At 70.0% G+C, this 55,678-nt stretch carries 57 protein-coding genes (1 of these 57 cut by a window edge); 7 read left to right on the plus strand and 50 right to left on the minus strand.

Features of this window, described 5'->3' with window-relative positions; translation table 11 throughout:
- Positions 1-116: 116 nt before the first annotated feature.
- The 7 genes from groL to ACFFIO_RS15485 all read right to left on the minus strand — a co-directional run bounded on the left by groL (position 117) and on the right by ACFFIO_RS15485 (position 6,666).
- A complete protein-coding gene (gene groL, locus ACFFIO_RS15455; RefSeq protein ID WP_378043194.1) occupies positions 117-1,712 on the minus strand; it encodes a chaperonin GroEL in 1,596 nt (531 codons plus the stop codon).
- 221 nt (positions 1,713-1,933) lie between these two features.
- Positions 1,934-2,230, minus strand: a complete 297-nt coding sequence (groES, locus tag ACFFIO_RS15460) for a co-chaperone GroES (protein ID WP_115931766.1) — start codon at positions 2,228-2,230, stop codon at positions 1,934-1,936.
- Between the two features lie 217 nt (positions 2,231-2,447).
- Positions 2,448-3,773, minus strand: coding sequence for a hypothetical protein (locus ACFFIO_RS15465; protein WP_378043195.1), 1,326 nt, complete (start codon positions 3,771-3,773; stop codon positions 2,448-2,450).
- Complete coding sequence (locus ACFFIO_RS15470) at positions 3,757-4,224, minus strand: hypothetical protein (RefSeq protein ID WP_378043197.1); 468 nt, start codon at positions 4,222-4,224, stop codon at positions 3,757-3,759. Before ACFFIO_RS15470 ends, ACFFIO_RS15465 begins: the two co-directional genes overlap by 17 nt.
- A 39-nt stretch (positions 4,225-4,263) precedes the next feature.
- Positions 4,264-5,589: an HMG-box domain-containing protein gene (locus ACFFIO_RS15475; RefSeq protein ID WP_378043199.1), complete on the minus strand. Its 1,326-nt coding sequence runs from the start codon at positions 5,587-5,589 to the stop codon at positions 4,264-4,266.
- Position 5,590: 1 nt separating this feature from the next.
- A complete protein-coding gene (locus ACFFIO_RS15480) occupies positions 5,591-5,947 on the minus strand; it encodes a hypothetical protein (RefSeq protein ID WP_378043201.1) in 357 nt (118 codons plus the stop codon).
- A gap of 188 nt (positions 5,948-6,135) precedes the next feature.
- On the minus strand, positions 6,136-6,666 hold the full coding sequence (locus tag ACFFIO_RS15485; RefSeq protein WP_378043202.1) for a hypothetical protein: 531 nt from the start codon (positions 6,664-6,666) through the stop codon (positions 6,136-6,138).
- Between the two features lie 178 nt (positions 6,667-6,844).
- On the opposite strand from ACFFIO_RS15485, the gene ACFFIO_RS15490 reads away from it, so the two are divergent.
- Complete coding sequence (locus ACFFIO_RS15490; protein ID WP_378043379.1) at positions 6,845-8,248, plus strand: THUMP-like domain-containing protein; 1,404 nt, start codon at positions 6,845-6,847, stop codon at positions 8,246-8,248.
- Between the two features lie 149 nt (positions 8,249-8,397).
- Here the strand turns inward: ACFFIO_RS15490 and ACFFIO_RS15495 are convergent, their stop codons facing one another.
- The 6 genes from ACFFIO_RS15495 to ACFFIO_RS15520 all read right to left on the minus strand — a co-directional run bounded on the left by ACFFIO_RS15495 (position 8,398) and on the right by ACFFIO_RS15520 (position 15,878).
- Positions 8,398-9,336, minus strand: a complete 939-nt coding sequence (locus ACFFIO_RS15495; protein ID WP_378043204.1) for a hypothetical protein — start codon at positions 9,334-9,336, stop codon at positions 8,398-8,400.
- Between the two features lie 193 nt (positions 9,337-9,529).
- Positions 9,530-10,285: an iron ABC transporter ATP-binding protein gene (locus ACFFIO_RS15500; protein WP_378043206.1), complete on the minus strand. Its 756-nt coding sequence runs from the start codon at positions 10,283-10,285 to the stop codon at positions 9,530-9,532.
- Positions 10,282-11,430, minus strand: a complete 1,149-nt coding sequence (locus ACFFIO_RS15505) for an iron chelate uptake ABC transporter family permease subunit (protein ID WP_378043208.1) — start codon at positions 11,428-11,430, stop codon at positions 10,282-10,284. The genes ACFFIO_RS15500 and ACFFIO_RS15505 overlap by 4 nt, the downstream gene beginning before the upstream one ends.
- Positions 11,423-12,349 carry an ABC transporter permease gene (locus ACFFIO_RS15510; protein WP_378043380.1) on the minus strand — a complete coding sequence of 309 codons (927 nt, stop codon included), beginning with the start codon at positions 12,347-12,349 and terminating at the stop codon, positions 11,423-11,425. The genes ACFFIO_RS15505 and ACFFIO_RS15510 overlap by 8 nt, the downstream gene beginning before the upstream one ends.
- Positions 12,350-12,712: 363 nt before the next feature.
- Positions 12,713-13,750 carry a siderophore ABC transporter substrate-binding protein gene (locus tag ACFFIO_RS15515; RefSeq protein WP_378043209.1) on the minus strand — a complete coding sequence of 346 codons (1,038 nt, stop codon included), beginning with the start codon at positions 13,748-13,750 and terminating at the stop codon, positions 12,713-12,715.
- Between the two features lie 160 nt (positions 13,751-13,910).
- Positions 13,911-15,878, minus strand: coding sequence for a glycoside hydrolase family 3 N-terminal domain-containing protein (locus tag ACFFIO_RS15520; protein WP_378043210.1), 1,968 nt, complete (start codon positions 15,876-15,878; stop codon positions 13,911-13,913).
- Positions 15,879-15,994: 116 nt separating this feature from the next.
- Here ACFFIO_RS15520 and ACFFIO_RS15525 point away from each other — a divergent pair, with 116 nt between their 5' ends.
- Entirely contained in the window at positions 15,995-17,215 is a 1,221-nt protein-coding gene (locus ACFFIO_RS15525; RefSeq protein WP_378043211.1) for a glutamate--cysteine ligase, read from the plus strand.
- Here the strand turns inward: ACFFIO_RS15525 and ACFFIO_RS15530 are convergent.
- The 8 genes from ACFFIO_RS15530 to ACFFIO_RS15565 all read right to left on the minus strand — a co-directional run bounded on the left by ACFFIO_RS15530 (position 17,212) and on the right by ACFFIO_RS15565 (position 26,247).
- On the minus strand, positions 17,212-18,231 hold the full coding sequence (locus ACFFIO_RS15530) for a hypothetical protein (RefSeq protein WP_378043213.1): 1,020 nt from the start codon (positions 18,229-18,231) through the stop codon (positions 17,212-17,214). The genes ACFFIO_RS15525 and ACFFIO_RS15530 overlap by 4 nt on opposite strands.
- Before the next feature lie 281 nt (positions 18,232-18,512).
- Positions 18,513-19,829 (minus strand): hypothetical protein, encoded by a 1,317-nt coding sequence (locus ACFFIO_RS15535; protein WP_378043214.1) that lies wholly within the window; start codon positions 19,827-19,829, stop codon positions 18,513-18,515.
- A gap of 156 nt (positions 19,830-19,985) precedes the next feature.
- Complete coding sequence (locus tag ACFFIO_RS15540; protein ID WP_378043216.1) at positions 19,986-20,489, minus strand: hypothetical protein; 504 nt, start codon at positions 20,487-20,489, stop codon at positions 19,986-19,988.
- Between the two features lie 88 nt (positions 20,490-20,577).
- Positions 20,578-21,732: a tRNA (adenosine(37)-N6)-threonylcarbamoyltransferase complex transferase subunit TsaD gene (gene tsaD / locus ACFFIO_RS15545; RefSeq protein ID WP_378043218.1), complete on the minus strand. Its 1,155-nt coding sequence runs from the start codon at positions 21,730-21,732 to the stop codon at positions 20,578-20,580.
- A 108-nt stretch (positions 21,733-21,840) separates the two neighbouring features.
- A complete protein-coding gene (locus ACFFIO_RS15550; protein WP_378043220.1) occupies positions 21,841-22,266 on the minus strand; it encodes a hypothetical protein in 426 nt (141 codons plus the stop codon).
- A gap of 94 nt (positions 22,267-22,360) precedes the next feature.
- Complete coding sequence (locus ACFFIO_RS15555) at positions 22,361-22,888, minus strand: hypothetical protein (RefSeq protein ID WP_378043221.1); 528 nt, start codon at positions 22,886-22,888, stop codon at positions 22,361-22,363.
- A gap of 49 nt (positions 22,889-22,937) precedes the next feature.
- Positions 22,938-24,206 (minus strand): hypothetical protein, encoded by a 1,269-nt coding sequence (locus tag ACFFIO_RS15560; protein ID WP_378043223.1) that lies wholly within the window; start codon positions 24,204-24,206, stop codon positions 22,938-22,940.
- Positions 24,193-26,247, minus strand: coding sequence for a flagellar biosynthesis protein FlhA (locus ACFFIO_RS15565; RefSeq protein ID WP_378043225.1), 2,055 nt, complete (start codon positions 26,245-26,247; stop codon positions 24,193-24,195). The genes ACFFIO_RS15560 and ACFFIO_RS15565 overlap by 14 nt, the downstream gene beginning before the upstream one ends.
- Before the next feature lie 250 nt (positions 26,248-26,497).
- On the opposite strand from ACFFIO_RS15565, the gene ACFFIO_RS15570 reads away from it, so the two are divergent.
- Complete coding sequence (locus ACFFIO_RS15570; RefSeq protein WP_378043227.1) at positions 26,498-27,103, plus strand: hypothetical protein; 606 nt, start codon at positions 26,498-26,500, stop codon at positions 27,101-27,103.
- Between the two features lie 203 nt (positions 27,104-27,306).
- Positions 27,307-28,293, plus strand: coding sequence for a hypothetical protein (locus tag ACFFIO_RS15575; RefSeq protein ID WP_378043228.1), 987 nt, complete (start codon positions 27,307-27,309; stop codon positions 28,291-28,293).
- Positions 28,294-28,402: 109 nt separating this feature from the next.
- On the opposite strand, the gene ACFFIO_RS15580 is transcribed toward ACFFIO_RS15575, so the two are convergent.
- The 27 genes from ACFFIO_RS15580 to ACFFIO_RS15710 all read right to left on the minus strand — a co-directional run bounded on the left by ACFFIO_RS15580 (position 28,403) and on the right by ACFFIO_RS15710 (position 50,586).
- Complete coding sequence (locus ACFFIO_RS15580) at positions 28,403-29,509, minus strand: EscU/YscU/HrcU family type III secretion system export apparatus switch protein (RefSeq protein WP_378043230.1); 1,107 nt, start codon at positions 29,507-29,509, stop codon at positions 28,403-28,405.
- 31 nt (positions 29,510-29,540) lie between these two features.
- On the minus strand, positions 29,541-30,302 hold the full coding sequence (locus tag ACFFIO_RS15585) for a flagellar biosynthetic protein FliR (RefSeq protein ID WP_378043232.1): 762 nt from the start codon (positions 30,300-30,302) through the stop codon (positions 29,541-29,543).
- A 12-nt stretch (positions 30,303-30,314) separates the two neighbouring features.
- A complete protein-coding gene (gene fliQ, locus ACFFIO_RS15590; protein WP_378043234.1) occupies positions 30,315-30,587 on the minus strand; it encodes a flagellar biosynthesis protein FliQ in 273 nt (90 codons plus the stop codon).
- A 1-nt stretch (position 30,588) separates the two neighbouring features.
- Entirely contained in the window at positions 30,589-31,455 is an 867-nt protein-coding gene (fliP, locus tag ACFFIO_RS15595) for a flagellar type III secretion system pore protein FliP (RefSeq protein WP_378043235.1), read from the minus strand.
- On the minus strand, positions 31,452-31,907 hold the full coding sequence (locus tag ACFFIO_RS15600) for a FliO/MopB family protein (RefSeq protein WP_378043236.1): 456 nt from the start codon (positions 31,905-31,907) through the stop codon (positions 31,452-31,454). The genes fliP and ACFFIO_RS15600 overlap by 4 nt, the downstream gene beginning before the upstream one ends.
- 1 nt (position 31,908) lies before the next feature.
- Positions 31,909-32,631, minus strand: coding sequence for a FliM/FliN family flagellar motor switch protein (locus tag ACFFIO_RS15605; RefSeq protein ID WP_378043238.1), 723 nt, complete (start codon positions 32,629-32,631; stop codon positions 31,909-31,911).
- The gene (locus ACFFIO_RS15610; RefSeq protein ID WP_378043240.1) at positions 32,628-33,575 is read right to left on the minus strand and encodes a flagellar motor switch protein FliM; all 948 of its coding nucleotides are present in this window, start codon (positions 33,573-33,575) and stop codon (positions 32,628-32,630) included. Before ACFFIO_RS15610 ends, ACFFIO_RS15605 begins: the two co-directional genes overlap by 4 nt.
- Positions 33,576-33,645: 70 nt before the next feature.
- Positions 33,646-34,461, minus strand: coding sequence for a flagellar motor protein MotB (locus ACFFIO_RS15615; protein ID WP_378043242.1), 816 nt, complete (start codon positions 34,459-34,461; stop codon positions 33,646-33,648).
- On the minus strand, positions 34,462-35,349 hold the full coding sequence (locus ACFFIO_RS15620; RefSeq protein WP_378043244.1) for a motility protein A: 888 nt from the start codon (positions 35,347-35,349) through the stop codon (positions 34,462-34,464).
- A 3-nt stretch (positions 35,350-35,352) separates the two neighbouring features.
- On the minus strand, positions 35,353-35,685 hold the full coding sequence (locus ACFFIO_RS15625; RefSeq protein ID WP_378043246.1) for a flagellar FlbD family protein: 333 nt from the start codon (positions 35,683-35,685) through the stop codon (positions 35,353-35,355).
- Between the two features lie 106 nt (positions 35,686-35,791).
- Positions 35,792-36,976 (minus strand): flagellar hook protein FlgE, encoded by a 1,185-nt coding sequence (locus ACFFIO_RS15630; RefSeq protein WP_378043248.1) that lies wholly within the window; start codon positions 36,974-36,976, stop codon positions 35,792-35,794.
- Positions 36,977-37,043: 67 nt separating this feature from the next.
- Positions 37,044-37,505 (minus strand): flagellar hook assembly protein FlgD, encoded by a 462-nt coding sequence (locus ACFFIO_RS15635; protein ID WP_378043250.1) that lies wholly within the window; start codon positions 37,503-37,505, stop codon positions 37,044-37,046.
- 91 nt (positions 37,506-37,596) lie between these two features.
- Entirely contained in the window at positions 37,597-38,985 is a 1,389-nt protein-coding gene (locus tag ACFFIO_RS15640; RefSeq protein ID WP_378043252.1) for a flagellar hook-length control protein FliK, read from the minus strand.
- Entirely contained in the window at positions 38,982-39,761 is a 780-nt protein-coding gene (locus ACFFIO_RS15645) for a C40 family peptidase (RefSeq protein ID WP_378043256.1), read from the minus strand. Before ACFFIO_RS15645 ends, ACFFIO_RS15640 begins: the two co-directional genes overlap by 4 nt.
- Complete coding sequence (locus ACFFIO_RS15650) at positions 39,761-40,207, minus strand: flagellar FliJ family protein (RefSeq protein WP_378043258.1); 447 nt, start codon at positions 40,205-40,207, stop codon at positions 39,761-39,763. The genes ACFFIO_RS15645 and ACFFIO_RS15650 overlap by 1 nt, the downstream gene beginning before the upstream one ends.
- A complete protein-coding gene (locus ACFFIO_RS15655) occupies positions 40,207-41,682 on the minus strand; it encodes a FliI/YscN family ATPase (RefSeq protein WP_378043260.1) in 1,476 nt (491 codons plus the stop codon). Before ACFFIO_RS15655 ends, ACFFIO_RS15650 begins: the two co-directional genes overlap by 1 nt.
- Positions 41,679-42,329: a FliH/SctL family protein gene (locus ACFFIO_RS15660; protein ID WP_378043262.1), complete on the minus strand. Its 651-nt coding sequence runs from the start codon at positions 42,327-42,329 to the stop codon at positions 41,679-41,681. Before ACFFIO_RS15660 ends, ACFFIO_RS15655 begins: the two co-directional genes overlap by 4 nt.
- Positions 42,322-43,338: a flagellar motor switch protein FliG gene (fliG, locus tag ACFFIO_RS15665; RefSeq protein ID WP_347920450.1), complete on the minus strand. Its 1,017-nt coding sequence runs from the start codon at positions 43,336-43,338 to the stop codon at positions 42,322-42,324. The genes ACFFIO_RS15660 and fliG overlap by 8 nt, the downstream gene beginning before the upstream one ends.
- Positions 43,335-45,002, minus strand: coding sequence for a flagellar basal-body MS-ring/collar protein FliF (gene fliF / locus ACFFIO_RS15670; RefSeq protein ID WP_378043264.1), 1,668 nt, complete (start codon positions 45,000-45,002; stop codon positions 43,335-43,337). Before fliF ends, fliG begins: the two co-directional genes overlap by 4 nt.
- A 4-nt stretch (positions 45,003-45,006) precedes the next feature.
- Positions 45,007-45,345: a flagellar hook-basal body complex protein FliE gene (gene fliE / locus ACFFIO_RS15675; RefSeq protein WP_378043266.1), complete on the minus strand. Its 339-nt coding sequence runs from the start codon at positions 45,343-45,345 to the stop codon at positions 45,007-45,009.
- A gap of 41 nt (positions 45,346-45,386) precedes the next feature.
- Complete coding sequence (locus ACFFIO_RS15680; protein ID WP_378043268.1) at positions 45,387-45,782, minus strand: flagellar basal body rod protein FlgC; 396 nt, start codon at positions 45,780-45,782, stop codon at positions 45,387-45,389.
- The gene (locus tag ACFFIO_RS15685) at positions 45,782-46,117 is read right to left on the minus strand and encodes a flagellar basal body rod protein FlgB (protein WP_378043269.1); all 336 of its coding nucleotides are present in this window, start codon (positions 46,115-46,117) and stop codon (positions 45,782-45,784) included. The genes ACFFIO_RS15680 and ACFFIO_RS15685 overlap by 1 nt, the downstream gene beginning before the upstream one ends.
- Positions 46,118-46,436: 319 nt before the next feature.
- Positions 46,437-46,796, minus strand: a complete 360-nt coding sequence (locus tag ACFFIO_RS15690; RefSeq protein ID WP_378043271.1) for a hypothetical protein — start codon at positions 46,794-46,796, stop codon at positions 46,437-46,439.
- The gene (locus ACFFIO_RS15695; RefSeq protein WP_378043273.1) at positions 46,793-47,173 is read right to left on the minus strand and encodes a flagellar export chaperone FliS; all 381 of its coding nucleotides are present in this window, start codon (positions 47,171-47,173) and stop codon (positions 46,793-46,795) included. The genes ACFFIO_RS15690 and ACFFIO_RS15695 overlap by 4 nt, the downstream gene beginning before the upstream one ends.
- A gap of 61 nt (positions 47,174-47,234) precedes the next feature.
- On the minus strand, positions 47,235-48,587 hold the full coding sequence (fliD, locus tag ACFFIO_RS15700) for a flagellar filament capping protein FliD (protein ID WP_378043275.1): 1,353 nt from the start codon (positions 48,585-48,587) through the stop codon (positions 47,235-47,237).
- A gap of 185 nt (positions 48,588-48,772) precedes the next feature.
- Positions 48,773-49,666: a flagellin N-terminal helical domain-containing protein gene (locus ACFFIO_RS15705; RefSeq protein ID WP_378043277.1), complete on the minus strand. Its 894-nt coding sequence runs from the start codon at positions 49,664-49,666 to the stop codon at positions 48,773-48,775.
- A gap of 131 nt (positions 49,667-49,797) precedes the next feature.
- Positions 49,798-50,586 carry a sigma-70 family RNA polymerase sigma factor gene (locus ACFFIO_RS15710; RefSeq protein ID WP_378043279.1) on the minus strand — a complete coding sequence of 263 codons (789 nt, stop codon included), beginning with the start codon at positions 50,584-50,586 and terminating at the stop codon, positions 49,798-49,800.
- A 188-nt stretch (positions 50,587-50,774) separates the two neighbouring features.
- Between ACFFIO_RS15710 and flgN the strand changes: the two genes are divergently transcribed.
- From flgN to flgL, 3 genes are all read left to right on the plus strand, one after another.
- On the plus strand, positions 50,775-51,263 hold the full coding sequence (gene flgN / locus ACFFIO_RS15715; RefSeq protein WP_378043280.1) for a flagellar export chaperone FlgN: 489 nt from the start codon (positions 50,775-50,777) through the stop codon (positions 51,261-51,263).
- Between the two features lie 20 nt (positions 51,264-51,283).
- On the plus strand, positions 51,284-52,663 hold the full coding sequence (flgK, locus tag ACFFIO_RS15720; RefSeq protein WP_378043282.1) for a flagellar hook-associated protein FlgK: 1,380 nt from the start codon (positions 51,284-51,286) through the stop codon (positions 52,661-52,663).
- A 101-nt stretch (positions 52,664-52,764) separates the two neighbouring features.
- A complete protein-coding gene (gene flgL / locus ACFFIO_RS15725; protein WP_378043284.1) occupies positions 52,765-53,667 on the plus strand; it encodes a flagellar hook-associated protein FlgL in 903 nt (300 codons plus the stop codon).
- Positions 53,668-53,698: 31 nt separating this feature from the next.
- Here flgL and ACFFIO_RS15730 read toward each other — a convergent pair whose 3' ends face one another.
- Both ACFFIO_RS15730 and ACFFIO_RS15735 read right to left on the minus strand, forming a co-directional pair.
- Positions 53,699-55,003, minus strand: a complete 1,305-nt coding sequence (locus ACFFIO_RS15730; RefSeq protein ID WP_378043285.1) for a hypothetical protein — start codon at positions 55,001-55,003, stop codon at positions 53,699-53,701.
- Between the two features lie 132 nt (positions 55,004-55,135).
- On the minus strand, positions 55,136-55,678 hold the 3' portion of the coding sequence (locus ACFFIO_RS15735; RefSeq protein WP_378043287.1) for a hypothetical protein. It continues 384 nt past the right edge of the window; the window shows 543 of its 927 coding nt (coding positions 385-927); its start codon lies off the right edge, out of view; it ends in the stop codon at positions 55,136-55,138.

Raw genomic sequence — 55,678 nt, forward strand, 5'->3', positions numbered from 1 at the left:
CCTCGAACGACACGATCCTCGCAACTCCCTAAAAGATAGGGTGTTGCGAGGATCGCTAGAGCCCGCCACGTGCATGCCGGGGCCCCTCTGTGTTGGACCTCAGGTGGGACTCGAGGTTACTTCGCGTCCTCGTCAGCCACCTTGTCCGCCACCAGGGTCTCGGTGGTCAGCACCAGCGCGGCGATGGACGCGGCGTTGAGCAGGGCGGAGCGGGTGACCTTGACCGGGTCGATGACACCGGCGGCCAGCAGGTCGCCGTACTCGCCGGTCTTGGCGTTGAAGCCGAAGTTCGGCTCCAGCTCCGCGACGCGCGAGGTGACGACGTAGCCGTCCTCACCGGCGTTCTGGGCGATCCAGCGCAGCGGCTCGACCAGGGCCCGGCGGACGATGCCGACGCCGGAGACGGCGTCACCGGACAGGGCCTTGATGGCCTCGTCCTCGTCCAGGGCGGTCAGGGCGTTGATCAGCGCGGTGCCGCCGCCGGCCACGATGCCCTCTTCGAGCGCCGCACGCGTGGAGGACACGGCGTCCTCGATGCGGTGCTTGGCCTCCTTCAGCTCGACCTCGGTGGCGGCGCCGACCTTGATGACGCCCACACCGCCGGCCAGCTTGGCCAGGCGCTCCTGCAGCTTCTCGCGGTCCCAGTCCGAATCGGTGTTCTCGATCTCGGAGCGGATCTGCGCGACGCGGCCGGCCACCTCGTCGGCAGAGCCTGCGCCCTCGACGATGGTGGTGTTGTCCTTGGTGACGGTCACGCGGCGGGCGGAACCGAGCACCTCGAGGCCGACCTGGTCCAGCTTCATGCCGAGGTCCGGGGAGACGACCTGCGCACCGGTGAGGGTGGCGATGTCCTGCATCATGGCCTTGCGGCGGTCACCGAAGCCCGGGGCCTTGACGGCCACGACGTTCAGGGTGCCGCGGATCTTGTTGACCACCAGCGTGGACAGGGCCTCGCCCTCGACGTCCTCGGCGATGATGAACAGCGGCTTGTTGGCCTGGAGGACCTTCTCCAGCAGCGGCAGGAACTCCTGCACGTTGGAGATCTTGCCGGAGTTCAGCAGGATGTAGGGGTTCTCCAGGACGGCTTCCTGGCGCTCGGCGTCGGTCACCATGTACGGGGACAGGTAGCCCTTGTCGAACTGCATGCCCTCGGTGATGACCAGCTCGGTGGAGGTGGTCGAGGACTCCTCGATGGTGATGACGCCGTCCGTGCCGACGGTGTCGAACGCGCGGGCCAGCAGCTCGCCGATCTCGTCCGACTGGGCGGAGATGGCGGCCACGGCGGCCACCTGGTTGCCGGAGACATCCACGGCGTTGGCGGCCAGGCGGGCGTCGATGGCCTGCACGGCGGTCTCGATGCCGCGCTTGATCTCGTTGGGGGCGGCACCGGCGGCCACCTGGCGCATGCCCTCGTTCACGAGGGCCTGGGCCAGCACGGTGGCGGTGGTGGTGCCGTCACCGGCCACGTCGTTGGTCTTGGTGGCCACTTCCTTGGCCAGCTGGGCGCCCATGTTCTCGTACGGGTCGTCCAGCTCGATGTCACGGGCAATCGTCACGCCATCGTTGGTGATGGTCGGGGCGCCCCAGGACTTGTCCAGGACCACGTTGCGGCCCTTGGGGCCGAGGGTGACCTTGACGGTGTCGGCCAACTTGTCGATGCCGGCCTGCAGTGCGCGGCGGGCCTCATCGTTGAAGGCAAGCTGCTTCGCCATGAACGAAGCTCCTTTCGTAAAGGAAATCTGCGAATTCCAATGAAAACTGCGGGGAAAAGCTCAAGGTGCGCGGCCGGCGTCGTGCGCTGGTTCGATCAGAACCACCACCGACGACGGCGGCACGGGACGCCCGCAGGCCCGGCCGGCTCAGGTGCCTGGCCGGGCCTGGGCGCGTCAACCGGGAGTCGGGACCGCGTTGCGGACCCCCACCCGGCAGGAAGTCACTTGGTGACGATGGCCAGCACGTCGCGGGCGGAGAGCACGAGGTACTCCTCGCCGCCGACCTTGACCTCGGTGCCGCCGTACTTGGAGTACAGGACCACGTCGCCCTCGGCCACGTCGACCGGGATGCGGTTGCCCTTGTCATCGATGCGGCCGGCGCCGACGGCCACGACCTGGCCCTCCTGCGGCTTCTCCTTGGCGGTGTCCGGGATCACCAGGCCGGAAGCGGTGGTCTGCTCGGCTTCCAACGGACGGACAACAATACGATCCTCAAGGGGCTTGATAGAGACAGACACGTCTGTACTCTCCTTCTTTTGGGTGGGCCACCCGAGCGTGCGGGCAGCCAGCGTCTATGGATGGTGTTGTGCGCCGGAGGCTGGCCAACCGTCGTCGCGGGTGCCGGATGGCAGGTCCTTCAGGCTTAGCACCCGGTGCCCCGGAGTGCCAGAAATGACTCTAGGCCGGGTTTAGCACTCGGTCAAGGTGAGTGCCAGAACGTGTCCTGGGAGGCGATCAGCGCACGTGGGCCAGGATGCCAGTCTCCCGTACCAAGGTGGTCCAGACCGAGCCCGAGGGCTCCGCCAGCAAGCGCATGGACCCGTCGTGGCCCTGGCCGATGTGATACTGCCCGGCCGAACCGGCATTAAGCCAGCTCAGCTCCCGTTCGAGCCCCGGCATGATCACGCGCCAGGCGAACCACGGCTGCTCCCACATCCGCAGCATCGGCTCGTCGGCTCCGTCCGGCGGGGGTACACCCCGGCCCTGCTCGAGGCGACGCTCGAACAGGTCCATGGGGATGCGGTCGATCGTGGACATCACGGTCCACGCCGGGCCGACGCCTGCCCACGCCGCCATGGCCAAGGGCAGGGACTCCTCACGGATGACATCGACGCAGACGAAGCCGTCCGGAATTGCCGTGGTTTCGTCCCCCTGCACCCACTGTGCGTGGGAGGCCCGCGATGCCACCGTCACTCCCCCGCCGCCCAGCCAGGCGTCGAACTGGGTGGACGCCTGGAGGTGGACGCCCTCGATCCGGATGGACTGGCGGGCCAGGGACAGCGGTAGGACCATCAGCCGGAAGCCCTCCCTCAGTTCACCGTCTGGCTCCATCAGGCCCGCCGCCACCAGTTCGGCCCCGGCCCGCGGTGCCGCCAGCAGGTCCATCTTGCCGATGCGTTCCCGTCCGGCATGGTGGATGGCGAAACGGAAGGTGTCGTCAGACAGGACCGGTCCCACCGGGCGGTAGGGCTGTGCTCCGGAGACCCGGTCAAGGGATTCCGCGTCCAGTCCGGACCGAGCGGCCAGGAACCCGTCCCGCGGTGGTTCGGCGAGCGGCTCGGGCATGGCCGCCGCCCCGGACTGCAGCTCGGTGATCACAGTGTGGTCCAAGACGGCATGGAACAGCGGTTCGATGTCCTCCACCTGCTCCACCGTGCACTGGGCGGTGATCTCCACGCCGTGCGTTCCGGCCAGCAGGAGCCAGCGTTCGGCGACGATGGTGACGGTGCCGGCGTCGTAGGCATAGACCTGACCGCGGGCCGGAAGTCCACCGACCTCGCCACGGTCGTGCGCCAGCAAGCGGGCACCCGGGAGGCCGCCGATGACGCCGGCGATGCCCTGGGCTCCGAGGGCGGGCAGGGAGGCCGACGTCGGCTCAGACCGGACGACGATGGTCGGGTGGAAGGCCTCGGCCGCCAGGAACGGATGGCGCAGCACCACCATCTCCTGGGACCGGTGGGGCTGCTCCACCTGTTCCCAGTCCGGCGGGCAGGGCAGGTCGGCCGCACCGAGGCGGACGCGGGGCCAGGATGTCGGGGCGGGGCTATTCGGTGCCGTCATCGGGTGTCCACGGTTTCTTCTTCATCTCATTCCACTCGGTGTGCTTGGTGTCCACCCCGAGCCGGCCGTGCAGCGCTCCCCCGGGCTTCATGGCCTGGGAGAACTTGTCCTCGCCGCGTGCCATCCGGCGCTTCTGTTCCCGGATCCACTGTGGCAGGAGAAAATTCGGGAGCCAGAACATGCCGATGATCCCGAGGGCCAGGCTCAGGAACGTGACGGCCGCAGCCAGGAGGAAGAGGATCGGCGGCAGGGACTCGCCGATCAACGGCAGATACAGAGCGAGTAGCATGAACACACCGATGTACCCCCCGGCCAGTCCCGGCCACCCCGGGAAGAACGACTTCAGCATCAGCCAGGCCCGGTACTTGCCGGTATAGGCCAGGATCCCGCTGACCACGAGAAGGATCCCCAACGCGGTGCCGAAGAGGTACGCCGGTAGGTTGTCTTCCATTCCCCTCACAGTACCTTTCCGGCCCGTGGCCTGTGGTGCTCAGCCAAAGATGGAGTTCCAGGCATCTCCGATGGCGTCCTTGGCATCCCCGGCGAGGTCGCTACCGGTGTCCCACAGCCATTGGGTCCCGTCCTTGATGGCGTCGTTGAGCCCGAACTCCTCGGCCGCCCAGCCGATGAGGAAGCCGGCCCCGAAGCCCACCACCGTGCCGATGGGACCGCCGATGAAGGTGCCGATCGTGGCACCGGCCGCACCGTAGCCGATGTCCAGCCCCACCTGGGTGGTGCCCTGGACGTTGCGCATCTCGCGGGCCCGGGCCTCGATCTCATCCTGAGACCAGTCCGGGTGTTCGGCGGACACCTCCTCCAGCGCCTTCTGGTATTCGGAGTTGTAGGCGAGACCGGCGGTGACCAGGGTCGCGACCGGGCCTGCCACCCTCAGGGTACGGGTCCAGTTATTGCCGTGGGCCAACGCCTCCTTGAAGTCCACGAGCCGGCCCTTGGCGTCCCAGAACCGCGGGCCGTCCGTGGTGTACAGGTCCGGCCGCAGGTCCACCTTCTCCTGGTAACGCGGAATATTCTCATAGGCCCAGGGGTTGACCGGGGTCTTCATCATGGCCCACTCGGTCCGCGCCCCCGTGTGGGTCACGGTCCGCGTCTCATAGCGGTAGCCGGAGACTTCCCGTGAGGTGACGAAGGGCGCCCGGGTGACGTTGCCGTCCGAATCGGCCACCCAGTTGGCGGTCGGGGCCGTGGTGCTGTAGTCCCACACCGGGAACTGGTGGCGTTCCACCACGTCGTAATTGAAGGTCACCCGTTCGTACTCGGTGAGGGCGACCAGCGCGACGCCATCACTGGCCGTTGGCTGCGGCAGCCACCCATCGTCGATCACCGATTGGACGTCGATGCCCTCGAGGTGGGTCGAACAGTTCTCCGCCGCCAGCACCAGGTCCGCGACGATGGTGTTGATGTAGTTCTGGACACTGGTCTCGGTGTAGATGCCGTTCTCCGGCTCCTCGCCGTCCACCGAGAGCTCATCGTGCCGCTCGATGCGCGAGTACGCCGTGGTCCGGCGACTCTCCAGATCGCGGATGTCTGAGGCAAAGACGCCGATGTGGTCCTTGACCGCCGAGGCGACTCCCTCGACCACATCGCCGTGAGCGGTGACCACCTGGTAATACTCCTCGATGCGGCTCATGGTGGCGCTGTCATTCGAATGGAAGTGGTCCGTGATCGCGTTCCACTCACGCTCGCAGTCGTCCACGCCCTCCCGGAAACGGGTGGCCCGGGTCAAGACGTCCTCAGCGGCGGAATCGAGAGTGTCGGGGACCGGCCAGTCGGTCAGTCCGGTGGTGTCGAAAGCCATGTTATTCCTCCACCACCATGGCGTCATCGATCACCAGATCGGGCGACTGGCTCATGGTGGCCTGGGCCGATTCCAGCATGGTGCGGTTGCCGTCGCTGATCGCGTTGATGGCACCCTGCATCCCATTCGCACCGTTGTCGATCCGGGTCTCCGCTGCCTCTGCCTGCAGGGCCAGCATGTCGTTCCAGACGCTGCTCAGGGCCGAGACCACGCTGCGCATCTTGGCCGCATCGATCAGGGAGAGCATGGAGGTCTCCATCGAGTCGCGGAGACCGTTCAGTTCCTCGCGCTGGGTGCGGACGCTGGTCACGACTGCTAATGCCGCCGTCTCATCGACCTCGTAACCTTCGATAGCCACCTGCGGGATTCCTTCCGCTCATCCGCTCATCCACCCGTCTCTCCGGGCGTCCACCAATATATCGGGACGGCCACGGCTCGGCGATGGGGAGTTGTCCCCATCGGGAACCGCCCCGCCGCCGCGGGAGCCTGCTATGAGTCGGCGCCCTGCGGACACAGCGCGGCACCGCGCGATGGGCGTACCGCGGCCTATCCGTTCCGGCGGGCCCGGAAGATTCCGACGGCGGCCACGCACAGTCCCGCGAACGCGGCACCGAGCGCGATCAGCGGTCCGGCGAGGGGAACCCAGACCACGTCCCGGCGGATGGCATCCGCCGCCTCGGAATCGGAGAGCAAGTCCCCGCCGCCGAGCGTGAAGGTGCCGGCCACGAAGACCTGGGCGATCACGGTGACGATCAGCAGCAGTGCCGCCACCACGCCGACGGCCATGGAGGCATAGAGCAACACTTTGCACCAGAGCGGGGCCGAGGCCGCCTGCTGCGAGGCGCGGGAATCACGCCCGACGTCGGCCCGGCCCGTACCCGAGGCGAGGTCACCGAAGTGGTGGGGGCCGTCGTCGTACCCGTCCTGCCGGTCCTTGGTGTCCGGGTGCTCGTCCTCGAAGCGGCCGAAGAAGTCGAATCGCAGCTCACCGTCCCCGTCATGGTCCAGATCCGGCCGGTCCTGGTCCGGGCGCGCAGAGTGAGGCAACGGAGGGCGCGAGGCGGGACGGCTAGGCATGGTTCCAGCCTACCGGTGGGCCCGTGGCGGCGGGTGGACATGTGGACTGCCGGGCGGGGCCTGCCGGTACCGTGGATCCGTGGCTTCCTCCTCGCATGACTCTCGCTCCTCCCACTCCGCTCCAGGCGGTCCGGCTCGCGCCTCCGCTCTGGACTCCACGCAGGAGGACACGGCGCTCATGCCCGTGCTAACGCCGGAGGGGTGGGCGTTGCTGAACTCGCTGGAGGGGTACCGGGATTCCGAGGCCCTCGCACTGTCGACTCGTCTGCGGGGCGAGGGGCATGCACCGGAGCTGGTCTCGGCCGTGCTGACCCAGCTGAAGTTCCGTTCGAAGGCCGCGGCCAAGTTCGGGCCGTTCGCCGGGCACATGGTCTTCACGCGGGCCGGCCTGGAGCAGGCCACGCGGATGAACGTGGCCGCGTTGCACGCCGGGCGTTTCGCTGCCGCCGGGGTAGGTTCCGTGGCCGACCTGGGCTGCGGGATCGGCGCCGATTCCATGGCCCTGGCTGCACTCGACCTGGAGGTCACCGCCGTGGAGCGGGACGAGACCGTCGCCGCCGCCGCGACGATCAACCTCATGCCGTTCCCGAATGCGTCCGTGGTCTGCGCCGACGCCGAGGAGTGGCTGGCGGCGTTGGACGGGCCCGGTGGGGCGACCACCGGCACCAGCGCGCGGCCCGAGGGGTTCTGGCTCGACCCGGCCCGGCGCGTGGTGTCCTCGTCCGGCTCCTCCCGGGTGTTCGACCCCGAGTCCTTCTCCCCTCCCCTGTCCTTCGTGGAGCGGCTGGCGGACACGGGTGCGCCGGTGGGCGTGAAGCTCGGGCCGGCCTTGCCGCACGACTCCGTGCCGGTTGATTGCGAGGCACAGTGGGTGTCCGTGGACGGGTCTCTGACCGAGGCGGTGCTGTGGTTCAACGCGCTGGTCCGCCCGGGAGTCCGCCGGTCGGCGCTGGTCTTGGGTGGCGGCTCTGTGGCGGCCGGCGGTGATGGTGCGTCGGGAGCGGTGGGCGCGGGGCCGGCGTCGGGCGCTGAGGGTGCGCCGGCAGCGGGAGGCGCGGGGCCGGCGTCGGTCGCTGAAGGTGGCAGGTCTCCGGCTGAACTGTCCTCCGCCGAGGACTTCGGCGACTCCCCCGCAGTTCCCGTGGCCGGGCTCGAGGGACTGACGGGCTACCTCTACGAGCCCGATCCGGCCGTGATCCGGGCCGGCCTCGTCGCGGACCTGATCGACCGGGAGTTCACTGCCGTGGGCGGGCGGTTGCTGGACGAGCACATCGCGTACTTCTGCGCTGACGAGGCGCTGGACTCGCGGTTCGCGACGGGGTACCGGGTCCTGGAGGTCCTGCCGTACAAGGTCAAGGGGCTGCGTCGCTGGGTCAGGGAGCATGGCGTGACGCGGCTGGACATCAAGAAGCGCGGCGTGGATGTCACGCCCGAGGAGCTCCGCCGCCAGCTCATGTCTGGCCAGGGCAAGGGCAGCGGGCCGGGCAAGGGGGCCAAGGCGGCCGGCCACCACGCGACCCTGGTGCTGACCCGGATCGGCAAGGACCGCGTGGCCGTGGTGGTCGAGCCCCTGCCCCGTTGAACCCCACCATTGATCCCCTCCCCACCGCTGCCCCCAACCGTTGAGTCTGGAGGGATTCACTGAAATCGCGCCCTGGAGGTGATTCCCTCCAGACTCAAGCGGACGATCACGGGCCGTCAGACCGGGCCACCGCCCCCGCGGACCGAATCTCAAACGATGCCGAGCGCCTGACGGACCTCGCCGAGGAAGGCCTGCCACTGGTGGGACTCCAGGTCACGGCTGGTCAGCCTCAGCACGACCCACCCATCCTGATGCATGGTCCGGTCCCTTCCGATGTCCCGGTGCCATTGGTCCTTGTCGGCGCGGTGGTGGTCGCCCTCGTACTGGATGCAGACCTTGAGATCGATCCAGGCCAGGTCCGGCTGGATCGTCTTCCCCATGGACATCCGCAGGACGGGGTTGATGGTCGGTTCCGGCAGGCCCGCCTCCAGCAGCCGCGTCCTGACGAGGCTCTCCGGCCGTGAATCATGATGGGCGCGCAGGAGTTCTACGGCCTCACGGCACCGCACGATCCCCTTGACCTTGGGTCGGACCGCGATGGTCGCCTTGATTTCCTCCACGCTGCTCAGCGGATGAAGACCGGGCTCCCGTTGACCGGCGGGGCCGTTGCCCCGCTGCAACAGGCTGTCCCCGGTGGCCACAAGATCCTCGAAGGACATCCTGGTGCCGGCAAGGTCGACCCACGTCCACGCCGGCGAGGTCACCCGCACCCCCACACGGTCGAGGATCTTCACATGGGGTGGAAGCTGGTGCCCCTTGATCCCCTGACGCCAGGGCGGCCCGCCGTCCGTACGCCGCTTCGACAGATGGACCGGCGAGAATCCCGTGTTGCCCCAGGGCATCCACATCCCCCAGAGTGCGGCCGCCGTCTCGTGGGAGAACACCCCCTCCGGGTGGATGCCCTGGAGCAGTTTCAGGTAATGCGGCGAATCGGGCGGGGAGCCGGCGTGGCGCCAGATCGACTGGCTGACGGGGAGAACCCCAGGAGTGTGGAGGGCACGCCAGGGTAGAGACTGCTCCTGGAGGATCCGGGACGAGAAATACGATCCGGTCGACGCCGCGTGGAGTGGGTTCTGTGGTTCGGGCATGCCCCCAGGCTCGAACATCCCGCGGTGCTCAGGCCGCTCTCCCACCGCCGTGTGTGGACAGAACCGTCCGATCAGGGACCTGTGGAGTGATCCGGCGACACCGGGCCCGCCGCCACCCCGCGTTGAGTCTGGAGGGATTCACGGAAAACGGCCACATTCCGGTGAATCCCTCCAGACTCAACATCAGGGGAGGTCAGTAGTAGACGGCCAGGCGGCTCTTAGGCCCCTGGATCACCTTCACGGGGGTGGAGAACACACGCGTCAGCACCTCGTCGGTGACGATCTGCTCGGGCGTGCCGAACTCGGTGACCTTGCCGTCGTTCATGGCGAGGATCCAGTCGGCATAGCGGGAGGCGAAGTTGATGTCATGCAGCACGATCACCACGGTGCGCCCGAGCTCGTCGGCAGCACGGCGCAGCTGCTTCATCATCTGGACGGAGTGCTGCATGTCCAAGTTGTTCAGCGGCTCGTCCAGCAGCACGTAGTCGGTGTTCTGGGCCAACACCATGGCCACGTAGGCGCGTTGGCGCTGGCCGCCGGAGAGCTGATCCAGGTAGCGGTTCTCCAGCTTGTCCAGGTTGAGGAAGTCGATGGCCTCGGAGATGTACTTCTCGTCCTCCGCCGTCAGCCGCCCCTTGGAATAGGGGAACCGTCCGAAGCCCACCAGCTGCCGCACGGTCAGCCGCGTTACGAAGTGGTTCTCCTGACGCAGGATGGACAGGATCTTGGCCACGGCCTTGGACGGGGCGTTGACGATGTCCTGCCCGGCCACCTGGATCTGCCCGGCATCCACCTTGAGCAGCCGCCCGATCATGGTGAGGATGGTGGACTTGCCGGCACCGTTGGGGCCGACCAGTGCGGTGATGCCGCCTTGGGGCAATTCCACGGTGACGGGCCCGATCTGGGTCTCGTCGCCGTAGCTCTTCTGAACGCCGTCGAGTGTGATCACAGTCGGCCCTTTCGCATGATGACAATGAGGAACACGAGGCCGCCGACCAGCTCGATGATGATGGTCACGGCACCTTCCGCGTAGAAGATGTTCCGGAGGACGAAGTAGGCCACGGACAGGATCGTGTAGCCGATCAGCACGGCCACGGGCAGGATGAGCCGGTGGTCGTAGGTGTCCGTGAACTGGTAGGCCAGCGTCGCCACGAGGAAGCCGAGGAACGTCATCGGCCCCACGAGGGAGGTGGTCATGGCCATGAGGATGGCCACCAGGGTCAGCACGATCATGGTCTCGCGCTTGTGGTTCAGCCCCAGGTTGTTGGTGGCGTCCTGGCCCAGCGACATCACGTTCAGCCGCCGCGCCCGGATGAACAGCACGGCCGCACACACCACCACGATCGGGATGGCGTACGGCAGGTACTCGGTCTGGGCGTTGGAGATGTTGCCGAACAGCCGGGCGGTCAGCACGTCGAACTCGTTGGGGTCCAGCACGCGCTGCATGAACGTGGACAGCGCGCCCAGCCCACCGCCGAGCACCACGCCCACGAGCAGCATGATGTGCATGTTGCCGAAGCGCCCGGACAGCAGCCACGAGTACAGCAGCACCGCGAAGACCACCATGAGTCCGGCCTGCCGGAAGAACTGCGGCAGCCCGACCACCATGGTCACACCGGCCACACCGAAGAAGAACACGGCGGCAGTCTGCACCACCGTGTACAGGGACTCGAAGCCCATGATCGAGGGCGTGATGATGCGGTTGTTCGTGGCGGTCTGGAAGCTCACCGTCGCCACGGCCTGGCACACGGCGACCACCAGCATCACCACGATCGACTCCACACGCATGTTCGCGATGATCCAGAAGCCCTCGGATCCGGGCGGCATGGGGTTGTCCCACGCGAGGTTCCCGTAGGTCGCCAGCGCCGCGAGCACGAGCAGCCCGCCCACAAGCCAGAGGTAGCGACGGCGGTGCTTGGGCTCCCCGAACGGCCCGGACTGGCGCTGGGGCCGGCTTCGCTGCGCCGAACCCCCGGGCCCGACGCCGGCCGGTGCCTCGGCCGGCGCGGGACCCTGCGCTTCGGCCGGGTGAGTCACCGAACCGGTGGCCGGTGCGGTCAGGATCCGGCCGTCGGAGGAGGTGTTCTCAGACATGCTTGCGCCTCCTGACGAGCAGACCGATGAAGACGACGGCGCCCACCACCCCGAGGATCAGGGAGACGGGGACCTCGAAGGGCATGATGACCACGCGGCCGATGATGTCGCACACCGTGACCACCCAGATGCCCACGAGGCAGACCCAGGGCAGGTTGGTGCGCAGGTTGTCCCCGCGGAACATGGAGACCACGTTGGGCACGATCAGCCCGAGGAAGGGCAGGGCACCGATCACCACGGTGACCACGCCGGTGACGATCGCGATCATGGAGACGCCCGTCAGCAGCACCATGTTGTAGTTCAGGCCGACGTTGGTGGCGATGTCCTTGCCGAGGCCGGCCACGGTGAACCGGTCGGCCAGGAGGAAGATGAGGATGCCGACGGCCAGCACGATGAAGAGCAGCTCGTACCGGCCGCGCACCACCCCGGTGAAGGAGCCGGCGAACCAGATGCCCAGCTGCTGGAGCATGTCCGTCTGCAGGGCGAGGTAGGTGGAGACGGCCCCGACCACGGCGCCGAGCATGATGCCGATGATGGGCACGATCAGCGAGGACTTCAGCGTCACCCGCTGAAGGAAGAGGAAGAAGACCATGGTGCCGATGAAGGCGAAGAGGATCGAGCCGAGCATGCGGTCGAAGATCGTGGCGCTGGGGACCACCAGCATGGTCACGAGCAGCCCGAGGCCGGCCCACTCGGTGGTGCCCGTGGTGGTCGGCTCCACGAAGCGGTTCTGGGTCATCAGCTGCATGACGAGCCCGGACATGGCCATGGCCGCGCCGGCGAGCACCAGGGCGATGGTCCGTGGGACGCGGGTGATGAAGAACATCTCCCAGCCGCCCTCGGCGGTCGCGATGTCGTAGACGCCGACGAACAGCGAGGCGACGATCAGGCCCAGGGTCAGGACCACCCCGATGAGCAGCGGCCCCGCGGTGCGCCACGGCCGGCGGGCGGTTCCGCCGGCCTGTGGGTGCCGGCCGGATCCGCCGGCCTCCCGGGGCAGGCCGTCATGGCCCCCCGGGTGGACGGTCTGGTAGTCGGCGCCCAGTGGGGCCGTCTGGGCCTCCGGGTTCCGGTGTTCGTACGGTGCTGTCACTGGTGTCCCTGTCGGGGTCGGCCGGAGGTGGCGTTCCCTCGTCCTGCCGCAGCGGCCGGATGGCCCCGCGGCGTTTCACGGCTCAGCCCGGATGCGTCGGGCGGGCAGTTGAGCCCGCCCGTCACATCCGGGCCGAATGGTGTTGATCCCCTGGATGACGTGGCCGTTTCCGTGCCACGCCCGGAAGGATCAGGCGCCGAAGGCCTCGGCGAGCTCGGTGAGGAAGGTGGTGTAGTTCTGGATGTCCTCGTGCACGTAGAAGTCCTCCGGCAGGTAGACGATGTTGCCTTCCTTCACGGCGGTGACGTTCTGCAGTGCCTCGGAGCCCTCGATCAGCTCGGCGGCCGGCTGGTAGCCATCGGCGTCGGCGTCAGTGGTGGCGGCGTCTCGGTCCATGACCAGGAGCCAGTCCGGGTTGGCCTCGGCGATGGCCTCCACGGAGATGTCATCACCCTGGTGGTTGGTCGAGCCCTCGCGCTCCAGCGCCGGGGTCAGCCCGAGCATGTCGAACACCGGGCCGATGGCGCGGCCGGTGGACGGGGCGGCGTAGGAGAGGTCGCCTCCGGTGGCGATGAGCCCGACGACGGTCTGCTCGGCATCGTAGGCACCCTTGGCCTCTTCGATGGCCGCGTCGAAATCGGCGACCAGGGCCTCGGCCTCGGCCTGCTTGGCGAAGATGTCACCCAGCAGGGTGGTCTGGCGGCGCAGCTCGCTCTCCAGCGGCTCCCCCTCCACCACGTTGGTGTCGAGGAAGGCGGCGTCACCGATCAACGGCTTGATCGCCTCGGTCTGACCGGAGAAGCGCTGGCCGTTCAGGACCAGGTCCGGCTCGGCCTCGACGAAGCCCTCCATGTTGGGCTCTCGGTGGCTGCCCAGGTCGATGATCGAGTCGTCGGACGGGTAGTCCACGGTGCCCTCGTTCATCAGGCCCAGCGGGGCGGCGGACAGTTCCACGCCCCAGTCCTCGAGGGTGCGGAAGATGCGGTTGTCCGTGGCGATGATCGAATCGGCGGACTCGATGGTCACCTGGTTGCCGGCCATGTCCTCGATCTCCAGCGGGAAGGACTGCGCTTCAGCGCTGGCGCCGGCCGAGCCCGAGGCGCTCGAGGAGGCGGAGGCCGAGCTGTCGGTGGTCTCGGCTTCAGAACCGCCACCGCAGGCGGTCAGGGCGAGGGCGGCAGTGGTCACCAGGGCGGCCAGGCCGAGGCGTCGATTCGTGATCTGCATGCGAGTGGAACTCCTTGGGAAGTGCAGGGCTGCGAGCGCAGGCGTGGCGGGGACATCCTCGTCTCCGGCTCCTGCATTTGGTAAGCCTTACCTTAGACGATTAGGTCACGCACTCCGTCGCTTATTGCGGATACATGTCGAGAAGTGACGCAGATCTCACTCAGCATTCGGTCCCGGCGGGCCAGTCCCCCACCTGGACGGGCAACGCCCCGGGCGCCTCGGCCTCGCCGGTCAGGACGGCCACCAGCGCCTCGAATGCCCCGGGAGTGCGGCCGTACAGCGCGACCCTCGCGCCGCCGTCGGGCACCGAGGAGGTGGCCAGGCCGAACGGCGCGTCCAGGGCGACCACCACGTCCCCCTGCCCGGACCCGCGAGCGCTGCCGACGAGGGCCACCACGGGGCCGGCGCCCACCGTGAGCCCGGCGGCCTCAGCGGCTTCGGCCAGCCGGGCGCGGTCGATCTCGTTGCCGCCGCTGATCTGCAGGGAGTCCTCCACCAGCGGTGTGCCGCAGGCGCCGTCCACCACGGTGATGGCCGCCGCGGACAGGTCCCGGGAGACCTGCTCCGGGTCGGCCCCAGTCTCGTTTCCTGTCCCGTTATCAGCCCCGCCTTCTGTCCCGTTCCTTGTCCCATTCATGGTCCCGACGCCGGCCTGCTCCTTCTCCTCGTCCGTCGCCTCCTCGAGTTCCTGGGCCAGGTGATCCCGCCACATCAGCATGGTCACCACCCGCTCGGCGGCCTCGTCCAGGCGCTCGGCCGGGACCTCGCCGGCGTCCACCGCCTCGACCAGGGCGTCCCGGGCCCCCGGCAGGTCGGAGGGCATCGGCAGCAGGTCGGCGCCGGCCGCCAGCGCCCGGACCGGGGCCTCGTTCGCGCCGTAGCGTTCCACGAGGGCGCCCATGTTCAGTGCGTCGGTCACCACGACGCCGTCGTACGGCTCGGCGTCCGGCCGAGTGCCGTCCGCCGCGCCATCCGCCGCTCCGTCCACCGCACCATCCGCTTCGTCGTTTGCCGCACCATCCACGGCAGAATCGGGTACCGCGAGTCCGCGCAGGGCCTCATAAGCGGGAGCGGACACCGAGGACGGGACGTCCGGCTCCAGCTCGGGCACGATGACGTGCCCCATCATCACCATCGGGGTGTACTGGTCCCCGCCCAGCAACTCTTGGAACGGCAGCCAGTCACGGGATTCCAGGTCTGCCACGGAGGCGTCCTGCACGGGGGCGGTCACGTGGGAGTCGTCCGTGACGGAGCCGTGGCCCGGGAAGTGCTTCGGCGCGGGCAGCACCCCGGCATGCAGCAGACCGGCAGTGGCCGCGGTGCCGAGGGCGGACACGGTCTCCGGGTCGGAGGAGAAGGACCGCGCCCCGATGGCCGGATCGCCCGCGCCGATCGTCACATCCACGCTCGGCGCGAAGTCCAGGGTGAAACCCAGCTCCGCCAACTGGGCGCCCATCAGGGCGTGGCCGTCGGTGGCGAGCTGGGCTGCGGCGTCCTCGCCCTCGCCACCGTCCTCACCGTCGGCACCCTGCGCACCCGCCATCCCGGCGGCCGCGGCACCGTAGCTCATCGGCGTGGGCCACTCCGCCAGCGGCTCCTTGATCCGGGCCACCAGCCCGCCCTCCTGGTCCACGCTGATGATCCCGGTCCAGTCCCGGTTCGCACTCAGCGCCTCCTGGGTCTCGGCCAGTCGCGTCTTGAGGGCCTCCACGTCATGGGTGCCGTCCGCGGCCACCGGGACGGCGTCTCCCATGACGATGATCCCGCCCAGGTTCAGCTCCTCGATCGAGGCCGGATCGGTCCCCTCTGCCCCGAGCTGGCCGACCAGGACCTGCCCGGCCTTCTCGGCGGTGTCCATTCCGGCGACGGCGTCGGCCGCGGCCTCCTCCAGGTCCGCCGAAGGACCGTCCAGCGCCAGCTCCAGGGCGCTCGGTTCTGGTTGACCCGCACCCCCGGCACCCCCGGTGCCGTCCGTGCCGGAGCCGTGGGCCGGCGTCGTGCCTTCTCCGCTGCCGTCCGGGCCGGCGGGCGTGGTGCAGGAGGTGAGCGCCAGTGCTGCGGCCAGGACAGCGGTCAGGACAGCCGTGGGGGCAGCGGCGGACGGGCGCGGGCGGGATGAGGTCTTCACCTGACCATCGTAGGGATCCCTGCCAGGCCCTCAGCCCACCCCCCGCTCATCTCTCACCTGTCCCTCACCTGTCTGTCTGGCCGTGAGAGCCCTGTCTGGAGTTCTAGGATGAGTCCATGAACCTTCCCTTCGCACGGTCCGAACAGTCCACCCTGGGCCTCGAATGGGAGCTGGCACTGGTGGACGCCACCGACGGCACGCTGAAGCCGGTCGCGGACCAGGTGCTGGCCGGAGTCGCGGACCAGGCGGAGCTGCACCTCGGGCAGGAGCACCCGCACGTCAAGCCGGAGTTGCTGCTGAACACGGTGGAGCTCGTCACGGACGTGTGCCACTCGGTGTCCGAGGGGATCGGGCAGCTGCGCGACTCCGCCCGCACCGTCCAGCAGGTCACCGGACCCATGGGCGTGGAGCTGTACTGCCAGGGTTCGCACCCGTTCGCGGAGCCGACCCTGGAGCAGGTCACCCCGGCGGACCGCTACGGCAAGATGATCGACCGGACACAGTGGTGGGGCCGGCAGATGCTGATCTACGGGGTGCACGTGCACGTGGGCCTGGATGACGTGCGCAAGGCCATGCCCGTGGTGGACGGGCTCGTGAACTACGTGCCGCACTTTTTGGCGCTGTCCGCCTCCAGCCCCTTCTGGGCGGGCGTGGACACCGGCTACCAGTCCCAGCGGACCCTGATGTTCCAGCAGCTGCCGACGGCCGGACTGCCCTTCCAGTTCCGTGAGTGGTCCGGGTTCGAACAGTGCGTGGCGGACCTGACCAAGACCGGCGTGATCGACGACGTCACCGAGTGCCGCTGGGACGTGCGCGCCGTGCCGCGGCTGGGCACCGTGGAGATGCGCGTGTGCGACGGCGTGGCCACCCTCGAGGAGCTCGCCGCCATCGCCGCCCTGACCCAGTGCCTGGTGCAGGACTTCTCCGACACCCTGGAGGCCGGCGGCACCATCCCCACCATGCCGCCGTGGCACGTGCAGGAGAACAAGTGGAGGGCCGCCCGCTACGGCCAGGACGCCATCATCATCCTGGACGCGGCCGGCGAGGAGACCCTCGTCTCCGAGCACCTGCGCGCCGAGCTGGCCCGGCTGGCACCGGTGGCCGAGCGCCTCGGCTGCTCGGCCGAGCTGGCCGGCGTGGAGGACATCCTCGCCGGCGGCGGCGCGGCGGCGCACCAGCGGCGGGTGGCTGCGGCGGTGGAGACTGCCAGCGGTGCCGGTAGTGCGGAAGGTGCCGGGCCGGCGTCGGGCACGGGCGTGACGCACGACGACGGCGCTCCCCTCCGCGCGGTCGTCGCCGATGCGGTGGCCCGGACGCGGGTGTCGATCGAGGGTTAGGATGCCGTCTCGGGTCCCGTGCCCTGCAACAACTGACGCTGATAGGGGCCCGGGACGAAGCCCGCCAGATCGGGCATCAGCAAGGTGAAGAGCTGGGCTCCTTGGATCGGGCGCACCGTCACATCGTCAGCACCGGCGGGCGTCACCAGGTAGGTCCCCAGGGAACCGGCGTTCAGGATCATCAGAGGCAGGACGGACGCAGGAGTTCGAGAACGGTCTGACTCCACGAGCCATAGGCCGAACCCCTCGTGGGCCCATAGGTCTTGCCAGCGCTGATGACCGGCCAGGGGTGCTGGCAGCGTATACCCCGGGTCCATGGAGCGCCGGACCAGGTCACTGAGGGAGACCAGTTCCTGCTCGAGTCGGCCGGAGAAGGCTGGTACGACGCCCATGGCGCGGAACATCATCTCACCACCGCGAGTGGCCGAGACCGTTCCGATCCGAGCCGGCGACCACCCCTTCGGGACGACCACCACCGTGGCATCCGCCCGGCGTGAGAGTTCGAGCCGAACCTCCCGGCCCTCGCCGCTGAACGCTGTGAGACTAGCGGTGTCTTCGGGCCCCTGGAGGATTCTGGCCACCCGTGATGCCCACTGTCCCCAACGCAACCCGTCCGCGTCGGCCAAACCGAGCTCTGTGGCTTGGTGGGAGGCCTCGGAGTCCAGACGTCCCCAGGACTTGCCTTCGGGGTGATGGCGGAGCAACTCCAGCAGGGGATCCTGGATCACGGCCAACGGCACCGCATCCCATCCGTCCGACTCGGCGAAGCCATCCGAGGGGTCGCCGGTGGTGGCGGCTACCGGCCTGTCATCCACGCGCAGGAACTCGTCCTCGGGACCGCCCCGCGGCACGGCAGGCTCCCAGTCCTCGGGAATGCGCCCGACGAGGGTGTCCAGGATGCCGTCCATCAGGGGCAGGTCCTCCAGCCCCACGGTAGCGATGAGGCACAGGACCGGGTCGTGATTCCAGACATCCACCGTGGCCGAACCGGTACCGTCCGTGTCCGGCCAGAGCATCCAGCGGATCTCTGCCGCAGCCGAAGACTCGTGAACGGTGGAGACACGCAGGAATCGGAGCCCGAACCAAGCCCCCTCGCGCCAGTGGTCCGTACCAACGGGCCACGCATCGTGGCCTCGAGCACGGCGGAGGTCGAGGCGAGAGCCGATTCCCTGACCTTCGCCCCATCGGAACACCATGAGGGTCGGCCGAAGCGGCCGTCCTTCGACACGTGGGAGCATCGCCACGTCCATCCCGGGAAGAGCAATCGTGGTCCAGCGCGGTGGGAGGGACAGGGCCATCAGACGATGTCCCCTTCGGCGTACGCCTTCTGGCGCTCTTCCTCGGTCCAGGTCTCGTCGAAGGACTCGTCGATGACCGCCGTGGTCAACTGGCCACCACCCCAGGAGATCAGGGTGACGAGGAGCCAACCGGGCACACCGCCCACCCCCAGAGCAGTGACACCGGCAGCCGTTCCAGCGTCGACGGCGCCCGAGGCCATGAACGTCAAGATCTCCTGGGCAAGAACCCGGCGAGTCTGGGTGGTGACCTGTTCATCACTGAGGAGCGGGTTCTGTTCCGAGAACTCCTTCTCGAACTCCTTGGTGTTCCACCCGCTGGACACCAGACCCGTAATGACGGTGACGTTGACGTCGAAGAACTTCTTGCCGGCAGCATCCAGGCCGATGCTCTTGTACGCGGCGTCGAAGATCGCGCTCTTGGGCACGCCCTCGATCTTCCCACTGGCAACGTTGATACCCTGTGCCGCCAGGTACTCCACCATGTTCGGGGGATCCGCGAACGACGAACCGTCCGGGGCGGTGACATTGGTGAGTTCGATGTCGTTGTAGTCCTCGTCCTGGGCGATCGCCAGCTGGACCGCATAGGTCAGGTAGGGATCCTCCGCGGAGCCGGATCGGACCAGCTCGCCTGCCTCGTTGTAGGACCACTTCACGCCGTCGGCGTCCATGTAGTCGTAGGGCAGGTCTTCGAGCGGAACGGATTCGGCGATCTTCAGGTAGTCGGCCTCCGAGAGTCCGTCGATCCCGCCGAAGAAATGGCTTCCTTGGAGGAGCACCGAGAGTTCCTCGGGCGTTTCCACAATGTCCAGGGCCGTGGTCCGGTTGACATAAGCAAGCTTGGACAGCTCGTCCAGATCGATGGCTGATACCGCATCGGCCAGAGCGTTTCGGGCCTCTTCAATCGTCAGGTAGATGTCGATGGCCGTCTGCTGGTGCTCGTAACGCTCCTGGTCTAGGGCCTTGAGGTGTTCCGGAGGCGTCTGGCCGTGCTTCCGGACGTAGTCTTCCTCGTCCCATTCCCCGGTATAGACCTTGTTCTTGTCCCGGTCATACTCGTAGAGGCGGGTCAGCCAACCCCGAGCCCAGTAGTCATACGGCTCCTTCTTGCCCTGTTGCGTCTGGATGGCCGCGTCAAAGGTCGTTGCCGCAGAGGCGAAGATCTCGGCACCGTGTAGGAGTCCACCGAGTTTCTCGGCCACCGGCGTCATGGCTTCGAAGACCGTTTCCTTGTCAGCACCCCCGTAGACGTCCTTGAAGCGGGACCACTGGCGCACGACGTCCATGAGGACATCATGGGTATTGCGGACGGCTTCCATGGTGCTTTCCGCACCGACGACAACGCGAGAGGAGGGCGGTAGAGGAACAGCCCACGACACGAAGTTGTCATGCTCTTCAGGAAGGATGTTGTCAGGGACTGACGCCTCATGCCAACGTATGGTCTCGAATCTCATGGCACCTTATCCGTCATTGCCCTATTGGGCATCATGGGCGATGGCGAAGGGTTCGGGATTGTAGGAACCCGGTGTCTCGGCATCGGAAGGCGGCGTGAACTCCCATGCTCCGTTATCGGGATCCTCGGGGGTGGGCCTTGAGGTGTCCACCTCACCGTGTTCTCCCCCGGTGCGGAACTCCGGGTATACATGCTCCGCGCCGGCGGCATCAGCAGCCATCGCAGCATCCCCTGATGCGTAGTAGACAACCACGTCCCGCATGGCGTCGAGGAGGCTGCGAATGTCACTTTCGATTGATTCGTAGTGTGGAATCAACTGCTCATCATAAAATCGGTCGTAGGCAGCATTGGTCCGATTGGCGCTGTCCAAGACCTGGTCGGTCTCGTCCGTCCCGTAGGTCCCGGTGTCCACTGAGTCCTTGTCCACGTCCAGGCCAGTGAAATGCTTGTTGTCGTTGGAGAGGATCCCCTCAAGGTCATTGATGACCTGCTGGCATCCGTCCAGATCAATCCAGTAGGAACTCATGTGCGAGCGCCACCCTTCCTCGTCTCCTCCAGACTAGGAGGCCCCGGTAAGGGGCAACAATGGGGAGAACTCCCCATCCCCGCGCCGCTCAGGCCACCAGCGAGATGCTCTCCACCGGTTGGCCGGGGTCCGCCGCGAAGTCCAGGCTGGACGGTGCCACCCCGTCGGCCACGAGTTGTGCCCCGAGCGCGGCGACCATGGCCCCGTTGTCCGTGCAGAGCCGCACTGGCGGCACCGTCAGCCCGATCCCGGCGTCCGCGCATCGCTCGGCCAGCAGCGAGCGCAGCCGGGAGTTGGCGGCCACTCCCCCACCGAGCAGCAGGTGGGTGATGCCGTGCTCCGTGCAGGCGCGGACCGCCTTGGCGGTGATCACGTCCGCGACCGCCTCCTGGAAGGACGCGGCGATGTCCGCCGTCGGGATCTGTTCCTCCGGCACCCCGGCGGCCTCGAACTGCTCGACGCACCGGGCCACGGCGGTCTTCAGCCCGGAGAAGGACCAGTTGTGGCGGTGCTTGCCTGGCTCTTCCGCACTGCCCACGAACTTCGGAGCGCTGAGTCCTCGCGGGAAGCGGAAGGCCTTCGGATCGCCCTGCTGGGCCAGCCGGTCGATCACGGGTCCACCCGGGTAGCCGGCGCCCAGGAGCCGGGCGACCTTGTCATAGGCCTCGCCGGCGGCGTCGTCGATGGTGGAGCCGAGCAGCGTGACGTCCGTGGTGAGGCGGTTGACCTGCAGGATCTCGGTGTGCCCGCCGGAGACCAGCAGGGCACCGAGGCTCTCCGGGAGCCCGGTCGGTTCCGGGGAGAGCACGACGCCGGCCGGCCGGGCCCCGCTGGCGGCCGGCGGTACCGCGGTCCGCACCTCGTCCAGCACGCCCACGCCGACGTGGGCGACCAGGTGGTTGAGGCCGTAGAGCGGCTTGCCGGCGGCCAGGGCCAGGGCCTTCGCGCCGGCCACCCCGACCATCAGCGCGCCGGCCAGCCCGGGGCCGGAGGTCACGGCGATCGCGTCGAGATCGTCCAGGGTGACCCCGGCGGTGTCCAGGGCCTGCTGCAGGGTGGGGAGGAACTCCTCGAGGTGGGCTCGGGCCGCGATCTCGGGGATGACGCCTCCGAAGCGGACGTGCTCCTCCATGGAGGACGCCACGGCGTTGGCCAGGAGTTCGGTGCCGCGCACGATCCCGAAGCCGGTCTCGTCGCAGGAGGATTCGATGCCGAGGACGAGGGGTGCGGTGGAGGCAGGCATGCGCTCCATTCTACGAGCGCCCGGCTCCGCCTATCGCGAGATCGCTACACGTCGGGACACGCACCGGGCGGTTCGACAGTGACCGCTTCCATGAGGGGAGAGGCAGCCTCAGTCGCGGGGAACCGGGCACCACCGGAGGTCGACGGCCAGCTCACCGGCACCGAGGCCGGAGGCGAGGGCGGCGGCGGAGTCCACGGCCGGCGTCGGGAAGACCAGCTCGGCCGTCTCGGTCCAGGTGCCACAGGGCTGCAGCACGCGCCACGCACCCTCGGCCGAACACGGGGCCAGGACGGAGCCGACGCTGGCGAGCACCTCACCGGAGCCCAGCCGGACCAGCTCGGCGATCAGCCCGCTGACGCGCACGGTGCCGGGGCCCGAGATCACGGCGTCCTCGAGCACGCCGTGGACGTCCACGCTCACGCCGGCGGGGACGTCCAGCAGCCCGGAGACGGAGCCGAGAAGGGTGGTGGATTCCGCCGGGGTGCCGTCCAGGACGGTCACTCCACCCCAGGCGATCTCGGCGTTCTTCCACATGCTCTCCACGCTAGGGAGCACGCCGTACGCCCGCCACCGGCGGTGATGGGGACCTCTACCCATCGACAGATCAGACGATCCGTGCTATACGTCCTCAGAGGTCGGGGCCGGCGGTGTCCCACTCGCCAGCGTCGGAACCACCATAGACACCGACGGACCAGGATGCATAGTCGTTCAGGGCCACGATCTCCCGGTGCCAGGCGCGGCCGTCCTCCCCCTCGTACAGCCAGGCGGGGGCGCCCAGCTCCAGGGCGGACGCGGCGATCTGCGCCTGCGAGACGGTCTCGGACAGCGAGTACAGCTCGTGCACGCGGCGCCGGTAGCGCTGCGTCCGGCGGGCCAGGGCCAGCTCGCCGGCGCGGGTCTCACGGGCCGCGCGGTCGGACAGGGCCTCGGCCAGTTCCAGCAGCACCTCGTCCACCGCGTCCAGCGCGGAGTAGGGTCCGCGGTGGTCCGCACGGTACTGGCCGGCGATGTCCTGCCACGTCTCCGTGGTGCCGCCCGAGGCGCTGCCGGGGAACCCGCCGGAGACATCGTCAGGGGCAGGGAGGTCGTGCACCGTGGCCTCCTGGGGGTACTCGGTCCGCGTGCGGTTCATACTGCGGTTCATACCCTGTGACATGCGCAGACCTCCACGCTCAGCGGTCGGTTCTGCACCGGTTCCGCAGCGCTCACCGGCGCAGGATCTCCGCGGCCTCGGAGGGCGTGTGGAGCCGGTAGCCCAGGTCCCGGACGGTGGCCGGGGTGCCCGTCACGGTACGCGGCACGGCCACGTACGACGCCGGCCCGATCACCTTCGCCAGCTGACCCACCCAGGCCTGGGTGTCGGCATGCTTGCGCGAGGGGTCCACGGCCAGCACCAGATGCATCGGCGCGTAGCGGTACAGGCCCTGGGCCAGCGTGCCCACGTCGGAGCCGTCGCCGAGTCCGTAGCAGACCACGGTGGCCCCGGGCCGTCCCCCGTTGAGGATGCCGGCCGCCGACCACCTCCGGTGCCCGGCCCGCTCCGCCGCCTCGACGGCGTCATCCAGCAGCCCGGCGAACACCAGCCGGGTGCGGCGGCGCCCCGAGGAGTCCAGGGGGGCGTCCGGATCGCCGGTGTCCGCCGCGGCGGTCAGCCCCTCGGCCTGCGGCGAGGCGTGCTCCAGCATCTCGCGCAGGTCCGGGTCCTCGGTGGAGAACCAGGGCACGACGCCGGCCGGCCCGCCCCGTCGTCCGGCCGCGGTCCCGCGCGGGTCCGGGTGCAGGCCGGGGTACTGGGCCGGGTGCTGGGCCGGCTGATCAGTCGACGGCCCGGTGACCGGGGTGGGACCGGCCTCGGCGTCGGGGCCGGAGCCGTCCATGAGCAGCCCGTAGGCGGCCTGGAGCGCCTGCGCCGGGATGGCCTCGGGGGCCCAACCGGGGAGCTCGGTCACGGTCTCGGGGTTGATGGCTCCCACGGCGCCCGTGGGCCGAGGGCGTCCCGCAGTACCGCGGTGGCGTCCCCCGGCAGCGGCCGGCTGGCCTGCCGGTTGCCCTCCGCGCGAATCGGCCTGTCCTTGCCGGACGGCGCGGGGGCCCGCTCCAGGTTCGGCGATGCGCCCGTCGATCGGCCGGGTGGCCGTGCCGGCAGGGGCACCGACGCCTCCGCCGACGCGTCCGCCGGTGCCTCCGCCGGTGTCTCCACCGGTGGTCCGGTGGCCGTCGGGCTCGGTCTGGGGGCCGGCGTCGTGCCCGAGGTTGCGGCCCACCCGGGTGCGCCCGTCCCCCGGGGCGGAGCGCGTCCGGTTGGTACCCGGGGACCGCGGCGGGAGGGCGTCCGCGCGATAGGTGACGCGGTCCTCGTCTCCCTCCACGCGGAGGCTGTAGATGGAGTAGGTGGTGCCAGGCCGGAAGTGCAACTCGGCCTCAGAGGCGAGCTCCTCGAGGGAGTCCGCGAAGACGGACTTAGGCCAGCGCACGGTCGCCGCCCACGGTCGCTGCCGTCCGCACCGTCATTCCGGGCTGCGAGGACGCCTCCGTGTAGGAGAGCACCGCCACGTCCACGGACCAGGAGTCCAGCTTGCGGGCGAGGTCGGCACGCAGCGACTCCCCGCACACGAGCACGGGCTGCTCCCCCTCGGCCACGCGGGAGGCCACGGCGGTACGCACCCCGTCCGCCAGGCGGTTGAAGACGTCCAGGGAACCGGTGATGGTGGAGCCCTCCGGGCCGGTGCGCAGTCCCTCCAGCAGCCCCTGCTCGAACACGGGGTCCAGGGTGACGGCCGTCAGTACGCCGTCCAGGCTCGCCCGCTCGGCGATCACCGGGGCGAGCGCCAGCCGGCTGGCCTCCACGAGGTGCTCGACCACCTTGGAGGTGCCGGCGCGCTGGGCGATGGTCTCCAGGATGCGGGGCAGGTCGTTGATGGGCACGCCCTCGGACAGCAGGCCCTGCAGCACCTGGTGCACGGTGGAGGCGGGCACCAGCGCGGGCACCACGTCCTCCACGGTCTCCGGGGAGTCGGCGGCCACGGCGTCCAGCATGGTCTGCACGTCCGCGCGGGAGAGCAGCCGGGCGGCATGGCGCTCCAGCACGGAGGCCAGCTGGGTGGTCACCACGGTGGTGCGGTCGAAGACGGCGGATCCGGCCATCTCGGCGGTGGTGCGCATCTCCTCCGGGATCCACTTGCCGTCCAGTCCGAACACGGCCTCCCGGGTGGGAGCGCCGGGCAGGGCCGCGAGGTCCCCGCCGAGGGCGAGCAGCCGCCGGGCAGGGGCCTGCCCCTCGGCGGCGGTGGTGCCCGCGATCAGGATGCGGTAGGTGCCCGGGAGCAGCTCGACGTTGTCCCGGGTGCGGACCTGCGGGATGACGAGGCCCAGGGAGAGGGCCATCTGCTCGCGCACCCCGCGGATGCGGGCCACCAGGTCATCCGGGGAGCCGTTGGCCAGGTCCACGATGTCCGTGGCCAGGTGCACCTCCACCGGGGAGGTGCGCATGCGAGCGATCAGGTCCGCGCCCGGATCCTTCGGTGGCTGGACGGCGTCCGCCGCCTTGGTCTTCTCGGCGTCCTCCGCCTCCTGGGCGCGCGCCTTGCTGGCCGCCCGGCCCGCCAGGATCAGGGCCGCTCCGAGGATCAGGAACGTCAGCAGCGGCATGCCCGGGATCAGGCCCATGGCGATGGCGGCCACGCCGGCCACCACGAGCGGGGTGGAGAACTGGGAGAGCTGCTTGGTGGTGGAGGTGCCCAGGTCGTCGTCCGCCGTGGACCGGGTGACGATCATGCCGGTGGCCGTGGCCATCAGCACGGACGGGATGATGGTGACCAGGCCGTCGCCGATGGACAGGAGCGCGTAGGTCTCCAGCGCCTCCATGGCGTCCATGCCGTGCATCATCATGCCGACCACCACGCCACCCACGAGGTTGATCACCAGGATGATGATGCCCGCGATCGCGTCGCCCTTGACGAACTTCGAGGCACCGTCCATGGCGCCGTAGAAGTCGGCCTCCGCCGTGACCTCCCCGCGCCGGGTCCGGGCCTGGTCCTCGGTGATGAGGCCGGCGGCCAGGTCCGCGTCGATCGCCATCTGCTTGCCCGGCATGGCGTCCAGGGTGAAGCGGGCACCGACCTCGGAGACGCGCTCGGCGCCCTTGGTGATCACCACGAACTGGATGATCACCAGGATCAGGAACACCACGAAGCCGATCACCATGTTGCCGCCCACGGCCACCTGGCCGAAGGCGTCGATCACCTGGCCGGCGTGGGCCTCCCCCAGCACCAGGCGGGTGGAGGCCACGTTGATGCCCAGCCGCAGCATGGTGGCGGCGAGCAGCAGCGAGGGGAACACCGAGAAGTCCAGGGGCTTCTTGACGAACATGGTGTTCAGCAGGATCACCAGGGACAGCGAGATGGACACCACGATCAGCACGTCCAGCAGCGGTGCCGGCACCGGGACGATCAGCAGCAGCACGATCAACACGAAGCCGATGGGCATGGCCAGCGGCTTGAGCTTCTCCAGGTTCACGGAGGCTGCCTTCCTTCGGTGCGGGATGCTGCGGTGGTGCGGGTGCGGGTGCGGGGCGCGGTGGTGCGGAGGCGGGGCGTCCGGCCCAGAGTCTCCCCCGCGGTCCCCTATGCCCGGGAGCGGACCACGGGGGTCCGGTTTGCCGCGGCGGGTGGAAAATCGCGGCGCCTCCGTGCGGATAACCGTGGTGACGGACGGACCGGTCCGCGCCAGACGGCGGCGGCTGGACCGCCAGCGAGGAGGGCCAGCCATGGCTCGGACGACCCGGTGGCTGCTGCTGTCCCTCGCGGCTCTGGGGGTGGTGTTCCTGCCCGCCTTCGCCACGCCGCCCGTGGCCGCCGGGCCACCCCAGGTGACCCTGGGCGGCACCGCGGACCGCGCCGAGGTGGACAGAGCCTCGGCCGCCGGCCGGGTCCGGCAGCTGATGTCCCCGTGGTGCACGGACGTGCCGACCTCCGTCCATGCGGGCTCGGGCGGGCAGGCGGGCTACACGGTGGACTGGCACCCGTTGTCCGGCCGCAGCGAGGACCCGAGCGTGTTCATCAAGGTCGGGCTGCAGTGGCCCACAGACCACGCCGGCACCCGGGCGGTGGCCCTGCACGAGTGCGCGCACATCCTGCAGTACCGCGCCTACGGCTTCGACGCCGACGCCCTGGCGTCGGACATGGACCGGATCTACCCCCACGGCACCTCCTCCGGGACCGAGCACATGGCCGACTGCATGGCGGACCTGATGGGCGCCGAACGCTCTGGCGTGGTGGACGGCCAGGGCTACTCGGCCGGCTACGGCGGGGAATGCACTCCGGCGCAGTCCGCGGCGGCGGCGGAGCTCATCGAAGGCCGCCTCCCCTCCTGACCCCCTTACAACTGAGTCCCATGAATTGCCCCCTGGAACGCGTCAGCAAAGCCAATTCATGGGACTCAGTTGTCGGGCTGACGGGCCGGTGGAAGGGTCACGCTCCCGGTCCGTCACTGCACAGGAGACCACGGTCCCGGATTCGTCCACGGCTGGCCCCTCTCCGCCCTCGGCGATCGGTCACCGTGTCAGTCAATGGGAGTATGAGCCCAACCGATGCGCAGCCCACCCTGGAGATCTTCACCCTGGCTGAGGGCCGAAAGCTCGGCCTCTCGCGCCACCGTCTCTACCGGTCCGGGCTGGAGATTCCGTTTCACCGGCTGCGCATCACTCCCCCGCCCCTGGAAGCGGCCACGGCCAACGTCAGCAATTCAGAACTGGCACGCACGCTCTCCCGGCAGGATCCGTCCCTCGTCATCAGCCACCAGACCGCCGCCGAGACGTGGGGGCTGTGGTTGCCGGCGAGGATGCAGACCACGCAGCTGCACCTGTCCCGCGTCCGGGGCAAGGCCGGGATCCCCCGATATCGAGGGGCGGTGGGACATTTCATCCGCGCCGGCGTCCGTGATGTGCGGGACATCGACGGGTTTCGCATCACCTCGCCGGAATGGACCTGGGTCGATCTGGCTTCGCAGCGGCTGACCGTGGAAGAGCTGGTCGCGGCTGGAGACTCCCTCCTGCAGCGCGACGACGGATTCCCCCGGCCGCAGAAGTACATCGGCGCCAACCCCCTGGCCACCAAGGACTCCATTCTCGAGGTCTTGGGCCGACGCAAGGGTTCCCCGGGTATCAGGAAACTGCGCCTGGCCGTGGACCTGCTCCGTGAGCGGGTCGACTCCGAGCCGGAGTCACGGCTCAGGCTGAAGATCGTCGACGGCGGCTGGGACGAGCCCGCGACCAACCCGCGGATCCGCTTCGCCGACGGATGGGAGTGCGATATCGACCTGGCCCTGCTGCAGCAGAGGATCGCCCTGCAATACGAGGGCAATCACCACTTCACGCTCGAGAAGCAATACAGATCCGATATGCATCGGGACGAACAGATCCGGGCGCGTGGCTGGGAACCCCTCCGCGTCGATTCCGCGGTCTTCACCCGCCAGGGGTGGCAGGCCTTCATCTACCGTCTGACCACTGCCATAGAGCGCCAACAGCGACAGTCGTCGTGGATGCCGTTCACCGTCGGCCCCTGACCCCTCCAACGAGGTTGCACGGATTGGCCCCGGGGCCGTGGATCGGGGGCCAAATCGTGCTACTCAGTTGTGATGTTCAGGGGGAGAGTTGGGAGGTTCAGGCGGAGAATCACTCGAACTCGGGGAGTCGGATGTCCTTCAACTCGTGGATGCGCCCGGCGCGGCGGCGCACCAGCTTGGCGTCCAGCTTCAGGGTGAACGCGATGACCATCGCCACCGCCCCGTACAGCTCGGTGGGCACGGGGGCGCCCACTCGGCAGTGGTCGTGCATCATCCACGCCAGGTCGATGTTCTTCACGAGCGGCACCTGGGCCTCGGCCGCCCGTTCGCGGATGCGCGCGGCCACCTCGCCCTTGCCGGCGGCCACCACCACGGGGGCGGCGTCCCCGGCCTTGTAGCGCAGCGCCACGGCCACGTGCACGGGATTGACCACCACGGCATCCGCGCTGGAGACGTCCGAGATCATCCGGTTGCGGGACATGGACAGCTGCCGCGAACGCCGCTGCGACTTCACCAGCGGGTCCCCCTCGGAGCTCTTGTGCTCGCGCTTGGCCTCGTCCTTGGTCACGCGGGTCTGCTTGCGGTTGCGCTTGGCCACCACCAGCACGTCCGCCGCGGCCATCACCAGCCCCGCCAGCACGGAGAACCACAGCAGCTGCAGCGCCGAGCCCGTCACGATCCCGGTGACCGCCTCGAGGGGCAGCAGTCCGGCGCCCATCAGGCTCGTGGCCACGGCCTGGATCACCCAGTACATCAGCACACCCACGGCCGCGGACTTCACGAGCGCCTTGGCCGCGTTCCACCACGCCTGCGGGCCGAGGATCTTCTTCGCGGCGGAGACGGGGTTGAAGTGGTCGAACTTCGGGGCCATGGACCGGAACGTCACGGGCCCCTGGAAGAACGGGGTGGCCACGGCGGCGAGCATGGCCACGGCCAGCAGCGGCAGCAGCACCCCGCCCAGGGCCCCGCCGGCCTGGGCGAGCACCTGCAGGGCCACCTGCGGATCCCCCGAGCGGGCGGCGCGCCCCACCTGGAACAGCGCGTCCGTGGCCGCCGCCTGCGCGGACACCAGCGTCAACGGGATCATCACCGCCACGGCTGCCACCACCACCCACGCGGACACTTCCGCGGAGCGGCCGAGCTTGCCCTTCTTGCGCACATCACGCATCTGCCGCTCGGAGGCCTGCTCGGTGCGCTCACCGGCCTCGGAGCTCATCGCCGCCTCACCCGTCGCCTCACAAGGCCCCTCATCCCGAGACCCGCCGGATCAGTTCCAGGGCGGAGTCGTTGAGCTGGTCCAGGGCCGTCGGCAGCGCGGCGAACACCAGGCCGCCGAAGGCCAGGGTCACGAGGATCTTCAGCGGGAAGCCCAGCGAGAAGGCGTTCAGCGTGGGCGCCACGCGCGTGAGCAGCCCGAGCCCGACGTCGGCCAGGAACAGGACCGCGATCAGCGGTGCCGCGATCTGGGCGGCGGCGGCGAACATCCCCGTGAACGCCGCGGCCACCGCGGCGGCGGCCGTGGACATGTCCGGCAGGGTCCCGAGCGCGATGGCGTCGAAGGAGGTGCCCAGGCCCATGAACAGGGGGATGTGCAGCCCGCCGGCCAGCATCAGGGCGATCGCCCCGTTCTGGAACAGGCGGGTGAACTGGGCCCCGTTGACCATGGAGCCCGGGTCGTACGCGGTGGCCATCTGAAATCCGGAGGCGAGGTCGATCAGGGAGCCGGCCGAGGCCACGGCGCCGAAGGCCACCATCACCAGCACGCCCAGCACCGCACCGGTGGCCGCCTCCGCGGTCCCGGCGGCCAGCAGCGCCCCGGTGCCCAGGCCGCCGTCGGGCACCTCCACCCGTGAGGAGAAGGGCACGGCGAGGCCGAACGCCACGAGCCCCTTGATGCGCCAGGGGAAGGAGGCGTTGGAGAACGGCGGGGCGATGGCGATGAACAGCGTGATCCGCAGCAGCACCAGCAGGTAGGCCTGCAGCCACGCCATGTCGACGGTGACGTCCATGTCAGACCCCGGTCAACCGTTGATGAGGTTCGGGATCTGGTCGAAGGCCCACTGCGTGAACGTGACCATCTCCTGGATCATCCAGTACCCGGACAGCGCCAGCACGATGGCCACGGCGATCGCCTTGGGCACGAAGGACAGGGTGATCTCCTGCACCTGGGTGGCGGACTGCAGCAGGCCGATGAGCAGGCCCACGGCGAGCGCGGTGATCAGCACCGGCGCGGAGAGCTTGGCGGCCATCAGCAGGGCCTGCACCCCGAGGTCCACCACGGCGTTCTGGTCCATCTCAGCCCCCCGCCCCGTTGTACGTGCCCACCAGGGAGCTGATGATCAGGCCCCAGCCGTCCACCAGGACGAACAGCAGGATCTTGAAGGGCAGGGACACCATCACCGGCGGGAGCATCATCATGCCCATGGACATCAGGGCCGAGGAGACCACGAGGTCGATGATGAGGAACGGCACGAAGATGACGAAGCCGATGATGAACGCCGCCCGCAGCTCCGAGATGACGAAGGCCGGGATCAGCGTGGTCAGGGGGGTGTCCGCGGGCGTGGCCGGGTTCTCCAGTCCCGCGGACCGGGTCATCAGGGCGATGTCCTCCTCGCGGGTGAGCGGCAGCATCCACTCGCGCAGGGGCGCCTGTGCCAGGTCCACGGCCTCGGTGAAGACGATCTCGCCGTCCGCGTAGGGGGTGATGGCGACCTCGATGATCTCGGCGATCACCGGCTGCATGATGAAGATGGTCAGGATCAGCGCGATCCCGGCGAGCACCTGGGTGGGCGGGGTGGTGTTCAGGCCCAGCGCGTTGCGGGTCATGGCCAGCACCACGAACACCTTGGTGAAGGACGTGCACATCAGCACCAGGGACGGGGCCACCATGAGCACGCCGAGGCCCAGCAGGGTCAGCACGGAGGAGGACGGGGTGCCGTCGGGGCCGTTGATCTCGATGCTCAGACCCTGGTCGGCGGCACCGCCCGTGCCGCCGGCACCGTCCGGCGCCGGGTCCAGCGTGTCCGCGGCGGCGGGCGCCGCGCCGGCCACGCTCAGCCACCAGAGCACGACGACGGCCAGCAGCACCGCGGCCAGCACGCCGAGTGCTCGGGGCACGCGGGAGACGGGCGCCCGAGACACCCGGGAGACGGAGGGGTTCACGGCCGGGTGCCCTCGGCGCGTCGGCCGGTGGCGGGTCCGGTGTTCCCGCCCAGGCCGGACCACTGGGTGCCGGCGGTCAGGGCGGCGAGCTTGGCCGCGAAGCCACCGGCGGCCGCTGGGCCGGTGCCCTCGGCTCGGTGCGCGGCCTGGCCGGTGAGTGAGGTGGTGGCGCGGTCGGTGGCGGCGGGAACGGTGGCGGGGACCGGCTCGGGGGCCTCCCACGTGTCCACGGTGTGGGCCCCGCCCTCGGTGAAGGCGACGAGGTGGCGCTGCCCGTTGGCCTCCACCACGACCAGGTTCTGCGTCCGGGACACCGCCTGACGCGAGACCACGCGGAGCGCGGACTCGCTCCCGGCGCCGAAACGGCGCCGGGCGAGGCGGGTGGAGAGGTAGAGCGCCAGGGCGACGATGCCCAGGGACAGCACGACCTGCAGAATCTGGCCGAAACCCATATCAGCCCAGGACCTCGGCGTTCTCGTCCCGGATGGCGGTGATCTTCACGGCGAAGTCCAGATCCTGGACCACGACCTCGCCGGAGGCCAGGTGGCGGCCGTTGACGAGCACGTCGGCCGGCGCGCCGGCGGCGCGGTCCAGCTCGAGCACCTGTCCGGGCTTGATGCGCAGCAGCTCGGCCACGGTCAGGGTGGTGCGGCCGATCACCACGGAGAGCTCCATGTCCACGCCGCGGATGCGGTGGACGTTGCGCAGGAAGTCCTCGTCCACGGCGGTGTTGCGGGACGGGCGCTCGTAGGAGGCCCCCTCCCGCACGGCCAGGACGAGGGCGTCGACCCCGTCAACGGTGACGGCGAACAGCTGTGGGGCGGACTCGCCCAGCGAGGCGGCGAAGGGGTTGGTCCCGGCCAGGGCGGGCTCCACGGAGGAGGGGCCCACCGCGCCGGCGGTGGAGAGCCCGGAGTCGATGGCGGGCTTCAGGGCCGCGCCCGGGTCGTCGGCCACGAGGTCGGGCAGCCGGGCGGCGGCGGTCAGCCCGACCACCACGGAGCCGGGCCAGCCGACGGAGCGGAAGACCAGCGGCTGGCCCGTGGCCGGCAGCTGCTCCGTGGCGGACACGGCGCGGGTCTCGATCCGGCCGGCCAGCGGCAGGGCGGCCACGGTGGCGGACACGATCTTGGTGACGGTGTCCATGCGCGGCAGGGCGGCATTCGAATCGGTCACTGGTCCAACTCCGTTTCAACGATCTTCATGTACTTGCGGGATCCGTCCACCACGTCCACGGCGGTGGCCAGCCTCTGGCCGTCCACGGTGAGGTTGAAGAGGCGGTTCGAGGTGTGGGTCAGGGGCAGGATGTCCCCCACGGAGAGCTTGAGCAGGTCCATGGAGTTAATCGGCAGGGGGTTCGTCTCCAGCCGGACCTCCAGGGGGGTCGCGGTGAGCTGCTCCATCGCCAGGCGCGGGGCGTCCTGCTCGGTGTCCACCGGGTTGGAGGAGCCCAGCCGGGGCAGGATGACGTCCGCGGGCAGGGCCAGCGTGAAGCTCTCGGGCGCGCCGGATCCGGTGGTGACCACGAAGGCGGCCACGATCATCAGGTCCGTGGGGCCGGCGGCCTGGGCGAAGCCGGGGTTGTAGTGCACGCCCAGTTCCGGCACGGGGGCCGCGTCCAGCACGCCGGTGAACGAGTAGGCCAGGTCCTCCATGACGCCGGACAGGGTGCGGCGCAGCACGCCGATCTCCGTCCCGGTGAGGTCCCGGTTGGCGGGCAGGGACTCGCCGTCCGAGCCGAGCATGCGGGACACCCAGTCGGCCGCCGTCTCCACGGGCATCTGCAGCACGCCGCGGGTCTCGATCCCGGCGAAGTGCAGGAGCATCATGCAGGTGGTGGCCGGCAGTGAGGCGGTGTACGTGTCATAGGTGGCCAGCACGGCCAGCACCGGGGTCACCGACGTCTTGGTGCGCAGCCGGGTGGTCATCTGGGAGGACCACTGGCGAGCGAAGGTGTCACAGGCCACGTCCAGGATGCGCGAGTGTTCACGGGCCAGCGTGGTGGGACGCTGGAAGTCATAGGGGAGGTAGTGCGCGGACGACGCGATCTCCCCGGACGTGATGGACTGCCCGGTCAACGGATCGATGATGTCGTCCGTGGTGAGGTCCTCTGGACCCATCGGTTCCTCCTCTCAGGCGGGATGCTGCCTGTTCTCGCAGATCCCTATGCCCGAGGTGGACGACCGGCCGTCAGGTTTCGTCGGCCTCCTCGACAGCGTCCCCGCCGGCTCCGGCGTCCGCTCCCGCGTCGGCTCCGGCGTCATCCTGCGTCTGCACCACGATGTCCACGCGCCGGTTGCGGTCCAGCATGTCCCGCTGCCCCTCCATCGGGCGGGTGGAGCCGAACCCGGTGGCCGAGGCCAGCTCCGGCGGAAAGCCCTGGGCGTCCACCATGTGCCGGACCACCTGGACGGCGCGGTCCGCCGAGAGCTCCCAGTTGGACTCGTAGTTCAGCGGCTGGCGGTAGTCGGCATGGCCCTCCACGGCCACGGACCCGCCTTCGGACTCGATCACGGGGGTGATCCCGGCCAGCAGCGTGGTCGCCGAGTCGGACAGGCTCGCGTCGTCCGGATCGAACATCGTCTCGCCGGAGAGGATGCGGATCACCAGGGCGCCGTTGACGTGGTCGAACTCCACGGCGCGCTCCTGGCCGGAGCGCGTGAGGTTGGCCTGCACGCCGGCCTGAATGTCCTCGAGCTTCTCCCCCGCGGTCTGCGGCACGCCGGGTTCCTCCGCCGAGGCCGGGTTCTGCTCGTCGGGGTCCGGCCCGTCCTGCATGGCCTCGATCCCGGCCACCCGGTCATCCAGCTCGGTCTCCTCCTGGCCGAACCCCTTGGCCAAGGAGTTCTTCAGCTGCTCGTACTTGCCCGCGTCGATCGAGGACATGGAGAACAGCACCACGAAGGTCAGGAACAGCACGGTCATCATGTCCAGGTAGGACACGGCCCAGCGTTCGTCCATGTGGGGGGCGTCGATCGAACCCTTCCCCTTGCGTCGGCGGGCCACCTAGGCCGCCTTGGACTTTTTGCCCTTGCCGGAGGTGGCCCCGGTCCCGAGGTGCGTGGAGCTGGAAGCCGAGCCGCCGCCGTCGTGGTCCGCCGTGCCCGTGCCCTTGCCCTTGCCCTTGCCCTTCCCGGAGGCGCCGAGGCGGTAGTCCGGGATCAGGGAGTGCAGCCGGTCCGTGAGGGCGGTGGAGTTCACCCCGGCCTGGATGGACAGGGCGCCCTCCACGATCACCTCCATGTTGGCCTGCTCGAGCTCGCACAGCCGGCGGATGCGGGTGGCGATGGGATGCCAGAAGAAGTTGGCGGTGAGCAGGCCCCACAGCGTGGCCACGAAGGCCGCGGCGATCATGTGCCCGATGTTCTCGGGCTCCGCCAGGTTCTCCATGACGTGGATCAGGGAGGCCACGGTGCCCACGATCCCGATGGTGGGCGCGTACCCGCCCATCTGGGAGAACCAGTTGGAGACCGTCATGACCTCGTTCTGCCGGGTGCCCTTCTGGGCTTCCAGCAGGTCGGCCAGGGCGTCCGAGTCCAGGCCGTCCGCCAGGCCGGTGATGGCCGAGCGGATCAGCGGGTCCTCGGTCTTCTCGGCCTCGGCCTCGAGCTCGAGCAGGGAGCCGCCGCGGGCCTTGGCGGAGAGGGCCGAGACCTCGTCGATCACCTCCTGCGGGGACCGGAGCCTGCCCTTGAAGGCCCAGCCGAAGATCTTGCCGACGTTCTTCAGGTCGCCCAGGGTGGTGCCCATCAGCGAGACGGCGATGGTGCCGCCGAACACGATGATCATCGGGGCGAGGATGAACAGGGACGAGATGGTCCCGCCCTCCAGGATCACCATGACGAAGAGGGAGGCGAAGGCGGCGATGACGCCGATGATCATCAAGGGGTCCACGGCTTACTGCTCCTTGCTGGGGACGGGCGTCAGGTAGTCGGGGTGCTCACCGTGGTGGGGGCGCCCGCCGGCGGATTCAGCGGGCTCAGCTTCAGGGTCGCCGGCGGCGTCGCCTGCGGGGTCACCGTCGGCGTCAGCGGGGGTGGAGGCCCGCCGCAGGACCTCCACCCGGTGCTCGTTGAGGATGTGGTGCACGGTGTCCACGTCCTCGGCGGCGGTGAAGGACCGGCCGGTGATCATGGTGACCACGCAGTTGGTGCCGTTGGCACGGATCTCCTCCACGAGGTCGGGGTTCAGCCCGAAGCGGTCTCCCCGCAGGGTGGTCAACAGGATCATGGTCACTCCTTCCGCAGTGTTCCGCAGTGTTCTGCAGTGTTCTGCAGTGGTTATCGGTCAGCCGGCCGCCGATTTTTCGTCCCGGACGGTCAGTGATTCAGCTGGGTCAGCGCTTCAGGTTGGTCAGCTCGGAGAGGACCTCGTCCGAGGTGGTCACGATCCGGGCGGAGGCCTGGAAGCCGCGCTGGGCCATGATCAGGTTGGTGAACTCCTTGGACAGGTCCGTGTTGGAGCCCTCCAGGGTGCCGGCGGCCAGTGCGCCGAAGCCGTCGTCGCCGGGGGCGCCGAGGGTCGGCACGCCGGAGTTGACGGTGGCGCGGAAGGCGGAGGAGCCCACCTTCTCCAGGCCGGCCGGGTTGTCGAAGGAGGCGATGGCCACCTGGCCCACGGCGCGCATGTCCCCGTTGGAGAAGGTGCCGTTGATGGTGCCGTCCTGGGCGATCGAGAAGCCCACGATCGTGCCCGCGGCGGCGCCGTCCTGGCCCGTGAACGTGGCGGTCTGCATGCCGGCGTAGCCGGTCAGGGCGGAGACGTTCACGGCGACGCCGTCGGCGGTGAGGGTGTCGCCGCTGGTCAGCTGGCCGTTCTCATCGAAGGACACCGTTCCGAGTGCCGGGCCCGATCCGTCGGTTCCCTGCGTGACGTTCCAGGAACGGTTACCGGCCGGGGTGAAGGTCAGGGTCAGCTGGCTCGCAATGCCGAGGTTGTTGTAGACGGTCACCTCGCGCACCAGCGCGTCGTCGCCGGCCTGGGCGTCGCCGGGCAGGTTGCCGCCGAGCTGCGCCGCCGTGGTGGCGCGGGCGGGGGCGGTGGCCATGGCGTCGATGGTCAGCGGCTGGGCGCCGGCGCCGGCCTGCACGTTACCGGCGGCGTCCGCGATCCAGCCGTTGAGCTGCGCGCCGTCCGGGGTGACGAGGTTGCCGGCGGCATCCAGGTTGAAGGATCCGGCGCGGGTGAACAGCTGCTCGCCGCCCTTGGAGACCACGAAGTAGCCCTCGCCGCCGATCATCAGGTCGGTGGCCTTGCCGGTGTTCATCATGGCGCCGATGCCGTGGTCCGTGGTGACGGCGGCGGTGCGCACGCCGAGGCCCACCTGGGCGGGGTTGGTGCCACCGAGGCCGGTGCCGGGGGCGCCGGCGTTCTGGGTCATCTGGGACAGGGTGTCCTGGAACGTGACCGTGCCGGCCTTGAAGCCGGTGGTGTTGACGTTGGCGATGTTGTTGGCGGTGACGTCCAGCATCTGCTGGTGGGCGCTCATGCCGGAGACGCCGGTGTTCAGTGAACGAAGCATGGTGATGCCTTCCTGATGATGTCCTGCGGGTGGTTCGGCGGGTGGTGTGACGGGTGGAGGGAAGGGGTCAGTCGTCGTCGGTGGCGCGGGCCGCGAGCGCGGTGATCTGCGCCAGGGTCACGGTGGTGTCCGAGCCGGCGATCTCCAGCCGGGTCTCCCCGTCCTGGAACAGGGCGCCGGTCACGGTCCCGGAGGTCTGCTCCAGGGTCCCGGGGTCCAGCCACTGGACGTCCTGGCCGATCAGCGCGGCGGCGGTGGACATGGAGCTCGCGGCAGTCTGGGACTTCAGGGTCTCGGCGATCCCGTTCATGGTCTCCGTCATGGACAGCTGCGCGGCCTGGGACACCATCTGGTTGGTGTCCATGGGCGAGGACGGATCCTGGTTCTGCAGCTGGGTGACGAGCAGCTTGAGGAACACCTCGCCGTCCAGCTCCTGCTTGGGGCCGGTGGCCGTGGTGGCCGCCTGGCGCGCGGCATCCAGGGTGGTGGTCGGTGCGCCGGTGGCTGCCGGGGCAATGGCGTCTGGCATCCGTGGCTCCTTCGCGTCGGTGTTCGTTTCGGTGGGGGCGGTCGGTTCAGTGGTCAGGTGTACTCGGGGTCCCTATGCGCCGGGATCCGGGTCAGGCGTACACATCGAGTCCTCCCGTCCCGTCCCCGTCCCGGTCGCCGCTTCCGGGCTGGCGCTCGGTGCCGGTCGCGGCGGTCTCGGCACCGGGTCCCTCGGTCCCGGTTCCGGAGTGTCCGACGCCGGCCCCCTCCCGGTCTTTCCCCTCACCCGGGCGTCCGCCCGGGGAGGAGCCGGTGCCGTTCGGCGCGGCGTCCTTGGCGCCGGAGGACAGCTCCAGGGTTGCGCCGGGCTGGGCGGCGGCCAGTTCCCGGCGCAGCTCGGTGAGCACCACGCGCAGGTTCTCCCGGCCGGCCTCGGTGGCGGCGGTGATCTCCAGGCGGATGGCGCCGTCCCGGCTGGTGGCCTCGAGGGTGACCGGTCCGAGGGCCTCGGGGCTGATCCTCACGGTGGCCAGGTGGGTGCCGTCCGGCAGGGAGACGGCCCGGCCGGCGGCCTGCACCACGGGGGTGGAGAGCTGCTGGACGGTCCAGGCTCGCACCGACGGGGCCGGGGCCGCGGACTCGGCCGAGGGGGCCGGCACGGTCGCCGTCGCCGCCGTCGCCGGCACTGCGGCAGCGGTGATCGGTGCGGCGGTGATCGGTGCGGCCGGAGCCGTCGTCGTGCTCTGGCTGCCCGCCGTCGCGCTGGCCGGGCTGGACTGCTGGGACGCCGGGGTGGACCTCGTGGCGGAGGCAGTGGCAGTGGCGGTGACAGAGGCAGTGGCAGTGGCGGGGGCAGTGGCAGCGGCAGCCGGGTCTCCGGCCGCCCGGCCCGTGGCGGAGAAGGGGCCGGCGGTGGCCGGTGTGGCGGCTGTACTGCCGGTGGCACCCGCCGTGGTCTGCACGGGGCCCCCGGACACCACCGCTGGCGATGACGGCCCCTGCCCCGCGTGGGCCGGGTTCCGCCCCGGGTTGAAGACCGTGCTGGCGGGGTTCCCAGCCGCGGTGATGATCGTGGCCTGGACGGCGGGATTCGCCGCGCCCGGCACCGCGGGGATCGGCTGCGCGTCGCTGGCCTCGGCGGGCGCCTCGAGTCCCTCGGGGCCCTCAAGCTCCTCTGGACCGGCGGCCGCCGGGAACTCCGCGGATCCGGCGAGCTCGGCGGACGACTCGGCACCGGCAACCGGGTCCGACTGCCCCGCCTGGTCCGCCTGCTGTCCCACCGCGTCGAAGGAGACCGGCCGGGTGAACTCCCGCCCCTCACGCAACGGGGTGAAGCCCTCCGGCAGCACGGAGGCCGGCTCCGCGCCGGTCGACGCGTCGGCCGGGGCCGAGGCGTCGCGCAGGTGGTCGGCGAAGCTCGGTCCGCGGGAGCCGCCGCCAGCGTGACCGGAGCCGGACGGAGAACGGGACGAGTCCGGCGTCGGGCCGGGGATCATGGAACTCACAGGCGATCCGATCATGAGGAGGTTCCTGCCAGCTGCTCGAAGGCGGCGCGCGTGGAGCCGGCGTTGGAGGCCGCGCCGGAGCCGCCGGCGGGGGCCACGCGGCGGATGGTGTCGATGTCATCCCAGGAGAACAACGAGCGGATGGAGACGTCCTCGCCGGGCTGGGGCGCGTGCAGGATCTTGTTGTCCCCGAGGTAGATGGCGATGTGCTTGCCGTTGCGCATGCCGAGCAGGTCGCCGGGCTGGGCCTCGGCCAGGGAGCCGATCTCGGTGCCGACCTTCGCCTGGTCGCGGGCGACGCGCGGCATGTCCACGCCGAGCTCGTTCATGACGTACTTGACCAGCCCGGAGCAGTCGAAGCCCTGGGACGGGGAGTTGCCGCCCCACACGTAGGGGGTGCCGAGGTACTTCTTGGCGGTCTCCACGATCGCGTTCCCGGAGGCGGTGCCTCCGGAGGAGCTGGCGGAGTGGGCTGAGGACGCCGCGGAGGCGCCCGCGGTGGACCCGACGCCGGCCGCACCGGTCCCGGCGGCCGCCGCACCTGCCGCGGTGCTGGCGGACGTTCCCCCGAGGGCCTGGCGCAGCTGGGCGGCGAACTGGTCCTGGGCGGCCTGCTCGGCGGCGCTGCCCGGGACGGCCCCGGTGCTGGAGCCGATGATGCCGCTGGCGCCCGCCGTGCCGGTCAGGCCGGTGGCACCGGCGCTTCCCAGGGGCGTGCGGGCCTGCGGGGCCAGGGCGGTGAGGTTTGACTCGATCTGGGCCATGCGGGCCTCGACGGCGGCGATGGGCATCAGGACTCCCCCTCGGTGCGGGTCTTCTGGGCGTGCTGGGCGCTGGTCTTCTGGGCGTGCTGGGTGGAGGCGAGCTCGTCGAGCGCGTGCTGCTCGGCCTTGGCCTCAAGGACGCGCAGGCTCGCGTCGTGGCGTTCCTTGAGCAGCTCGACGCTGCGCCGGGACTGCCGGGCGAGCATCAGGGCCTTCTCGGCGGCCTGGACCTCGCCGTCGGCCACCTGCTGGGCGGCGCGGATCTCGGCCAGCTGGCGGGCGGCCGAGGCCCGCGCGATCCCGGCGGCCGCGAGCGCGGCCTGACCGCCGAGGTCCTCGAGCAGCTCCCGCTCGTCGGCGGCCCGGCGCTGCACGCCGCGCGCGGAGTGACGGGCCTGCGTGAGCTGCGCGGCGGCCTGGTCCTCCTGGATGCGGCGGACCTTGAGCAGGCTGGCGAGCCGGAACCCGGCCATCAGGCGGCCCGCCCGTCAGGGCCGGCGATCCCGGTGACACCGGGAGCGCCGTCAGCACCGGTGCCGAGCAGTCCGGCGAGCCGGCCCAGCCGGCCCCACGCCTCCGTCAGCGGGGTGGAGTCGTCCATGTCCTGGCGCAGGAAGGAGTCGATCTCGCCGCGGTGGGCCAGGGCGGCGTCGGCCAGCGGCCGGGTGCCGGGCACGTAGGCGCCCACGTCCACCAGGTCCTGCACGTCTCGCCGCTCGGCCATCGCCCGGCGCACGGCGGTGAGGTTCGCCTTGTCCGCTCCCCCGGTCACGGCGGAGGCCACGCGGGAGATGGAGGCCAGCACGTCGATCGAGGGGTAGTGCCCGGCCACGGCCAGGGAGCGTTCGAGCACAAGGTGGCCGTCCAGGATGGAGCGGGCGGAGTCGGCCACGGGGTCATTGTGGTCGTCCCCGTCCACGAGCACGGTGTAGATGCCGGTGACGGAGCCGCCGCGGTCCGTGCCGGCGCGCTCGAGCAGCTGCGCCAGCAGAGAGAACGTGGAGGGCGGGTAGCCGCGCGTGGCGGGGGGCTCGCCGGCGGACAGGCCGATCTCCCGCTGGGCCATGGCCACGCGCGTCAGGGAGTCCATCATCAGCACGGCGTGGCGGCCGGCGTCCCGGAAGTGCTCGGCGATCCGGGTGGCGGTGAAGGCGGCCTTGCGGCGCATCATGGCGGGCTCGTCGCCGGTGGCCACCACCACCACGGAGCGGGCCAGGCCCTCGGGGCCGAGGTCGTCCTCAAGGAAGCCGCGGACCTCGCGGCCGCGCTCGCCCACCAGCGCGATGACGGAGATCTCGGCGTCCGTGCCGCGCGCGATCATGGACAACAGCGAGGACTTGCCCACGCCGGAGCCGGCGAACAGGCCGATGCGCTGGCCGCGGCCCAGGGCGGTGAAGGTGTCCACGGCGCGCACGCCGGTGCCCAGCTGGGTGTTGACCGGGTCCCGCTCCAGGGCGTTCGGCGCGGAGCGGTGCACGCCGGCGAACTGCACACCGGTGATCGGGCCCTTGCCGTCGATCGGCCGGCCCAGGGCGTCCACCACGCGGCCGATCAGCCCGTCCCCCACGGGAACCTGCCCGCCGCGGTGGGCGCGCAGCACGGGGGTGCCGGCGGCCGGTGCCCAGCCGTCCGCCAGGGGCATCACGGTGGCCTCGGTGCGGTGCACGGCGATCACCTCGGCCTCCACTGCGCCCGGCTCCCCGGGTGCGCCGCCCACGGTGACCACGTCACCGACGGCCACGGCGAGTCCGCCGATGGTGGCCTGCAGCCCGCGCGAGGAGACCACGGTGCCGTGGGCCACGGGCGCGGCGAGCCGGCGGATCGACTCGACGTGCCGGTTCAGGCAGGCGGCGAGGTCCTCGGCGGAGAGGGCGGAGACGCGGGAGGTGGACAAGGCGCGGGTGGTGGCGGAGGAGACGGCGGTCGCGGTAGAGACGGTGGTGCTCATCGCGGGTTCTCCTCGGCGGCGTAGGCGCGCACGCGCCCCAGGGCGTCCTCCACGCCGGCCTCGAGCCAGCCGTCGCGGTAGACGGCCACGGCCCCGCCGCGCGGCAGGGTGGGATCGGCCTGAAGCACGACGCCGGCCGGCAGCCCGGCGGCGGAGGCCGCCGCGCGCTCGGCCTCGGGGTGCAGGCGGATGGCGTGCACGGGGGAGGGTGTGGAGGCCGTGAGCGCCCGGTGGATGGCGGCGCGGGCGGCCACGGAGGCGTCCGAGAGCTCGGCGCCGAGGATGATCTCGGCCACCTGGCAGGCGATCTCGAAGACGGTCTCCTCGGCCCGGTCCAGGGCGTGCTCCATGGAGGCGGTCAGCTGCGCGGCGGCGTGGCCGAGCGAGGCCAGGGTCTGCTCCGTGCGCTCCTGGGTGCTGCGCACCAGCCGCTCGTGCTCGGCGCTCCGGGTGGCCTCGAGGGCGTCGGCGTGCTCCTGGGCGGCTTTGAGACCGTCCACGTAGCCGCGGGAGCGGCCCTCGATCACGGCGGCGTCCACCACGGGCGAGGACACGACCTCCACGGGGGCCGCGTGGTACTCGGAGATCCGCAGGGAGCGCACGGCAGCATTCAGATCGGTACTGCGGTCGGCGAGTTGCTCAGACATACTCGTCCTCGTCCTGCTGCTGCTTGGAGAGGTTCAGATCCCCGGAGGCCTCGAGGTTGCGGACCTCGCGGACCACCTCGCCGCGGGCCTCCTCCACCTCGGAGGCGCGCAGCTTGGACACGGCCGCGGCCTCCTCGTTCAGGGCCACCGCGTTGCGCGAGGACATGTTCTGGCGGATCTTCTGCTCCAGCGCCGGGTTGGCCCCGCGCAGGGCCCGGGCCAGCACGTCCATCTTGAGCGAGCGCAGCACGAGCTGCAGGGAGACGTCGTCCAGCTTGATGAGGTCGGCGAAGGTGAACATGAGGTTCCGGACCTCCTCCCCCAGCTCGGGGTCGGTGGCGGACATGTACTCCAGCACGCCGCGCTCGGTGGCCGAGTCGGCGCGGTTGACGATCTCCACGAGGGACTGCACGCCGCCGATCGCCGCCTGCTCGCGGGCGGTGGCCACGGAGGAGACCCGGGACTTGAGGATCTCCGCCGTGACGCGGACGGCCTCGGTGCTCGGGGTGCCCATGGTGGCGATGCGGAAGGCCACGCCGTTGCGGACCGGCTCGTCCAGCCCGGAGAGCACCGCCGAGGCGGTGCGGGGGTCCAGGTTGGACAGCACCACGGCCTGGATCTGCGGGGTCTCCTCGTGGATGAGTGCCAGGATCTGGGTGGCGTCCATGGTCTCCAGGAACTCGAAGGCCTTGCCCGCCAGCACGCCGGCGGCGCGCTCCATCACGTCCCCGGCCTTGTCCTCGCCGAAGGCCCCGGAGATGAGCCGGCGGGCCAGGTGGGCGCCGCCGCGGGCCGGGGTGCGCCCGGACTCGACGATCACGGCCATCTCCGCCATCACGGCGTCCACGGTGTCCGGATCGGCGCTCTTCATACGCATGATCTCGGCGGAGATCTCCTGGGCCTCGTCCTCGTTGAAGTGGGACATCACCTGGGAGGCCACCTCGGGCTCCAGGTCCATCAGGAGCACGGCGACCTTCTGCACGCCGTTCAGCTTGAGGTCCGGTTTCATGCCATCTCCTTCGCTTCCATCAGGGCGCGCATCATCTCTGCGGTCTTGGCCGGGTCGGTCTGGGCCGCGTGGTGGACCTTCTGGGAGGCGCTCGGCCCGTCCGGCAGCGGCTCCAGCGGCTTCGGCACCGGGATGATCGAGGACAGGGCCTGGGTGGGCGGCTCCGGGGTGGCGATCACGGGCATCTGGCCGGTGTCCGGTCCGGTGGAGCGGTCCAGCAGGGCCGGGGCCGGGGCGGTCTCGCCGAGGTCCTCGAGGGTCTCCACGGTCCGGCGGCGGCGCAGCATCATCCACACCACGAACCCGACCAGCAGGACGGCGGCGGCGATCCCGTAGAGAATGATGTCCCGCACCAGCCGGTCCTGGGCGGCGGCTGCCTCCGCGGCCTCCGCGTCCGCCAGGGCCTGGGCGGCCTCGGCGGCGCCGGCGGTGGAGAACGGGATGATCTCCACGGTGACGAGGTCCCCGCGCTCGGGGTCCAGCCCGGCCGCGGTGGAGACCAGCTCGGTCACCTGGGCGTCCGTCAGGCCGCCCGCGGCGGCCGAGTCCACGGCCACGGCGACCGTCTGGCGCTCGACGTCACCGGCCGGCGTCGTGGTGGAGGTGGTGGTCTTGTCCACCGCGTTGGTGCGGGACTCGGAGCCGGAGGTGAAGTTGCCGTTGCCGGTGGCGCCGGCGCCCGTGTTGGCCACGTTGTCCGGGCCGAGCACGCCGGTCCCGGCGGGGGTGCCGGCGCCGGTGTAGTCCTCGGTGGCGGTCTGCTCGGTGAGCGCCTGCACGCCGCCCTCCGGAGTGGTGAACTCCTCGGAGACGGTCTCGGAGGCGGAGCGGGTGGTGGCCACCGTGGCGGCCACGGTGGAGTTGCCCGGGCCCACCAGGTTGTCCAGGACCTTCTGCACGTTGGCGGTGACGGCACCGGAGCGCTCGTCCTCTCCCCCGGCGGTGTCCAGCGGGCCCTCGCCCACGGCGGAGAGGACCTTTCCGGTGGAGTCGACGACGGCCACGTCAGTGGGGTCCATGCCCTCCACCGAGGCGCTGGCCAGGTGCACGATCGCCTGGACCTGCTGGTTGGACAGGTCCCCGCGCGGGCTGGAGACGAACACGGAGGCGGTGGGGGTGCCCTGCTCGGAGGCGAAGACGGTCTCCTCCGGCATCGCGAGCTTCACCGAGGCCTGCTCCACGCCGTCCATCTGGCCGATGGTGGCGGCGAGCTCACCCTCCAGGGCGCGCTTGTAGGTGGTGTCCTGCTGGAACTCGGAGGAGGTGATGCCCACCTCGTCCAGCAGGTTGTAGCCGGTGCCGCCGCCCGAGGGCAGGCCGGCCGCGGCCGCGGAGAGGCGCTGGTCGTAGACGGCCTCGTCCGGCACCAGGATGGTGGTCCCGCCGTCGTGGAGCTCGTACTCCACGCCGGCGGACTTCAGCTGGTCCACCACGGCGGCCGCGTCCGAGGAGGACAGCCCGGTGAACAGCGGGGACAGGGTGGGCTTGGCGGCCTGGGTGGCGGCGAAGACACCGCCGGCCACGAGGGCCACGGCCAGCATCGAGGCGATGATGCGCTGGCCGATGGACATCTCGGAGAGCTTGGCACCGAGGTTCTGGAACCAGCCGGCAGCACCGGAGGCGGCGCGGCGGCCCGAGGGCAGGGACGAGGTGGAGAGGCTCATGGGGTCAGGCCTGGATTCTCATGAGTTCGTTGAAGGCCTGCAGCCCGCTGTTGCGCAGCGCGACCATCAGGTCCATGGTCGCGGAGGCCTCGGCGGCGGCGATGGTGGCCTGGTGGATGTCCTCGAGGTCCCCCGTGACAGCCTGCAGGTTCAGCGTGTCCCGCTCCCCCTGCAGGGCCTGCAGGGAGTCGACCTGGCCCGCGAGGGCGGAGCTGAAATCGGCGCCCGGGGTGTCGGTGGTCCCGGTGACGCCGGCCAGCGCATCGGTGACGGGGGCACCGGCGGTGGCGGCCGACGTCGGGCTGGTGGGGTTCACGGCGGGCGTGCTCGGCAGAGAGGGCATGACTGGCATGCTCGCGATAGCTCCGATGGAGTCGATGGGCATCAGTTGCGTCCGATCTCGATACCGGCCTGGTAGACCGTCTTGGCCTTGTCCACCACTTGGGCGGCGAGGGAATAGGAGCGTTGGGCCATGATGAGGTTGCCCATCTCCACGCCCATGTCGATGTCCGGGCGGCGGACGTAGCCCTCCTCGTTGGCCTCGGGGTGGTCGGGCTCGTAGCTCAGTTGGCCCTCGGCGTCCCCGTACTGCACGGAGGTGACCTGCACGCCCTGGTTCCCGGCGGCCGGGGCCACCTCGAGGTAGCGGGACTGGAAGGCGTCCCCGTCCGCGTTGGTCACAGTGTTGATGTTGGCCAGGTTGTCCGCCGTGGCGTCGATCCACCGGCGGTTGGCGGACATGGAGGTCCCCGCGATCCCGATCGCGTCGAAGGCGGGCATCAGGAGGTCCTCGCGGCCGTGGAGACGCCGGAGAGCTTGGACTTGATGGCCTGGGAGGCGAACTGGTAGCTGAGCACCGTGGCCTCGTTGGAGAGCACCTCGGTGTCCGCGTTGACGTTGTTGCCGTTCAGCTGGGTCGGCTCGAGGGAGGGCGCCGCGGTGGGGGCGGCGCGGCCGTCGCCGGCGGCGATCGAGGCAGCCAGCTGGCCCTCGAACTGGACCTTGGTGGCCTGGAACTGCGGCGTGTTGACGTTGGCGAGGTTGTTGGCGATGGCACGCTGGCGCGCGGCCAGGCCGTCGAGCGCCGACTCCAGCGCGTTGACCGTGACGGACATCCGTTCCCCTTCCCCTGGGCCCGTGTGGGGATGCGGGCCCGTGAGTGCACTCGTTGTTCTGCTGCCTCTTTCGCCTTCGGGAAGGAGACATGCGCAGAACGGCGGACTCGGGCGGCCGGTTCTGTTTCCGGACGCTCCGAAGTCCCTATGCGGGCAGGTGCGGGGTGGGGGCGCGTTTTGCGCGGGGGTGCCGTCCGCCTCCCCTTACGAGCACGCTTGCGGGTGGCTGAGCTGGCGTGTCTCGACCGTTGGCGTACTCATAACATGGGGGGCATCACAGCGGCCGAAGGGGACGACGCCGGCCGGGCCGGTGGCGCTCTCAGGCTCCGGTGTCGAGGTAGGCGGCGGTCGCGCCGCGGTTCGCGCTGGTCATGCGCTGCGCCTGGGCGGTGGCCTTGAGGGACCGGGCGATGCCGTCCTGCTCGGTGCGCATCTTCCGCAGGGCCACTGAGAGCCGGGTGGTCAGGTGGGCCATGCGGCGCTGCAGGTGCTCGGGCGGGGTTCCGGCCGGGCGGGCCTCGAGTTCCTCGGGCAGCGGGGCGGGGTGTCCGGCGTCGAGCCAGGCTTCGAGGTCGTTGGCCAGGGTCTCCCAGGCGAGGTCTGCCAGGACGGACTCGTGGGCGGCGCTGGCCGCGGTGACGGCGGTGGAGCCTCGGCGGAAGGGGGTGGCCAGGCTCATGCTGACTTGGCCGCCTGTTCGAAGGCCTCGGCCACGGGGGTCAGCAGTTCGATGGCGCGCAGGGCAGCGTTGGCGTCCGAGTTCTGGTTGGCGGAGGCGATGGTCTGGAGGCAGAAGGTGTAGAGGGACTTGAGGTCGGCGGCTCCGGCCCAGGCGTTAACGTCCAGGGTCCCGTCCAGCTCGGAGAGGATCGACTGGGCGTGGATCAGGTGGCCGCTGGCCGCGCCGGTCTGGCCCTGCTGCAGGTCCGTGGCGGCGCGGTGCAGGTCCAGGATGAGGCGCTGGAAGAGCTTGATGGTGAGCTGCGCCGGGGTGGCGGTCATCAGCTCGCGGCGCCGCATCTCCTCGATGGGGTTGCGCTGGGTGGTGCCCAACATGGTGTGCTCCTGGGGGTCAGAGTGGTTCGGGGGTGAGACGGCGGATGCTTCGGTGCCGGGACTACTGCTGGTTAGCCGCGGCGTTGTTGGTGTTGATCTGGCCGGAGAGGTACGTCGAGAGGGAGTTGGCCTTGGCGATGGCCAGCTCCATGGCGGTGAACTGGGCGCGCAGGGTGGTCTCGCGCATCTCCAGGCGGCGGAGTGCGGAGTCGATCCCCTCCTGGGTGCGCTGGTTCTCTGTCACGCGGGACTCGATGGACTTCGTGAGGATGCCGTCGTACTTGTCGGAGATGGAGCTGGCGGCCTCCTGGACGCGTCCGGCCAGGGCGGCCAGCGCGGTCCCGACGGCGGCCGGGTCATCGGTGAGCGCCTGTTTCAGTTTTTCCGTGTCGATCTCCAGCCGGCCGTAGCGGTCGGGCTGGACGCCGAACCAGGCCTGGGAGGTGCCGTCCTCGGTGCGGACAGCGGCGCTGAAGATCTTGTCGTTGATGGACCGGACGGTGGAGTCGCCGACGAACATGCCGGCGCTCGTGGTGGACCCGGAGCTGCCGGAGCCCGGGGTCACCGTGGTGACGGAGCCGATGGCGTTCAGTAGGCCGTTGATCTGCTTGAGGAGCTTCTCGGCCCGCTCGGTGGCGGCCTGGGGATCGTTGGCCGCCGAGGCGGTAACGGTCTCCCCGACGGCCTTCGCGGTCACGGTGACGGAGACGCCGGTCGCCAAGTCGGAGAACTCGTTGGTGGCCGAGGTGACCACCTGCTCGGCGCCGGTCCCGGGGAACAGCGTAATCTGCGCATCCGCGGCGGCGGAGGTGACGGCTCCGCCGGCGCCGAAGATGTCGGTGCCGTTGGCCGTGGCCGTGAAGGCCGCCTCGGCACCGGTGTCCCGGCTGGTCAGCTGCAGACGATAGAGGGTCTTGCCCTCGGGATCGGAGCCGGCCTTGATCAGGGTGGCGTCCACGCCCAGTTCGGCATCGCCGTTGACGGCGTCCACCAGGGAGGTGAGGCTGTCCCCGGTGAAGTCCGCGGTGGTGCCGTCGGCACGGGTGATGCTGAGGGTCTCACCGTTCCAGTCGGAGAGTGGTGCGGAGACGCCCGATTGCTTGGAGGCGGCGGCGTCCACCCGGAAGTCCAGGGTGGCCGGGGTGGCGCCGTCGTCCACGGTGACGGTGACGTTCTCACTCGTGGAGGAGCCGGTCGCCGGGCGGAAAGCGGCGGCGGTGGAGTACTCCTTGGCCAGCTCGGCCAGGGAGGCGATCTGGGAGTTGAGGGCACGCAGGCCGGAGATGCGGGCCTCGTTCTCGGCGAGTTTGTTCTCCATGAGGGTCACGGGGGCCCGTTCCACGGAGATGAGGGCACCGATGAGCTCGGTGGTGTTGAGCCCGGAGGCCAGTCCGTCGAAGCTGATGCCTGCCATGGTGCCGGTCCACTCCTCGTCGATGTCTCTGTCGGTGTCTCTGTGGCGGTCCGGTGACTGCTGGACCACCCGGTGTGGTGCCTATGCACCGTCCCCAGAGGCGGCCGCCTCCGGATTCTCCCCGGTGACGACCGCCTCTGGGTGTCAGATGCGGTGCGTGTGTGAAGCTGCCGCTGCTGTCAGGATCAGCGGAGCAGCTGCAGGACGTTCTGCGAGGCCTGGTTGGCCTGGGCCAGCATGGCCTGGGAGGCCTGCTCCTTGATGTTGGCGGCAGACTGCTTCACGATCTCCTTGGCCATGTCCACGTCGCGGATGTTGGACTCGGCGTTGGTCAGGTTCTCGGCGGTCACGTTGACGTGCTTCAGGGTGTGCTCGAGGCGGTTCTGCACGGCACCGATGTTGGAGCGCTCCTCAGAAACGGTCTTGATGTGACCGTCCAAAGCCGTGATTGCGGCAGCAGCACCAGCGGCTGTAGAGAAGTCCAGGGCGGGGACAGCGGGGTCGGCTGCAGCGTCGCCGCTGATAGCCGAGGCGATGGCACCCAGGTCGGTGGTCAGATCGAGGGTGATCTGATCGTTGCTGGTGCCGGGGACGACGGGATCCGCATCAGGATCACCGCCGGTGAGGCCATTGGCACCAACCTGGAAGTTGTAGGAGTTGGTGCCGTTCAGCAGGTCATTGCCATTGAACTTGATGGACTCCGACATGCGAGACAGCTCATCCGTCAAGGCGGTGACTTCTTCAGTGATGGCCGCTCGCGCCTCAGTGTTGAGGGCATCGTTACCGGCCTGAACAGCGAGGTCACGTACGCGCTGCAGGATGTCGTGGGCGGCGGAGAGGCCACCTTCAGCGGTCTGGGCCATGGAGATGGCGTCGCCGATGTTGCGGGCGGCGACCTCGAGGCCGTTGGACTGGGAGCGCAGGCCCTCGGCGATGGACAGGCCGGCGGCGTCATCTGCGGCGCGGTTGATGCGCAAGCCGGAGGACAGCTTCTCCATGGAGGAGGCCTTCTCCTCGGAGGCGATGCTCATCATGCGGTAGGTGTTGTTGGCGGCGACGTTGGTGTTGATGACAGACATGTCATTTCTCCTTGGTGCAAAGTGTGGGGTTCTGGTCCGCGGACCCATTCCTGCGGACCCGACACCAGACTTATCGGCACGGCCCGGGAGTTTTTTCACCCCGGCCGAAACTTTTCTGAAGTTGTGAATTGCTACGCGAAACGCCGTACCTGCGGCACGATCCCGCCGCGCATCGCTCCCCCGGCGGCGGCCAGGAACTGTTCCCGGCCGGCGGCGGGCACAGAGGCTGCCACGGGAACAGCAGGATTAACAGAGAGAGCAGAGCCGAGCACGTCCTGCAGCAGGGCCAGCCCCCGCTTCTTCTCCTTGGAGACGGTCGCATCTGAGACGCCCAATGCAGCAGCCACCTCTCCCTGCGCCATCCCCTGGAAGTAGTGCATCTCCATCACCTGACGCGTCCGCTCCGGCAAAGCCTCCACTGCACGGTGCAGCAACAGGTTCTTCTCGGCGTCGAGCACCTGCTTCTCCGGACCGTCGTCGGCCGCGGCCAACACCTCCGAAAGGGAGTCGTCCAGGTGCGTCTGGGACTTGGACCCCTCGGCCACCATCACGCGAAGCTCCTCCACGGAGACGCCCAAGGCCACTGCGAGCTCGGAGTCCTCCGGCATCCGTCCCAGGGAATGGGTCAGCTGCGCGCGGGCCTTCTCCAGCCGCTTGGCCTTGTCGCGGCCGCGGCGCCCCATCCAGTCGAGGTGCTGCAGGAACTCCTGGATGGCCCACCGGATCTTGAGGTGGGCCCACGTGGAGAACTGGGTGCCGGCGTCGGGGTCCCAGGTGTCCGCGGCGAGGACGAGGCCCTCCAGGCCGACCGAGACCATCTCATCCCGCTCCACCATGGGGTACTTGTGGTGCATCTCGGACACCGCGTAGCCGACCAGGGGGATGTTCTGCTCCACCAGGTCGTTCCGTGCTGTTCTCATGCCCGGCTACCCTCCATCGCTGCTGACATGCTGTCCTAGAGCAGGTGCCCGAAAGCACCCACGGAGAAGGACATGCGCAGAAATCGCCGGCCGGGGGTCAAAAGTTGGTCCATGTGTACCGATAACAAGGATCAGCCGGGACACCAGAGGTCCCACCGGCACCCGCCGGCGGTGTGAAAGGTACGAGAATGCACGCAGATGAACTGTCCAACGAGCTGTGGCGCGAGCGCGGCATCCTGGAGAACCTGCTGTACAAATTCACCACGCAGCGCCTGCTCGTCACCAACGGCGAGTCCCGCTGGCTGGGCCGCTGCACCGCGGAGATCGAGGCGCTGAAGAACCAGCTCTCCACCACGCAGCTGACCGTGGACGTGCTCTCCTCCTCCCTCGCCCAGCAGTGGGGCATGACCACCGAGGGCTCCCCCACCCTGCGCGAACTGTTCACCGCCGCCCCCGCCGACGGGCCGTGGGCCGGGATCCTCCAGGACCACCACGCGGCTATCGTGAGCTTGGCCGAGGAGATCCGCACCGTCTCCGAGGAGAACGCCCGCTTCCTCAAGGCCGCCAACATCTCCCTGCAGGAGGCCGGCCAGCAGACCGGCCCCGCCGTCACTTACACGGCCGCCGGCTCCGCCGCCCCCACCTCGGGCGCGGCCATCATCGACCGCCAGGGCTGAACGGCAGGCATAGGGACATCATGGGACTGAGCACCTTCCACTCGCTGAACACCGCCGCGCGGGGCCTCGAGGCCGCCCGCGCGCAGATCGCGATCACCGCGCAGAACACGGCCAACGCCGGCACCGTGGGCTACACCCGCCAGTCGGCGCAGCTGCAGTCATTGCCGGGCGTGCAGCCCACCGGGCTGTTCACCAACCCCACAGGGGCGGGTCAGGGCGTGGAGGTGGCCGGGATCGGCCGCTCCGCCTCCGAGATGCTGAACACCCAGGTCCGCCATGCCCTCGGCCAGTCCGGGTACCAGCAGGTCCGCGCTGAGGCCTTCTCCGGCGTGGAAGACGTGCTGCGCGAACCCGGTGACGCCTCCGTCTCCACGGTCATCAGCGCCTACCACGCCGCCTGGCAGGACTACGCCAACAACCCCGGTGACACCGGTGCGGGCACCGCCCTGCTGGAGGCCTCCAAGTCCCTGACCGGCCGGCTCAGCTCCGACTTCCAGAAGCTGGAGAACCAGTACTCCGCCCAGGAGGCCGGGCTGGCCGCCGAGGTGAACCAGGTCAACTCGCTGGCCGAGCAGCTGGCCCAGATCAACGGGACCATCCGCTCCACCGGTGCCGCCGGCGGCTCCACCAACGAGCTGCTGGACTTCCGCGACCAGATCGCCGAGCAGCTCTCCGCCCTCACCGGTGGTCAGCTGCGGCCCGCCGCGGACGGCACCGGCGAGTTCCTGGTCGGTGGCAACGCGCTGGTCTCCGGGGAGACCGCCCACGGTCTTGAAGTGGGCAAGGACGCGGACGACTTGCCGATGGTCCAGTGGAAGCACCGGCCGGGCTCCGCCGGGCTCGACGGCGGCTCGCTCGCCGGCCGCGTGGCCGTCCTGTCCGATTCCGGTCCCCTCGCGAAGGCCATGGAGCAGTACAACGAGACGGCCGAGGCGATCGCCACCAGCACCAATGCCGTGTACTCCACCGCTGCAGCGGCCGACGGCAGCACGGGCCACACGTTTTTCGAGGTCAACGGTGACCCCGCGGCCAAGAACCTGGGAATCCTGGTGACGGGCCCGGAGGCCATCCTCCACGCGGCCGCCGGCGCCGGTGCGATGGACGGCTCCGTGGCGGACCAGATCTCCGCCACGGGCGGCGAGGTCCTCGGCGACTGGTCAGGCTACGTCTCCGGCGTGGGCTCCCAGTCCCGCAGTGCGCTGGACGGGCTCACGCTGGCCGTGGGCAGCGAGTCCTCGGCGCGGGCCTCCCAGCAGTCCATGGCCTCTGTGGACCGGGACGAGGAGGCCGTGAACCTGGTGACCTTCCAGCATGCCTACCAGGCTTCGGCCCGGGTCCTGACCGCCGTGGACGAGATGCTGGACACCCTGATCAACCGCGTGGGTCTGGTGGGCCGCTGAACCGCCTGAGGACGGGGTTTCCCACCGAATGACAGACCGGGTGAAAAACTGCGCCCGACTGTACCGATGACTGATGCAGAACACCCCGGAAGGAAGGTGAGATGACCATGATGCACCGTGTGACCTCGTCCATGACGACGGCTGCGACGCGCGCCAACCTGCAGGACTCCGCCAAGACGCTGGCCGAGTTGCAGAACAAGGCCGCCTCCCGCCAGGCCATCTCCCGCCCCTCCGACGATCCCGCCGGCACCCGCACCGCCATGGCCGCCCGCGCCGAGATCGCCCGCACCACCCAGTACGATCGCAACCTGCAGAACGCGGACACCTGGATGCGGACGGTCGACTCGGCCCTGCAGTCCGGGCTGGACATCATGGCCCGCATCCAGGACCTCACCCTGGCCGCGGCCAACGGAACCGTGAACCAGGCCGGCCGGGACGCCAGTGCGGCCGAGGTGGACCAGCTGCGCACCGAGCTGCTCTCGGTGGCCAACACCCAGGTGCTGGGCCGCAATGTCTTCGCCGGCACCTCCGCTGAGAGCGCCGCATATGTTGATGGAACCCCTCCGACGTGGACCGGTACCCCGGGTGCCGCCGTGGAGCGCCGGATCTCGGACAGCACCACCATCCAGGTCGATGTCCCGGGCGAGCAGGCCTTCGGCGCTGACACCGAGGGAACGAGTTCCGTGTTCACCGTCCTGGACAAGCTGTCCGAGGCGCTGCGCTCCGGCGGTGACCTCTCTGGGTCCATCGGCACCCTGGAGAACTCCCGCCAGCAGATGTCGGACGCCCTGACCGCCTCCGGCGCCCGCCACGCCACCGTGGGCCGCACCCTCCAGGCCACCCAGATGCGGCTCACCGAGCTCGAGGCCACGCGGATGTCCACGGAGGAGGCGGACCTGGCCGAGGCCGCCGTCGATCTTCAGATGCAGCAGCTGAACTACCAAGCGGCACTGGCCGTCTCCGCCCAGGCCCTGCAGACCTCGCTGCTGGACTACCTGCGGTAAACCCGCCGGTGCGTAGGCCCCGGGGGGAAACTCACACCGCGCGGAGGTGACGCTCTCCCGCGAGGGAACCGGCCGACGTCGTGCCCGGGGTGCCGCCAGCGGACAGACCGGCACCCGGGATCTCCACGCCGGCACCGAGGATGCCGCGGATGAGGCCGTCCAGGCCGTCCCGCACCTCCTGGTGGGTGGTGCCGAGCGGTGCCTCCGGGAAACGGACCATCGCCTGGTAGGCGTCCCACGCGCCGGCCAGCGTCTGCTCGCGCTCGGCGAGCTTCTCGGAGTGGGTGGCCGCGCCGGCGGTGTCGAAGGCGGAGAACGCCTCGAACTCCTCGGCCAGGAACGCGTCCACCACGGCGTTGACGCAGGTGCGCCAGCCGGCGGGCTTGCGGCCGTTCTTGAGCACCGGGGCGAACTCTTTGACGGCGGCGCGGAAGGCGCGCACGGAGGGGCGGTCCGGGCGGGCGCGGTCGGCCAGGGCCTCCACGGCGATCGTGTGCGCGATCGCCGGGTCGCGGGAGACCAGCTCGAACAGCTGGGCCTTGGAGTAGTCGTCCCACAGGGCCATCAGATCCTGATCAGCATGGTCGAACAGGCCCTGCCAGCCGTGGATGCGGTTCAGGCATGCGAGCATGGCCTGCGCGGAGCGGTGCGCGGCCTTGGGGTCGGCCTCCAGCAACGGCAGGGCCCGACGCCGGACGCGCACCTCGGGGCGCACCGGTTCCGGCAGGTTGAAGGCGAACCTCAGGGCGGCCGAGCCGGCCGCGGTGCGGGCGATGCCGCGGTGGTGCGAGGCCTTGGAACGCAGCCACTCGGTGGCCTCCTCCAACATCATGCGTTGGGCGAGGCCGGCGTCTTCCGTGCCGAGCCCGTCCACACCGATGCCGGGGGCCGTGGCCTGGGTGAACGCGTATGCGGCGGCGGTGACCTTGCCGTCCTCCGCGCCGGTGGGGGCCACGAGTTCCTGGCGGGCCGCCGTGCGGTTGTGGATGTTGCGCAGCACCGACTTGCGGGTGGCGCGCAGGGTCTGCCGGGCCCAGCCCGTGATGGAGGCACCGCGGGCGCGCTCGAGGTCGAAGAACGCCTCGGGTCCCTCCTCGGTGATCCGGCGGAACAGGAACTCGTCGAACTCCGCGGCCACGTCCTGACTCAGCTGGGGTCCGGAGGCCAGTCCGTAGTGCCAGGTCTGGTACTCCCGGGAGACCTCGTGGGAGATGCCGGACCCGGTGAGGATCCCCGCGATCTGCTGACGGGTCTGGTGTTCGCTCAGGTGGCCGGCGGCCCATCGGTCGATGAGGTCACGGCACGCGGAATCGGTCTGAAGGTTCTCTGCTCGCACGAACAAGGTGTGTGCGGCACTTTGTCCATTGCGTCATCCGCTTATGTGACGTTGATCACACGCACCCGCGCGCCTCTTAACGCGCTTTGAGGGTAGAGATCACTAGTGATCTCTACCCTCAAAGCGGAGGGGTCAGGCGTGGTGGATGCCGAGCTGATCGGCCAGGACGCGCTTGGCCAGCGTACGGACCTTGCGGATCTGGGCCGCGGCGGAGGCCTGCGGCAGTCCCAGCTGCTCGGACACCTCGCGCGGGGTCAGCACCCGCTGGTCGCCCTCGGATGAGTAGACGCCGGAGAGCCAGCAGGCGGCGACGTCGGCCGTCACCCCGCCGATGGTCCTCGCCTTGGCGATGACGGCGGCCACCAGTCGCGGCCCCTCAGTCGGGTGCAGAAGTCCACCATCGGGGGTCATGGCGGCCAGCTCGAGATCGTGGATGTCCGCGGCCGGGCGCGTGAGGTTGAGCTCGCCGGCGTGGCAGAGCATGCCCTGCTTGGCGGCGTCCTTGCGGGTGGCGGCCATGCGGAGGTTGTGCTCGGCCTCCACCTCGCGGTCGGTCGGCTCGAGGCCGTGGGCGGCGCGCATCTCATCCCGCAGCTGGTTCAGCTGGCGCACGCGGCGGCTCAGGGAGATCATCCCGGAGGCCGGGGACAGGTGGCGGTCCGCCCAGGCGCGCAC

This window comes from Citricoccus parietis, from assembly GCF_042433045.1.
Taxonomy (GTDB): domain Bacteria; phylum Actinomycetota; class Actinomycetes; order Actinomycetales; family Micrococcaceae; genus Citricoccus; species Citricoccus parietis.

Bases quoted from the DNA above. Each gene is read 5' to 3' on its own strand.
- groL (WP_378043194.1), bottom strand. From the start codon at position 1,712: ATGGCGAAGCAGCTTGCCTTCAACGATGAGGCCCGCCGCGCACTGCAG.
- ACFFIO_RS15465 (WP_378043195.1), bottom strand. From the start codon at position 3,773: ATGACGGCACCGAATAGCCCCGCCCCGACATCCTGGCCCCGCGTCCGC.
- ACFFIO_RS15485 (WP_378043202.1), bottom strand. From the start codon at position 6,666: ATGCCTAGCCGTCCCGCCTCGCGCCCTCCGTTGCCTCACTCTGCGCGC.
- ACFFIO_RS15550 (WP_378043220.1), bottom strand. From the start codon at position 22,266: ATGTGGAAGAACGCCGAGATCGCCTGGGGTGGAGTGACCGTCCTGGAC.
- flgN (WP_378043280.1), top strand. From the start codon at position 50,775: ATGCACGCAGATGAACTGTCCAACGAGCTGTGGCGCGAGCGCGGCATC.
- ACFFIO_RS15505 (WP_378043208.1), bottom strand. From the start codon at position 11,430: ATGTCTGAGAACACCTCCTCCGACGGCCGGATCCTGACCGCACCGGCC.
- fliF (WP_378043264.1), bottom strand. From the start codon at position 45,002: ATGAGCCTCTCCACCTCGTCCCTGCCCTCGGGCCGCCGCGCCGCCTCC.
- ACFFIO_RS15690 (WP_378043271.1), bottom strand. From the start codon at position 46,796: ATGAGCCTGGCCACCCCCTTCCGCCGAGGCTCCACCGCCGTCACCGCG.
- flgL (WP_378043284.1), top strand. From the start codon at position 52,765: ATGACCATGATGCACCGTGTGACCTCGTCCATGACGACGGCTGCGACG.
- ACFFIO_RS15580 (WP_378043230.1), bottom strand. From the start codon at position 29,509: ATGAGCTCCGAGGCCGGTGAGCGCACCGAGCAGGCCTCCGAGCGGCAG.
- ACFFIO_RS15710 (WP_378043279.1), bottom strand. From the start codon at position 50,586: ATGAGAACAGCACGGAACGACCTGGTGGAGCAGAACATCCCCCTGGTC.
- ACFFIO_RS15575 (WP_378043228.1), top strand. From the start codon at position 27,307: ATGAGCCCAACCGATGCGCAGCCCACCCTGGAGATCTTCACCCTGGCT.
- ACFFIO_RS15535 (WP_378043214.1), bottom strand. From the start codon at position 19,829: ATGGAAGCCGTCCGCAATACCCATGATGTCCTCATGGACGTCGTGCGC.
- ACFFIO_RS15515 (WP_378043209.1), bottom strand. From the start codon at position 13,750: ATGCAGATCACGAATCGACGCCTCGGCCTGGCCGCCCTGGTGACCACT.
- ACFFIO_RS15495 (WP_378043204.1), bottom strand. From the start codon at position 9,336: ATGCCCGAACCACAGAACCCACTCCACGCGGCGTCGACCGGATCGTAT.
- ACFFIO_RS15555 (WP_378043221.1), bottom strand. From the start codon at position 22,888: ATGTCACAGGGTATGAACCGCAGTATGAACCGCACGCGGACCGAGTAC.
- ACFFIO_RS15490 (WP_378043379.1), top strand. From the start codon at position 6,845: ATGCCCGTGCTAACGCCGGAGGGGTGGGCGTTGCTGAACTCGCTGGAG.
- ACFFIO_RS15680 (WP_378043268.1), bottom strand. From the start codon at position 45,782: ATGCCCGCCTTCGACGCGATCGGGATCGCGGGGACCTCCATGTCCGCC.
- fliE (WP_378043266.1), bottom strand. From the start codon at position 45,345: ATGCCCTCTCTGCCGAGCACGCCCGCCGTGAACCCCACCAGCCCGACG.
- tsaD (WP_378043218.1), bottom strand. From the start codon at position 21,732: ATGCCTGCCTCCACCGCACCCCTCGTCCTCGGCATCGAATCCTCCTGC.
- ACFFIO_RS15610 (WP_378043240.1), bottom strand. From the start codon at position 33,575: ATGGGTCCAGAGGACCTCACCACGGACGACATCATCGATCCGTTGACC.
- fliG (WP_347920450.1), bottom strand. From the start codon at position 43,338: ATGAAACCGGACCTCAAGCTGAACGGCGTGCAGAAGGTCGCCGTGCTC.
- fliQ (WP_378043234.1), bottom strand. From the start codon at position 30,587: ATGGACCAGAACGCCGTGGTGGACCTCGGGGTGCAGGCCCTGCTGATG.
- ACFFIO_RS15645 (WP_378043256.1), bottom strand. From the start codon at position 39,761: ATGCCCATCGCCGCCGTCGAGGCCCGCATGGCCCAGATCGAGTCAAAC.
- ACFFIO_RS15705 (WP_378043277.1), bottom strand. From the start codon at position 49,666: ATGTCTGTCATCAACACCAACGTCGCCGCCAACAACACCTACCGCATG.
- ACFFIO_RS15660 (WP_378043262.1), bottom strand. From the start codon at position 42,329: ATGTCTGAGCAACTCGCCGACCGCAGTACCGATCTGAATGCTGCCGTG.
- ACFFIO_RS15540 (WP_378043216.1), bottom strand. From the start codon at position 20,489: ATGAGTTCCTACTGGATTGATCTGGACGGATGCCAGCAGGTCATCAAT.
- ACFFIO_RS15570 (WP_378043227.1), top strand. From the start codon at position 26,498: ATGGCTCGGACGACCCGGTGGCTGCTGCTGTCCCTCGCGGCTCTGGGG.
- ACFFIO_RS15640 (WP_378043252.1), bottom strand. From the start codon at position 38,985: ATGATCGGATCGCCTGTGAGTTCCATGATCCCCGGCCCGACGCCGGAC.
- ACFFIO_RS15625 (WP_378043246.1), bottom strand. From the start codon at position 35,685: ATGATCCTGTTGACCACCCTGCGGGGAGACCGCTTCGGGCTGAACCCC.
- flgK (WP_378043282.1), top strand. From the start codon at position 51,284: ATGGGACTGAGCACCTTCCACTCGCTGAACACCGCCGCGCGGGGCCTC.
- ACFFIO_RS15585 (WP_378043232.1), bottom strand. From the start codon at position 30,302: ATGGACGTCACCGTCGACATGGCGTGGCTGCAGGCCTACCTGCTGGTG.
- ACFFIO_RS15475 (WP_378043199.1), bottom strand. From the start codon at position 5,589: ATGGCTTTCGACACCACCGGACTGACCGACTGGCCGGTCCCCGACACT.
- fliD (WP_378043275.1), bottom strand. From the start codon at position 48,587: ATGGCAGGCATCAGCTTCGACGGACTGGCCTCCGGGCTCAACACCACC.
- ACFFIO_RS15600 (WP_378043236.1), bottom strand. From the start codon at position 31,907: ATGGGTTTCGGCCAGATTCTGCAGGTCGTGCTGTCCCTGGGCATCGTC.
- ACFFIO_RS15685 (WP_378043269.1), bottom strand. From the start codon at position 46,117: ATGTCCGTCACGGTCAACGCGCTGGAGTCGGCGCTCGACGGCCTGGCC.
- ACFFIO_RS15525 (WP_378043211.1), top strand. From the start codon at position 15,995: ATGAACCTTCCCTTCGCACGGTCCGAACAGTCCACCCTGGGCCTCGAA.
- ACFFIO_RS15635 (WP_378043250.1), bottom strand. From the start codon at position 37,505: ATGCCAGACGCCATTGCCCCGGCAGCCACCGGCGCACCGACCACCACC.
- ACFFIO_RS15530 (WP_378043213.1), bottom strand. From the start codon at position 18,231: ATGCTCTGGCCGGACACGGACGGTACCGGTTCGGCCACGGTGGATGTC.
- ACFFIO_RS15695 (WP_378043273.1), bottom strand. From the start codon at position 47,173: ATGTTGGGCACCACCCAGCGCAACCCCATCGAGGAGATGCGGCGCCGC.
- ACFFIO_RS15470 (WP_378043197.1), bottom strand. From the start codon at position 4,224: ATGGAAGACAACCTACCGGCGTACCTCTTCGGCACCGCGTTGGGGATC.
- ACFFIO_RS15630 (WP_378043248.1), bottom strand. From the start codon at position 36,976: ATGCTTCGTTCACTGAACACCGGCGTCTCCGGCATGAGCGCCCACCAG.
- ACFFIO_RS15650 (WP_378043258.1), bottom strand. From the start codon at position 40,207: ATGGCCGGGTTCCGGCTCGCCAGCCTGCTCAAGGTCCGCCGCATCCAG.
- ACFFIO_RS15655 (WP_378043260.1), bottom strand. From the start codon at position 41,682: ATGAGCACCACCGTCTCTACCGCGACCGCCGTCTCCTCCGCCACCACC.